This window comes from Actinoplanes sp. DH11 (assembly GCF_020873875.1).
Taxonomy (GTDB): Bacteria; Actinomycetota; Actinomycetes; order Mycobacteriales; family Micromonosporaceae; genus Actinoplanes.
Window position 1 is genome coordinate 171,733 of sequence record NZ_JAHWGU010000011.1, and the last position, 57,101, is coordinate 228,833.

53 protein-coding genes, 1 tRNA gene and 1 pseudogene (2 of these 55 only partly in view) are annotated in these 57,101 nt (G+C 70.9%); 35 read left to right on the forward strand and 20 right to left on the reverse strand.

The features are described 5' to 3' along the window. Window positions 1-280: the 3' portion of a PH domain-containing protein gene (locus LPA41_RS18280; RefSeq protein WP_229071831.1), read on the forward strand. It extends 194 nt beyond the left edge of the window; 280 of the gene's 474 nt are visible here — the last part of the coding sequence; its start codon lies off the left edge, out of view; it ends in the stop codon at window positions 278-280. Between the two features lie 1,212 nt (window positions 281-1,492). Here LPA41_RS18280 and LPA41_RS18285 read toward each other — a convergent pair. Next, a complete protein-coding gene (locus LPA41_RS18285; protein WP_229071832.1) occupies window positions 1,493-2,296 on the reverse strand; it encodes an HAD family phosphatase in 804 nt (267 codons plus the stop codon). A 325-nt stretch (window positions 2,297-2,621) separates the two neighbouring features. Continuing rightward, a complete protein-coding gene (locus tag LPA41_RS18290; RefSeq protein ID WP_229071833.1) occupies window positions 2,622-2,993 on the reverse strand; it encodes an STAS domain-containing protein in 372 nt (123 codons plus the stop codon). A gap of 208 nt (window positions 2,994-3,201) precedes the next feature. On the opposite strand from LPA41_RS18290, the gene ssd reads away from it, so the two are divergent. From ssd to LPA41_RS18325, 7 genes are all read left to right on the forward strand, one after another. Next, the gene (gene ssd, locus LPA41_RS18295; protein ID WP_229071834.1) at window positions 3,202-4,278 is read left to right on the forward strand and encodes a septum site-determining protein Ssd; all 1,077 of its coding nucleotides are present in this window, start codon (window positions 3,202-3,204) and stop codon (window positions 4,276-4,278) included. Next, window positions 4,275-5,444, forward strand: coding sequence for a TadA family conjugal transfer-associated ATPase (locus LPA41_RS18300; RefSeq protein ID WP_229071835.1), 1,170 nt, complete (start codon window positions 4,275-4,277; stop codon window positions 5,442-5,444). Before ssd ends, LPA41_RS18300 begins: the two co-directional genes overlap by 4 nt. Beyond that, window positions 5,441-6,193: a type II secretion system F family protein gene (locus LPA41_RS18305; RefSeq protein WP_229071836.1), complete on the forward strand. Its 753-nt coding sequence runs from the start codon at window positions 5,441-5,443 to the stop codon at window positions 6,191-6,193. The genes LPA41_RS18300 and LPA41_RS18305 overlap by 4 nt, the downstream gene beginning before the upstream one ends. Next, on the forward strand, window positions 6,190-6,906 hold the full coding sequence (locus LPA41_RS18310) for a type II secretion system F family protein (RefSeq protein ID WP_229071837.1): 717 nt from the start codon (window positions 6,190-6,192) through the stop codon (window positions 6,904-6,906). Before LPA41_RS18305 ends, LPA41_RS18310 begins: the two co-directional genes overlap by 4 nt. Window positions 6,907-7,101: 195 nt before the next feature. Further along, on the forward strand, window positions 7,102-7,287 hold the full coding sequence (locus LPA41_RS18315; protein ID WP_229071838.1) for a DUF4244 domain-containing protein: 186 nt from the start codon (window positions 7,102-7,104) through the stop codon (window positions 7,285-7,287). Continuing rightward, window positions 7,284-7,646: a TadE family type IV pilus minor pilin gene (locus tag LPA41_RS18320; protein ID WP_229071839.1), complete on the forward strand. Its 363-nt coding sequence runs from the start codon at window positions 7,284-7,286 to the stop codon at window positions 7,644-7,646. Before LPA41_RS18315 ends, LPA41_RS18320 begins: the two co-directional genes overlap by 4 nt. A 53-nt stretch (window positions 7,647-7,699) precedes the next feature. Then, window positions 7,700-8,041: an Rv3654c family TadE-like protein gene (locus LPA41_RS18325; protein WP_229071840.1), complete on the forward strand. Its 342-nt coding sequence runs from the start codon at window positions 7,700-7,702 to the stop codon at window positions 8,039-8,041. A gap of 734 nt (window positions 8,042-8,775) precedes the next feature. Here LPA41_RS18325 and LPA41_RS18330 read toward each other — a convergent pair. Continuing rightward, a complete protein-coding gene (locus LPA41_RS18330; protein ID WP_229071841.1) occupies window positions 8,776-11,484 on the reverse strand; it encodes a DEAD/DEAH box helicase in 2,709 nt (902 codons plus the stop codon). 110 nt (window positions 11,485-11,594) lie between these two features. Between LPA41_RS18330 and LPA41_RS18335 the strand changes: the two genes are divergently transcribed. The 6 genes from LPA41_RS18335 to topA all read left to right on the forward strand — a co-directional run bounded on the left by LPA41_RS18335 (window position 11,595) and on the right by topA (window position 19,550). Further along, window positions 11,595-11,951, forward strand: coding sequence for an STAS domain-containing protein (locus tag LPA41_RS18335; protein WP_229071842.1), 357 nt, complete (start codon window positions 11,595-11,597; stop codon window positions 11,949-11,951). Continuing rightward, window positions 11,948-12,388, forward strand: a complete 441-nt coding sequence (locus LPA41_RS18340) for an ATP-binding protein (RefSeq protein ID WP_229071843.1) — start codon at window positions 11,948-11,950, stop codon at window positions 12,386-12,388. The genes LPA41_RS18335 and LPA41_RS18340 overlap by 4 nt, the downstream gene beginning before the upstream one ends. 356 nt (window positions 12,389-12,744) lie before the next feature. Next, window positions 12,745-15,156 carry a sodium-translocating pyrophosphatase gene (locus LPA41_RS18345; RefSeq protein WP_229071844.1) on the forward strand — a complete coding sequence of 804 codons (2,412 nt, stop codon included), beginning with the start codon at window positions 12,745-12,747 and terminating at the stop codon, window positions 15,154-15,156. A 103-nt stretch (window positions 15,157-15,259) separates the two neighbouring features. Further along, entirely contained in the window at window positions 15,260-15,790 is a 531-nt protein-coding gene (locus LPA41_RS18350) for a hypothetical protein (RefSeq protein ID WP_229071845.1), read from the forward strand. Between the two features lie 13 nt (window positions 15,791-15,803). Further along, window positions 15,804-16,538: a hypothetical protein gene (locus LPA41_RS18355; protein ID WP_229071846.1), complete on the forward strand. Its 735-nt coding sequence runs from the start codon at window positions 15,804-15,806 to the stop codon at window positions 16,536-16,538. 195 nt (window positions 16,539-16,733) lie between these two features. Further along, window positions 16,734-19,550 carry a type I DNA topoisomerase gene (topA, locus tag LPA41_RS18360; protein WP_229071847.1) on the forward strand — a complete coding sequence of 939 codons (2,817 nt, stop codon included), beginning with the start codon at window positions 16,734-16,736 and terminating at the stop codon, window positions 19,548-19,550. 1 nt (window position 19,551) lies between these two features. On the opposite strand, the gene LPA41_RS18365 is transcribed toward topA, so the two are convergent. Next, window positions 19,552-20,850, reverse strand: coding sequence for a D-arabinono-1,4-lactone oxidase (locus tag LPA41_RS18365; protein ID WP_229071848.1), 1,299 nt, complete (start codon window positions 20,848-20,850; stop codon window positions 19,552-19,554). Window positions 20,851-21,015: 165 nt separating this feature from the next. Between LPA41_RS18365 and LPA41_RS18370 the strand changes: the two genes are divergently transcribed. Further along, entirely contained in the window at window positions 21,016-21,645 is a 630-nt protein-coding gene (locus LPA41_RS18370) for a TetR family transcriptional regulator (RefSeq protein ID WP_229071849.1), read from the forward strand. A 4-nt stretch (window positions 21,646-21,649) separates the two neighbouring features. Here LPA41_RS18370 and LPA41_RS18375 read toward each other — a convergent pair whose 3' ends face one another. Further along, complete coding sequence (locus LPA41_RS18375; RefSeq protein ID WP_229071850.1) at window positions 21,650-22,855, reverse strand: amino acid deaminase/aldolase; 1,206 nt, start codon at window positions 22,853-22,855, stop codon at window positions 21,650-21,652. Between the two features lie 208 nt (window positions 22,856-23,063). Between LPA41_RS18375 and tmk the strand changes: the two genes are divergently transcribed. Next, window positions 23,064-25,103, forward strand: a complete 2,040-nt coding sequence (tmk, locus tag LPA41_RS18380; protein ID WP_229071851.1) for a dTMP kinase — start codon at window positions 23,064-23,066, stop codon at window positions 25,101-25,103. A gap of 106 nt (window positions 25,104-25,209) precedes the next feature. On the opposite strand, the gene LPA41_RS18385 is transcribed toward tmk, so the two are convergent. Next, entirely contained in the window at window positions 25,210-26,403 is a 1,194-nt protein-coding gene (locus LPA41_RS18385) for a DNA polymerase III subunit delta' (RefSeq protein ID WP_229071852.1), read from the reverse strand. 886 nt (window positions 26,404-27,289) lie between these two features. Here LPA41_RS18385 and LPA41_RS18390 point away from each other — a divergent pair. Genes LPA41_RS18390 through LPA41_RS18400 form a run of 3 tightly spaced genes read left to right on the forward strand, consistent with a single transcriptional unit; the run spans window position 27,290 to window position 28,558 of the window. Then, window positions 27,290-27,616: a YbaB/EbfC family nucleoid-associated protein gene (locus tag LPA41_RS18390; RefSeq protein ID WP_229071853.1), complete on the forward strand. Its 327-nt coding sequence runs from the start codon at window positions 27,290-27,292 to the stop codon at window positions 27,614-27,616. Window position 27,617: 1 nt separating this feature from the next. After that, window positions 27,618-27,914, forward strand: coding sequence for a hypothetical protein (locus tag LPA41_RS18395; RefSeq protein ID WP_229071854.1), 297 nt, complete (start codon window positions 27,618-27,620; stop codon window positions 27,912-27,914). Window positions 27,915-27,955: 41 nt separating this feature from the next. Further along, complete coding sequence (locus tag LPA41_RS18400; protein WP_229071855.1) at window positions 27,956-28,558, forward strand: hypothetical protein; 603 nt, start codon at window positions 27,956-27,958, stop codon at window positions 28,556-28,558. 156 nt (window positions 28,559-28,714) lie between these two features. Here the strand turns inward: LPA41_RS18400 and LPA41_RS18405 are convergent, their stop codons facing one another. Further along, on the reverse strand, window positions 28,715-30,238 hold the full coding sequence (locus LPA41_RS18405; protein ID WP_229071856.1) for a hypothetical protein: 1,524 nt from the start codon (window positions 30,236-30,238) through the stop codon (window positions 28,715-28,717). A 142-nt stretch (window positions 30,239-30,380) separates the two neighbouring features. Here LPA41_RS18405 and LPA41_RS18410 point away from each other — a divergent pair, with 142 nt between their 5' ends. Then, entirely contained in the window at window positions 30,381-31,211 is an 831-nt protein-coding gene (locus tag LPA41_RS18410) for a regulatory iron-sulfur-containing complex subunit RicT (protein WP_229071857.1), read from the forward strand. A gap of 17 nt (window positions 31,212-31,228) precedes the next feature. Here the strand turns inward: LPA41_RS18410 and LPA41_RS18415 are convergent, their stop codons facing one another. Continuing rightward, window positions 31,229-32,977, reverse strand: coding sequence for a metallophosphoesterase (locus tag LPA41_RS18415; protein ID WP_229071858.1), 1,749 nt, complete (start codon window positions 32,975-32,977; stop codon window positions 31,229-31,231). Window positions 32,978-33,060: 83 nt separating this feature from the next. Here LPA41_RS18415 and LPA41_RS18420 point away from each other — a divergent pair. Beyond that, window positions 33,061-33,137, forward strand: a tRNA-Thr gene (locus LPA41_RS18420). Between the two features lie 95 nt (window positions 33,138-33,232). Here LPA41_RS18420 and LPA41_RS18425 read toward each other — a convergent pair. After that, window positions 33,233-33,649 (reverse strand): DUF732 domain-containing protein, encoded by a 417-nt coding sequence (locus LPA41_RS18425; protein WP_229071859.1) that lies wholly within the window; start codon window positions 33,647-33,649, stop codon window positions 33,233-33,235. Between the two features lie 51 nt (window positions 33,650-33,700). Here LPA41_RS18425 and LPA41_RS42730 point away from each other — a divergent pair. Continuing rightward, window positions 33,701-34,003: pseudogene (locus LPA41_RS42730) on the forward strand (FAD-dependent oxidoreductase); the annotation flags it as partial. Between the two features lie 279 nt (window positions 34,004-34,282). On the opposite strand, the gene LPA41_RS18430 reads toward LPA41_RS42730, so the two are convergent. The 5 genes from LPA41_RS18430 to LPA41_RS18450 all read right to left on the reverse strand — a co-directional run bounded on the left by LPA41_RS18430 (window position 34,283) and on the right by LPA41_RS18450 (window position 37,013). Continuing rightward, window positions 34,283-34,801, reverse strand: a complete 519-nt coding sequence (locus LPA41_RS18430; protein ID WP_229071860.1) for a DUF6226 family protein — start codon at window positions 34,799-34,801, stop codon at window positions 34,283-34,285. Between the two features lie 56 nt (window positions 34,802-34,857). Then, the gene (locus LPA41_RS18435) at window positions 34,858-35,058 is read right to left on the reverse strand and encodes a DUF397 domain-containing protein (RefSeq protein ID WP_229071861.1); all 201 of its coding nucleotides are present in this window, start codon (window positions 35,056-35,058) and stop codon (window positions 34,858-34,860) included. 221 nt (window positions 35,059-35,279) lie between these two features. Continuing rightward, window positions 35,280-35,474 carry a DUF397 domain-containing protein gene (locus LPA41_RS18440; RefSeq protein ID WP_229071862.1) on the reverse strand — a complete coding sequence of 65 codons (195 nt, stop codon included), beginning with the start codon at window positions 35,472-35,474 and terminating at the stop codon, window positions 35,280-35,282. 19 nt (window positions 35,475-35,493) lie between these two features. After that, window positions 35,494-36,345 carry a helix-turn-helix transcriptional regulator gene (locus tag LPA41_RS18445; RefSeq protein WP_229071863.1) on the reverse strand — a complete coding sequence of 284 codons (852 nt, stop codon included), beginning with the start codon at window positions 36,343-36,345 and terminating at the stop codon, window positions 35,494-35,496. A gap of 230 nt (window positions 36,346-36,575) precedes the next feature. Beyond that, window positions 36,576-37,013, reverse strand: a complete 438-nt coding sequence (locus tag LPA41_RS18450; protein ID WP_229071864.1) for a DUF6232 family protein — start codon at window positions 37,011-37,013, stop codon at window positions 36,576-36,578. 495 nt (window positions 37,014-37,508) lie between these two features. On the opposite strand from LPA41_RS18450, the gene LPA41_RS18455 reads away from it, so the two are divergent. Beyond that, window positions 37,509-37,955 carry a DUF2231 domain-containing protein gene (locus tag LPA41_RS18455; RefSeq protein ID WP_229071865.1) on the forward strand — a complete coding sequence of 149 codons (447 nt, stop codon included), beginning with the start codon at window positions 37,509-37,511 and terminating at the stop codon, window positions 37,953-37,955. Window positions 37,956-38,001: 46 nt separating this feature from the next. Then, window positions 38,002-38,541, forward strand: coding sequence for a type 1 glutamine amidotransferase domain-containing protein (locus tag LPA41_RS18460; RefSeq protein ID WP_229071866.1), 540 nt, complete (start codon window positions 38,002-38,004; stop codon window positions 38,539-38,541). Between the two features lie 91 nt (window positions 38,542-38,632). Here LPA41_RS18460 and LPA41_RS18465 read toward each other — a convergent pair whose 3' ends face one another. The 3 genes from LPA41_RS18465 to LPA41_RS18475 form a co-directional block, all read right to left on the reverse strand. Beyond that, window positions 38,633-39,922: an MFS transporter gene (locus tag LPA41_RS18465; RefSeq protein WP_229071867.1), complete on the reverse strand. Its 1,290-nt coding sequence runs from the start codon at window positions 39,920-39,922 to the stop codon at window positions 38,633-38,635. 74 nt (window positions 39,923-39,996) lie between these two features. Further along, window positions 39,997-40,485, reverse strand: a complete 489-nt coding sequence (locus LPA41_RS18470; RefSeq protein WP_229071868.1) for an NUDIX domain-containing protein — start codon at window positions 40,483-40,485, stop codon at window positions 39,997-39,999. Between the two features lie 51 nt (window positions 40,486-40,536). Beyond that, the gene (locus LPA41_RS18475) at window positions 40,537-41,496 is read right to left on the reverse strand and encodes a Ku protein (protein ID WP_229071869.1); all 960 of its coding nucleotides are present in this window, start codon (window positions 41,494-41,496) and stop codon (window positions 40,537-40,539) included. A 63-nt stretch (window positions 41,497-41,559) separates the two neighbouring features. Here LPA41_RS18475 and ligD (LPA41_RS18480) point away from each other — a divergent pair, with 63 nt between their 5' ends. The 8 genes from ligD (LPA41_RS18480) to LPA41_RS18515 all read left to right on the forward strand — a co-directional run bounded on the left by ligD (LPA41_RS18480) (window position 41,560) and on the right by LPA41_RS18515 (window position 49,082). Further along, window positions 41,560-42,504: a non-homologous end-joining DNA ligase gene (gene ligD / locus LPA41_RS18480; protein WP_229071870.1), complete on the forward strand. Its 945-nt coding sequence runs from the start codon at window positions 41,560-41,562 to the stop codon at window positions 42,502-42,504. Continuing rightward, on the forward strand, window positions 42,491-43,417 hold the full coding sequence (ligD, locus tag LPA41_RS18485) for a non-homologous end-joining DNA ligase (protein ID WP_229071871.1): 927 nt from the start codon (window positions 42,491-42,493) through the stop codon (window positions 43,415-43,417). Before ligD (LPA41_RS18480) ends, ligD (LPA41_RS18485) begins: the two co-directional genes overlap by 14 nt. Window positions 43,418-43,489: 72 nt before the next feature. Further along, window positions 43,490-44,920: an Ig-like domain-containing protein gene (locus LPA41_RS18490; protein ID WP_229071872.1), complete on the forward strand. Its 1,431-nt coding sequence runs from the start codon at window positions 43,490-43,492 to the stop codon at window positions 44,918-44,920. A gap of 1 nt (window position 44,921) precedes the next feature. Next, window positions 44,922-45,416, forward strand: a complete 495-nt coding sequence (locus tag LPA41_RS18495) for a hypothetical protein (protein ID WP_229071873.1) — start codon at window positions 44,922-44,924, stop codon at window positions 45,414-45,416. Next, a complete protein-coding gene (locus LPA41_RS43005; protein ID WP_229071874.1) occupies window positions 45,368-46,330 on the forward strand; it encodes an Ig-like domain-containing protein in 963 nt (320 codons plus the stop codon). Before LPA41_RS18495 ends, LPA41_RS43005 begins: the two co-directional genes overlap by 49 nt. A gap of 117 nt (window positions 46,331-46,447) precedes the next feature. Next, entirely contained in the window at window positions 46,448-47,638 is a 1,191-nt protein-coding gene (gene trpB / locus LPA41_RS18505) for a tryptophan synthase subunit beta (protein ID WP_229071875.1), read from the forward strand. Continuing rightward, complete coding sequence (trpA, locus tag LPA41_RS18510; protein WP_229071876.1) at window positions 47,635-48,372, forward strand: tryptophan synthase subunit alpha; 738 nt, start codon at window positions 47,635-47,637, stop codon at window positions 48,370-48,372. Before trpB ends, trpA begins: the two co-directional genes overlap by 4 nt. Before the next feature lie 20 nt (window positions 48,373-48,392). Next, a complete protein-coding gene (locus LPA41_RS18515; protein ID WP_229071877.1) occupies window positions 48,393-49,082 on the forward strand; it encodes a GntR family transcriptional regulator in 690 nt (229 codons plus the stop codon). Between the two features lie 140 nt (window positions 49,083-49,222). Here LPA41_RS18515 and LPA41_RS18520 read toward each other — a convergent pair whose 3' ends face one another. Together LPA41_RS18520 and LPA41_RS18525 are read right to left on the reverse strand one after the other, a co-directional pair. Beyond that, complete coding sequence (locus tag LPA41_RS18520) at window positions 49,223-50,884, reverse strand: DNA repair helicase XPB (protein WP_229071878.1); 1,662 nt, start codon at window positions 50,882-50,884, stop codon at window positions 49,223-49,225. Between the two features lie 131 nt (window positions 50,885-51,015). Beyond that, window positions 51,016-53,478 (reverse strand): helicase-associated domain-containing protein, encoded by a 2,463-nt coding sequence (locus LPA41_RS18525; RefSeq protein WP_229071879.1) that lies wholly within the window; start codon window positions 53,476-53,478, stop codon window positions 51,016-51,018. A 79-nt stretch (window positions 53,479-53,557) separates the two neighbouring features. On the opposite strand from LPA41_RS18525, the gene LPA41_RS18530 reads away from it, so the two are divergent. After that, the gene (locus LPA41_RS18530) at window positions 53,558-53,761 is read left to right on the forward strand and encodes a hypothetical protein (RefSeq protein ID WP_229071880.1); all 204 of its coding nucleotides are present in this window, start codon (window positions 53,558-53,560) and stop codon (window positions 53,759-53,761) included. A 117-nt stretch (window positions 53,762-53,878) separates the two neighbouring features. After that, on the forward strand, window positions 53,879-54,265 hold the full coding sequence (locus tag LPA41_RS18535) for a cold-shock protein (RefSeq protein ID WP_229071881.1): 387 nt from the start codon (window positions 53,879-53,881) through the stop codon (window positions 54,263-54,265). Here LPA41_RS18535 and LPA41_RS18540 read toward each other — a convergent pair. Then, entirely contained in the window at window positions 54,262-55,074 is an 813-nt protein-coding gene (locus tag LPA41_RS18540) for a 1,4-dihydroxy-6-naphthoate synthase (RefSeq protein ID WP_229071882.1), read from the reverse strand. The two genes, LPA41_RS18535 and LPA41_RS18540, sit on opposite strands and share 4 nt — an antisense overlap. A gap of 171 nt (window positions 55,075-55,245) precedes the next feature. Between LPA41_RS18540 and LPA41_RS18545 the strand changes: the two genes are divergently transcribed. Further along, window positions 55,246-57,101: the 5' portion of a hypothetical protein gene (locus LPA41_RS18545; RefSeq protein WP_229071883.1), read on the forward strand. It continues 163 nt past the right edge of the window; only the first 1,856 of its 2,019 coding nucleotides appear in the window; it begins with the start codon at window positions 55,246-55,248; the stop codon falls past the right edge of the window.

Consider the following 57,101-nt stretch of genomic DNA (forward strand, 5'->3'; position numbering starts at 1 on the left):
CGGCGTCTACCTCAGCGCCGAGGGCGTACGCGTGCAGGGGCTGCTGCGATCACGGACGATGGGCTGGCGGGAAGTGGCGGGGGTACGCCTGCACCGCGCCACCCATCGGCTCGGCCCGTGGTGGATCGAGAGCGGCATGACGGTGCTGCTGGAACGGCACGACGGCGTGACCGTGAACACCGAACTCTGGGCCCAGGGTGTCGACTTCCACGCCCGCCCGAAGCTTTTCCGGGCCGTCTACCAGGAGATCCGGCACCGCCACGAATCCGCGGCCCATTGAACCGAATCCGCCGCGCCTTGAACCGAATCCGCAGCGCATTGAACCCCGGCGCGTCAGCGCATGAACGTGCCGGCGCGGTAGTGCATGAAGGCCTGGCGCGTTAAGAGCCGGCGTCCCTGGTGGGGCGCCGGCTGTGCACGTCCGAACCGGGTTAACAAGCGTGCACCTGGGTCGTTGTCGGCAGTCCCGCGCTCCGGAATCCAGAGCTTGGGTCCCGCCGCAACGTGCCTGCCGTGGCTGATCGCGCGTGGGTTCCCGGTGGCCGTGCACGGTTCCCGTTCGCACGGGTCCGCGACTTCTTTCTACGCCCCTCAACGCATGATCGCCAGGTATCAGCCCGGCAAAACTGGCGAATCGCAATTACTCAGACCAATAGCATTCATGCAGGTCATTGCGGCGGTGGGTGTTTCCTGCACCGATGGGTGATTACCCGCTATGTCGGCGGGATGGCTCAGGCCTGGCCGCATGCCCCCGCACCGGGTCGGGGTCAGCGCCAGGCCCGGTGCGGGGCCAAAACCGGAGGCCGGAGCCGGGTGACCATGCGCCGTCTTCACGGGCAGGCCCCACCACCGCACCGCCGACCCACGCACCCCGCTCGCCGCACCACCGACGGCCGCGCCCCGATCGCTGCAGTGCCGCCCGCGCACCCCCATTCGTCGCACCGCCGCTCGTCGCACCGCCGCTCGCCGCACCTTGATCGTCGCCCAGCCGATAACGCCCGCGCATCGGCCCACGGGCCCCCTTTCGCGCCCCGCGGCGCCGGACGTGGTCATCCATGTCGAGACGTTGATCTGCTAGCGGAGCGAAATCGCGGTTTCAGACCCATGATCACAGCGATTTCGTAGCGCTAGCAGATCAACAGCGCCGCCCGAACCCGACGCAGCGGATCGCGGCTTTCCCATCCACTGAACGCAAAAGAGGCGAAAACGCCACGCATTACCCGCGTCGCCGGCCGCTGCCACATCGACATCCTGCACGGCGTGCTCCACGGCTATCGCCTGCCGGCACAAACCAGGCTCCACCGCCCGCCTGCCGGCACAAACTGCGCTCCACCGCCCGTCTGTCGCACAAGGGTGCTCCTGCCGCTGGTACAGAACCCATAGGAGCGCGTCGCCCGCGCGGAACGGCTCACGCCTCAACGCACGGTCTCCACATTGCCTGCGGGACGGCTCGCGCCTCGCCCACGGCCCCCGCATTCGCCCGCGGGACGGCTCAGGCCATTGCCGCGCGGGTGCGGCGGTGCCGGCCGTAGAGCGCGAACCCGATCGCCACCCCCACGCCCACGCCCAGGGCCGCCGCGGCCACCGGGACGGCCGGGCGGTCACGCAGGCGTTTGCCGAGCGGGATGGGGTGCCGGAACTCGAGGATCGGCCAGGAGCGCTCGGCGGCGACCCGGCGCAGGGTGCGGTCCGGGTTCACGGCGCTGGGGTGACCCACGGCCTCGAGCAACGGCAGGTCGCTGCTGGAGTCCGAGTAGGCGAAACACTCCGCCAGGTCGTACCCCCGGGTCTCGGCCAGCTCGCGGACGCCCACCACCTTGTTGGGCCCGGCCGAGTAGAAGTCGACCTCGCCGCTGTAGCGCCCGTCGACGATGGCCATCCGGGTGGCGATGACGTCGGTGATGCCCAGCAGCGCGCCGATGGGGCGGACCATCTCGTCGCCGGAGGCCGAGACGAGCACGACGTCGCGGCCGGCGGCCTGGTGCTCGGCGATCAGGGCGGCGGCTTCCAGATAGACGTACGGATTGATCAGGTCGTTGAGGGTCTCGGCGACGATCTGCTGCACCTGTTCGACCCGCCAGCCCTTGCTGAGGGCGGCCATGTAGTCGCGGGTGCGTGCCATCGCCTGCTCGTCGGTGCCGCCGCCGAGCCGGAACATCAGCTGCGCATAACCCGACTTGACGACGTCTCGGCGGCTGATCAGGCCGTCACGGTAGAAAGGCCGTCCGAAGGCCAGGGCGCTGGACTTGGCGATGACGGTCTTGTCGAGGTCGAAAAAGGCGGCGCTCGGGCCCACGGGCCGAAAGTGTAGCCGCACCGGGCTCGGGCCGGTTGATCCCTACGCCCGGCGAGCCCATCGGTGACGCACTGTGAAAACGGTCAGACGGGCGGCATCTCACACATCGGGTCACATTCAGGACTCGACGGATCGGCAGAGTCTGAGGCAGACTTGTGTTCACAACCGTGAGGTGCATTCGCGGTTGCTTCGAGTTGGACGCACTTATCGATCCCAGGCCCTCGGCGGTCGCGCCCCCCGCGATTGCCGAGTTGATTCGGCTCGACCCCCCCGGAGCCGAATCCCAAGGGCGACCCCCGTCTCCCCCGACGGGGGTCGTTCCTTCTCAGGCGCCGGTTGCCTGCGCGCGCCCGGGCTCGGCGGGCATCGACTCGTCGGCCGGTTCGAGCAGCCCGAAGAACTCGGAGAGCCCGGTCACCGACAGCACGTGCCGGAAGTTCTCGTTCGGGTTGACCACGGTGAATCCGATGCCGCGGTCCTGCGCGTCCCGGTAACTCTCGATCAGAGCGCCCAGCCCCGTCGAGTCGATGAACGACGCGTCACGCAGATCGACGCGGACGGCGGACGGTGACCAGTCGACGATGGCGTCCCGGATGCCCTCGGCCACGGTGTCGGCGCTGGAGAAGTCGATCTCACCGAGCACGGTGACGGTCACAGTCCCGTCGTCGGCAAGCGTGGTCCGGATCGCGTTGTCCATGCCAGCTCCATCGGCTCGAGTCCGAAACACGATACCCAACCCCGCCCGGATCCATCCCCGGGCGGGTCGGACTACCAGACCGCCCGTGCCGGCCGTGGGTTGTCCACAGGCTTCCACGTTATCCACAGGCGGATCCGCGGCGCGTTGTCCGGCCCGGACCCGGCCCGCGACGGTGAGCGCCCAACCGCCGTCCCGCTGGAGGCCCGTGATGTCTGCCCCACGCCGTCCCCTGGTCGTCACCGCCGATCAGGACCTGCTCGACGACCTCCTCCGGCTCGCCGCGGCCGGCGGCACCGAGGTCGACGTGGCCTCCGACCCGGCCGCGGCCCGCGCCCGATATCCCCGTGCCCCGCTCGTCGTGGTCGGCGCCGACCAGGCCGAACCCTGCATGCGGGCCCGGCTGCCACGTCGGCAGCGCGTGATCGTGGTCGGCCGGCACACCGGCGTGGACGCCGGAACCTGGGAACACGCCGACCTGCTCGGCGCCGACCACGTGGCGGTGCTGCCGGCGGCCGAGACGTGGGTGGTGGAGCAGTTCACGGCGCGGGCGGAGGCCGTACCGGTGTCGCGGACCGTCGCCGTGATCGGCGGGCGCGGTGGCGCCGGGGCGAGCATCCTGGCGGCCGGGCTGGCGACCACGGCGGTGCGGGCCGGGCATCGGACGCTGCTGGTCGACGCCGACCCCCTGGGTGGCGGCCTCGACCTGGTCCTCGGCTGGGAGGAGGTGACCGGGCTGCGCTGGCCGGCGCTCACCGGCGCCGACGGGCGGGTCGACCCGCCCGCGCTGCTGCGTGCCCTGCCCCGGCGCGGCGACCTGGTGCTTCTCTCCTTCGACCGCAAAGAACTGCCGGGCGTGCCGGTGGAGGCGATGGCGGCGACGCTGGACGCCGCCCGGCGCGGTCGCGACGTGATCGTCGCGGACCTGCCCCGGAAACTCGACGACGCCGCGGCGCTCGCGCTCCAGGCGGCCGATCGGACGCTGCTCGTGGTGCCGGCGGAACTACGGGCCGCCGCGGCGGCCGCGCACACCGTCGCCGCGGTCCGGGTGCACTGCGAGGAGATCGCGGTGGTGGTCCGCGGCCCGGCGCCCGGCAACCTCACGGCCCGGCAGGTTTCCGACGCCCTCGGTCTGCCCCTGGCCGGCTCGCTGCGACCCGACCCCGGGATGTGCCAGGCCATGGAGGACGGGTCCGCCCCGGGCGCGGACGGCAAGGGGCCACTCGCCGAGCTCTGCCGCCGGCTTGTCGACGACCTGATGCGTACGGGCACGGCGGCCCCCGCATGAGCACCATGAGCAGCAGTGTCCGGCACCAGTTCGCGCACCGGGGGATCGAGGCGACCCCGGCCGCCGTCGTCAGTGCGGTGCGCAGGGGCAACGAGGTGCTCGGTGACACGGCGGTGCTGCGGATCGCCGACCGGGTGCGTGACGAACTGCTCGGGGCCGGCCCGCTGGCGCCTCTGCTCGCTGACCCGGAGGTGACCGACGTCCTCGTCAACGACGTGCAGGTCTGGGTGGATCGGGGCGCCGGCCTGCAACGGGCGGCCGTCCGGTTCGGTGGTCCCGACGAGGTGCGCCGGCTCGCACAGCGACTCGTCGCCGCCTGTGGGCGGCGGCTCGACGACGGGCAGCCGTACGCCGACGCCCGCCTCCCCGACGGCACCCGCCTGCACGCGGTGCTCCCGCCGGTCGCGGCGACCGGGCCCTACCTGTCGTTGCGCACGTTCCGGCAGCGGCCGTTCACGCTGGACGACCTGGTCACGCAGGGCACCGTCGCGCCGGCCGTGGCGCCCGTGCTGGCGGCCGTGGTCCAGGCCCGGCTGGCCTACCTGGTGACCGGCGGGACCGGCAGCGGCAAGACCACGCTGCTCGGCACGCTGCTCGGCCTGGTGCCGCCGACCGAGCGCATCGTGCTGGTCGAGGACGCCGCCGAACTGCGGCCGGTGCACCCGCACGTGGTGGCGCTTCAGGCGCGCACCGCGAACGTCGAGGGCGCGGGCGCGGTCGGCCTCACCGACCTGGTGCGGCAGGCCCTGCGGATGCGGCCGGACCGGCTCGTCGTCGGCGAGTGCCGGGGCGCCGAGATCGTCGACCTGCTGGGTGCGCTGAACACCGGCCACGACGGCGGTGCGGGCACTCTGCACGCCAACGCACCCGGTGACGTGCCGGCCCGGCTGGAGGCGCTGGGCATGCTCGGGGGTCTGCCGCGGGCGGCGCTGCACGCCCAGGTGCTGGCGGCGCTCCAGGTGGTGCTGCAGGTGCGGCGTACCGACCGGGGGCGGCGCCTGGAATCGATAAGCGTCCTGGTGCCGTCCGGCGAGAATCGCCTGGTCACAGTCGTTCCGGCGCTGCTCTGCAGGCCCGGCCCGGGTGCCGCTGTGCTGGCCCGGATGCTCACCGGCCGGGGCGTACCGGTGCCACCGATCCTGCGCACCCCCGGACAGAACGGATGAACTGGCACCTCGCCGCGCTCCTGGTGACCGGTGCCGTGATCGTGGCGTCCGGGCCGCGACCTGCGGCGCGACAACGCCTGGTGGGGCGGCGCCGGGCCGATCCCGTGGTGCTGCGGGCGGCAATTCCGGGCGTACGGGCGGCAGCCGCCCGCCTCACGAACGGCCCCGCCTGGCGCCCGATTGCCGCCGCGGCGGCGCTGGCCGTGGTGCCCGCCCTGCTGCTGGGCGGCCCGGTGGGCGCCGTGATCGCGGGCGCGTACGCCGCTCTCGGCGCCGGCGAGTGGACGCGCCGAGTCACCCGGAAACGGGCGGCGTCGGCCCGGGCGGCACAGCTGGACGGTCTGTGCACGCTGGTGGCCGACCTGCGGGCCGGCCTCCCACCGGCCGCCGTCAGTGCCGACGGCCCGGACAAAGGCGGACGGATCGGGCGGCTTGCCGGTGCGGTCTGGCGACTCGCCGAGCAGACCGGTGCGCCCGCCGCCGACCTGCTCGACCGGATCGAGACCGACGTCCGCGCCGCCGACCGGGCGGCCGCGTCCGCCGCCGCACAGGCCGCCGGTGCCCAGGCCACCGCGATACTCCTCGCGGCGCTGCCGCTGGGCGGGATCGGTCTCGGACATGCGATCGGCGCGGACCCGCTCGCGGTGCTGCTGCACACACCGATCGGCGCCGCGTGCGCGGTGACGGCGGTCCTGCTCCAGTGCGGCGGCCTCCGCTGGGCCCAGCGGCTCGTGGACGGCCCGCGATGACCGGTGCGGTGGTGGCCACGTGTCTGGGCGCGGTGGCCGTACTCCTGTTCGCCCCGCACCGCCGCCCCAGTCGTCGGCTGCGACGGGTCGGCGCGCGGCGGGCCCCGGCCCGGACCGACGGCCGGCGCTCCCGGATCCTGCTGTCGGTGCTGGCCGGCCTGGCCGTGCTCGGGTTCGTGGGGAACGCGTGGGGCGTACCCCTGGGATTGTCCGCCGCCCTCGCCGCGGATCGCGCCCTGCGCCGCCGCGAACCACCCGACGTACGCCACGCCAGGCAGCGAGCCCGTGCCGACCTGCCGCTTGCCGCGGATCTGCTGGCCGCCGCCCTGCGTGCCGGCGCCCCGGTGGATCGGGCAGCCGCCGCGGTGGCCGACGCGCTCGGCGGCCCGCTCGGCGCCCGGCTGGAACGGGTGGCGCGCTCCCTGCGCCTCGGCGCCGGACCGACCGAGGCCTGGGGCCACCTCGGTGACATACCCGGGACGGAACGACTCGTCGCCGCCGCTATCCGGTCCAGCGCGAGCGGCGGCGCCCTGGCCGGCGCCTTCGAACGCCTCGCCGGCGACCTGCGCTCCGACCGCGCCGTCGCGGCCGAGGCCGCCGCCCAGCGAGCCGGCGTCCTGATCGTCCTGCCGCTGGGCCTCTGCTTCCTGCCCGCCTTCCTGCTCGCCGGCCTGGTCCCCATCCTGCTGGCCGTCCTCGGCGACGTGCTCTGACCCGTGCGGCCCTCGCCGCTCCCACAACGCGGCATCTGCCGCCCGGCCAATGCAGCTTCAGCTGCCCACAACGCGGCATCTGCTGCCTGGCCAATGCAGCTTCGGCTGCCCGAACGCGGCACCCGCCGCACCGCAGCGCTGTCAGCTGTGCCTGAAAAGCGGCATTCCCGCCGCGCCCAACCTGAGGAGAACTCGATGAACAACCTCGTCAGCCGATTCCGGCAGCTTCAGACCGAGGCCGGCGACGCCGGCATGAGCACCGCCGAGTACGCCGTCGGCACCCTCGCGGCGGTCGCCTTCGCCGGCATCCTGCTCAAAGTGATCAGCAGCCCAGCGGTGCAGCAGGCGCTCACCGGCATCATCGGCCGGGCGCTCAAGTGAGCCGGCGCCGGCGGCCCGGCCGGGACCGGGGTTCGTTCACCGCCGAACTCGCGGCCGGGCTGCCGGCGCTGATGCTGCTCTTCCTCGCCGGGCTGACCGCGGTCATGGCGATGACGGACCGGGCGCGATGCCTGGACGCAGCCCGGGAGGCGGCCACCGCCGCCTCCCGGGGCGACCCGACGGGCCCGGCAGCACGGCTCGCGCCGGACGGCGCGGAGATCTTGGTGGGCGGCGATCCGGAGACGGTCACGGTGGTGGTCACCTCCCGGGTACGCGTCCTCGGCGGCACCCACCTCCCCGGCCTGACCATCCAAGCCGAATCGGCCGCCGCCCGCGAACCGGAACAGGTCCCATGGTGACTGTGAGTGACAGCGACTCGGATCTTGTAATCACTCCTAGTGACCACTTCGGTATGCGGGACGACCGGGGTGCAGCCTCGATCCTGGTCCTCGCCCTCGGCCTGGTACTGCTTGCCGCCGCCCTCGCCGCCACCGCCGTGGGTGCGGCGCAGTCCGCCCGGCGCGAGGCCCGTAACGCCGCCGACCTGGGCGCGCTGGCCGGCGCTCAGCGGGCGATCCTGGGCCCCGAAGCGGCGTGCGCCGAAGCGGCCCGGATAGTGGCCCGGAACCGGGCCAGAATGAGCGCCTGCACCCTGACCGGCCTGGAGATCACCATCCACACCGAGGTGCCGACCGGCCCCCGGACAGCCGCAGCCGCCGCCCGAGCCGGCCCGATCCACGCCCCGGGGGAGTGAGCACTCAGCCAAGGCGCCCAGACCCCCACGATCTCGACCGGCGTCGCAGGGGCGACGTCCGAAAAGGCCCACTCGGTACGCGACAGGCGTCGCCGATCCGGCGTCGGCCCCCGCCGGGAAGGCCGCGCCGACCACCGACCAGCCGGGTTGGCGGCGCCCGCCGTCGACCAGCCGGGTTGGCGGCGCCCGCCGTCGACCAGCCGGGTTGGCGGCGCCCGCCGTCGACCAGCCGGGTTGGCGGCGCCGGCCATCGGCCAGCCGGGTTGGCAGTCCCGGCCGTCGCCCAGCCGGGTTGGCAGTCCTCGGGTGAACGGCGCGGCCGGCCGGTGCCGCTTGTGCATCAACCCCGGGCCCTTTCCCGGCTTCGGTGGCACCGGACGCGTCCCTGTCGAGATGTTGATCTGCTAGCGATGCGAAATTGCGGTTTCAACCCCATGATCACAGCGATTTCGTAGCGCTAGCAGATCAACAAGCCATGCAGGCGCAACGCGGCGGAGCGGCATGACCGCCGCGGGCCGAGGGGCGAAAGGCCATGCCGTCTTGGGCGCTGCCGCATCGACATCCTCTACAAGACGCGTTGCTCCTACTGTCGGCGCAAATCGGCAGAAAGCTCCCACCCCTGCTTGGCGACCATAGGGACACCCATGCCGAGGCCTTGGGCGCCGAGTAATGGGCATCTGGCGTGGCTTGGCGGGGGCCGGGGTGCGGCGATCGGCCCGAGGGCTTAGCTGGTCTCATGCCTCCGGGCGAGGGGCTGCGGCCGAGGCAGGCGCCGAGGAGGGCGCCGGGGCTGCGGCCGGGGGTGCGGCCGAGGCGGGGGCCGGGGCTGCGGCCGAGGCGGGCGCAGGGGTCAAGGCGGGCGCAGGGGTCAAGGCGGGCGCAGGGGTCAGGGCGGGCGCAGGGGTCGGAGCTGCGGCTGGCGCAGGCGCGCGGGCAGAAGCAGGGGCTGGGAGGGCGGCCAGGACGGTGTCCAGGACGCGTACGGCGCCGGGCTTGTCCAGGGGGTTGTTGCCGTTGCCGCACTTCGGGGACTGCACGCAGGACGGGCAGCCGGCCTCGCAGACGCAGGACGCGATGGCCTCGCGGGTGGCGCGTAGCCAGTCGGCGGCGACGCCGTACGCCCGTTCTGCGAAGCCCGCCCCGCCGGGGTGGCCGTCGTAGACGAAGACCGTCGGGGCCTCGGTGTCCGCGTGGTTGGCCGTGGAGAGGCCGCCGATGTCCCACCTGTCGCAGGTCGCGATCAGCGGCAGCAGGCCGATGCCGGCGTGTTCGGCGGCGTGCAGGGCGCCCGGGAAGTCGGCGGGTTCGACGCCCGCCGCGAGCAGGGCTTCCGGGGAGACGGTGAACCAGACGGCGACGGTACGCAGCTCACGGACCGGCAGGTCGAGCGGTCTCGTGTCGATCACTTCGCCGGTGCCGATGCGGCGGCGCTGGTACGACACGACCTGGTTGGTCACGTCCACCTCGCCGAGGAACAGTCCGACCGGGCCGGCGTCGACGTATTCGCGGACGTTGACCACGGACAGGTTCGTGACGTCCCGGGCGTGCGTCGTCCAGTCCGGTTCCTCCTGGTGGACCAGCGCGATCGCGTCGTCCAGGTCGAGTTCGTCCACCACGTAGGAGACGCCCTGGTGCAGGTGGACGGCCCCGGTGTGCAGCATGGCGTGCGAGGAGCCGTGGTCGACGGTGCCGAGCAGCCGGCCGGTCGACGACTCGACCACCGCGACCGGTGCGCCGCCGGTGCCGCGCAGGTCGACCTCGGGGCGGCCGCGATGGGTCCAGTACCAGCCGGACGGCCGGCGCCGCAGCACACCCTCCTCGACCAGGGCGGCGACCGCGGCGGCGGCCGGCTCCCCGCCGAAAAGTTCCAGATCGGCCTCGGTGAGCGCTGCCTCGGAGGCGGCGCAGCACAGTTGCGGGCCCAGCACGTACGGGTTCGCCGGGTCCAGCACGGTCGCCTCGACGGGCCTGCCGAACACTGCCTCCGGGTGGTGCACCAGGTAGGTGTCGAGCGGGTCGTCCCGGGCGATGAGCACGGCGAGCGCCTCACCGCGGGCCCGGCCGGCCCGCCCGGCCTGCTGCCAGAGGGAGGCCCGGGTGCCGGGGTAGCCGCAGATCAGCACGGCGTCCAGACCGACCAGGTCGACGCCGAGTTCGAGGGCGTTCGTGGAGGCCAGGCCGAGCAGTTCGCCCGAGAGCAGGGACCGTTCGATGGCCCGGCGGTCCTCGCGCAGATATCCGCCGCGGTAGGCGGCGACCCGTTCGCCCAGCCCGGGCACCGCCTCGTCGAGCGCGCGCCGGGTCATCGAGGCGACGACTTCGGCGCCGCGGCGGGAGCGGACGAAGGCGAGGGTACGGGTACCGGCGACGATCGCGTCGGTGAGCAGGTCGGCGGTCTCACGCAGCGCCGAGCGCCGGATCGGAGGCAGCTCCACGTCGACGAAAAGCGGTTCCCCGGAGAGCGGTTCCCCGGAAAGCGCGTCGTCGGAAAGCGCGTCGTCGGAAAGCCGGTCTGCGGAAACCGGATCGGCGGCGCCGGAGGAAACAACGGCGGGAGCGGCGGCGGCGGAGACCGCGGCGGACTCGCGTGCCGGCGCCGACTGGACGGGCAGCGACAACGTGGACTGCGGCAGCAGCGGCGGCTCCCACAGCGCGAACGTCACCCCGCCCCGCGGCGACGCATCGGATGTGATCTCTGTCACCGGCAGACCGGTCAGCCGGGACGCCGCACCGGCCGGGTCGCCGGAGGTGGCGGAGGCGAGGACGAACGTGGGCGACGAACCGTACCGCGCGGCGGCCCGGCGCAGCCGGCGCAGGACGTGCGCCACGTGCGAGCCGAACACGCCGCGGTAGGTGTGGCACTCGTCGATCACCACGTACGCCAGGCGGCGCAGGAACACGCCCCAGCGTGCGTGGCCCGGCAGCAGCGAGAAATGCAGCATGTCGGGGTTGGTGAGCACGAACCGTGAGTGCTGCCGCACCCATTCGCGCTCCTCCCGGGCGGTGTCCCCGTCGAACGTGGCGGGGCGCACGCCGTCCAGACCGAGGCGGGCCACGCCGCGCAACTGGTCCGCCGCGAGCGCCTTGGTGGGTGACAGATAGAGCACGGTCGCCTTAGGGTCCGTGGCGAGCGCGTTGAGTGCCGGCAGCTGGTACGCCAAGGATTTCCCCGAGGCGGTGCCGGTGGCCAGCACGACGTGCTTGCCCTCCCAGGCCAGGGTGGCTGCGGCGGCCTGGTGTTCCCACGGCGCGGCGATGCCCTGCGCGGCGAACGCGTCGCGCACCGCGGGGTCGGTCCACGCCGGCCACGGCGCGACCCGCCCGGCCCGGGGTGGCAGCCGCTCGATGTGGGTGATCGGGGACTCCGTCGCCGGGGTGCCGCGAGTTTGCAGACGATGCAGCAGCTCAGCGGGACCGAAGGCGGTGGAGGTCACGCATTGCACTGTGACACCGGTATGCCCCGAACCTCAAACGGGTAGGACGGTGGGTGCCACGCGTCGCCCCGTGTCGGTCGGTGGTTAGATTTCGCGGGGGAGATCAGGGAGGAGGACCGATGGAGCTGTCGCTGGCGGACCGGACCGTCGCCGGGCACACCGTGCTCGAGGTCGGTGGTGAGGTCGACGTTTACACCGCTCCTCGGCTGCGGGAGCGGCTGATCGAGCTGGTGGACGCGGGAGCGCGTGACGTGGTCGTCGATCTCGAGCGGGTCGAGTTCCTGGACTCGACGGGTCTCGGTGTCCTGGTCGGTGCGTTGAAACGGCTGAGGACCGCGCACGGGACCTTCGGTCTCGTCTGCGCGAAGGAACCGCTTCTCAAGATTTTCCGAATCACCGCGCTGGATCAGGTCTTCCCGATCTTCCCGACGGTCGAGGCAGCCACCGAACGCGACGGCAGCGGTCCCGCTTCGTGATGGCGACCGTTCGGCTCTCCTTCTCGCCGGCCCCGGTGCATGTGCGCACCGCGCGGCTGGTCGGTGTCGCGGTCGCTCGTCGGGCCGGTGTCGCCGAGGAGCTGCTCGACGAGGTACGGCTGGCGATCGGCGAGGCCTGCACACGTGCCGTGACCCTGCATCGGCAGTACGGGCTGACCGAGCTGGTCACCGTGGAGATGTCCGACTCGGATTCGTACACCGTCCGGGTCATCGACCATGCCCCGATCGAGGCCAGCGTCGGCCTGACGAAGCTTCCGCCGGACGAGCTTGCCGACGAGTCGCTCACCGACGACGCACTCACTACCGGCGTCGGTTTCGCGCTGCTTGCCGGTTTTGTTGACGACCTCCAGGTGCGTCCCGTGGACGACGGCACCGGCACCGAGGTCCGCATGGTCTGGCCCGTCACCCGCCGCTGACCGCGCCTCACTCCGCCGGCTGAGGACGAGACGCGCCGGCTGAGGACGAGACGCGCCGGCTGAGGACAAGACCCGCCGGCTGAGAACACGGCCGAAGCGGTCATTCACCAGCGCCAACGGATAAACCGCGCTCTATACCCGCTCGCCGCGCCGCTAACACAGCGGCAAACATCACCGCGACACGGCTGTGTGCAGGTGTGACGATCGCCATATCTGCCCTATACAGTACGCGAGTTGTCAGCTACTGCTGGTCCGCGTCCGCGGGCCTGGTCGGTCGTTCCCCGAAAGTTCCGGGGAATGCGCCCGGAGGTCTCGTCCGCCGTCCGGGTGCGCTCGGTGTGTACAGGAGGACATTGATGTCCGGGACTCCGATAGACCTCGCCGCCGAGGGTGGCGGGGTGTCCCTGAGCGGTGAGAACCTCTCCTACGTCATCGTCGCGCTGGCGTTCGCGCTGGTGGCGCTCGGCTTCGCCGCGATGTTCGTTCAATCCGTGCTGCGTACATCGCGCGGCACCCCCAAGATGCAGGAGATCGCGGGCGCTGTGCAGGAGGGCGCCTCGGCGTACCTGATCCGGCAGTTCCGCACCTTGGCGATCTTCGTGGTGATCGCCGTCGTGCTGTTGTTCCTGCTCCCGGTGCACGCCACCGAGAACGAGACGCTCGTCAAGGTCGGCCGATCGCTCTTCTTCATCGTCGGTGCGATCTTCAGCGCGTTCATCGGTGGCGCCGGCATGGCGCTGGCGACGCGGGCGAACCTGCGGGTCGCCGCGGCCGCGAGCGAGGAGGGCGGCCGGGAGAAGGCGATGGGGATCGCCTTCCGTACCGGTGGCGTGGTGGGTTTCCTCACCGTGGGCCTGGGCCTGTTCGGCGCCGCGCTCGTCGTCCTGATCTTCAGGAGTGACGCGCCGACGGTGCTCGAGGGCTTCGGCTTCGGCGCCGCGCTGCTCGCCATGTTCATGCGGGTCGGCGGCGGCATCTTCACCAAGGCCGCGGATGTCGGCGCCGACCTCGTCGGCAAGGTGGAGCAGGGCATCCCGGAGGACGACCCGCGCAACGCCGCCACCATCGCGGACAACGTGGGCGACAACGTCGGTGACTGCGCCGGCATGGCCGCCGACCTGTTCGAGTCGTACGCGGTGACCCTGGTCGCGGCGCTCATCCTGGGCCAGGCCGCGTTCGGCCAGGACGGGCTGATCTTCCCGCTGATCGTCTCCACGATCGGTGTGCTGATCGCGATCGTGGGTGTCTTCATCACCCGGCTCCGGGCGAGCGACCGCAACGGCCTGACCGCGATCAACCGGGCCTTCTACATCTCGGCCGTGATCTCCGCGATAGCGGTGGCCGTGGTCAGCTTCCTGTACCTGCCGGACACGTTCGCCGGGTTCGGCGACACCGGCATCGCGCAGGACATCCTCGACAGCGGCGAGAACCCGCAGGTCATCGCGATCGGCGCGGTCATCATCGGCATCGTGCTGGCCGCCGCCATCCAGGCGCTGACCGGTTACTTCACCGAGACCACCCGGCGCCCGGTGCAGGACATCGGCAAGTCGTCGCAGACCGGTGCTGCCACCGTCGTGCTGGCCGGCGTCAGTGTCGGCCTGGAGTCGGCCGTCTACTCGGCGCTGCTGCTCGGCGCCGGCGTCTACGGAGCGTTCCTGCTCGGCGGCTCGTCGCTGACCCTGTCTCTGTTCGCGGTGGCGCTGGCCGGTACCGGTCTGCTCACCACGGTCGGCGTCATCGTGGCGATGGACACGTTCGGCCCGATCTCGGACAACGCGCAGGGCATCGCCGAGATGTCCGGTGACGTCGACGAGCGCGGCGCGCAGATCCTCACCGAGCTGGACGCGGTCGGCAACACCACGAAGGCGATCACCAAGGGCATCGCGATCGCGACGGCGGTCCTGGCGGCCACGGCGCTGTTCGGCTCGTACACCAACAGCCTGGCCAGCGCGCTCGCCGACGCCGGGGTGGGCGAGGTCGGCGCGGAGATCCTGGGGATGCTCAACATCGCCAACCCGCGCAGCCTGGTCGGCCTGCTGATCGGTTCCGCGGTCGTGTTCCTCTTCTCCGGCCTGGCGATCAACGCGGTCTCGCGGTCCGCCGGCGCCGTGGTGATGGAGGTCCGCCGGCAGTTCCGGGAGTTCCCCGGGATCATGGACGGCACCCAGCGCCCGGAGTACGGCCGGGTGGTCGACATCTGCACCCGGGACGCGCAGCGCGAGCTGCTCACCCCCGGTCTGCTGGCGATCATGGCCCCGATCGCGGTGGGCTTCGGGCTGGGCCCGGGCGCGCTCGCGGCCTACCTCGCCGGCGCGATCGGCACGGGCACGCTGATGGCGGTCTTCCTCTCCAACTCCGGTGGCGCGTGGGACAACGCCAAGAAGCTGGTCGAGGACGGCAACTACGGCGGCAAGGGCTCCGAGGCGCACGCCGCCACGGTGATCGGCGACACGGTCGGTGACCCGTTCAAGGACACCGCCGGCCCGGCGATCAACCCGCTGCTCAAGGTGATGAACCTGGTGTCGCTGCTGATCGCCCCGGCGGTCGTGGCGGTGACCTACGGCACCGACGCGAACCTCGGTCTGCGGGTCGGTGTGGCGATCCTCGCGGTCGCGATCGTGACCGCTGCCGTCGTGTGGAGCAAGCGCAAGCCGATCTCGATGGGCGACGACGCCTCCGCGGCCTCCGCGGCCGGTGCCGGCGACACCGGGAAGGCCGCGCGGGACGCCCGCGAGACGCCCGGTCCGCGGGTCAAGGACAACGTCTGACCAGGACGAATCGCATGACGAAGGGCACCCGGCCACCGGGTGCCCTTCGCTATGACTCGATCGAGGCGTGTGGAGTGTCCGCCTGTGGCCGTACTCTGCTCCCATGCGCGCGGTCCGACCGATATCCCTGGCTCTCGTCCTCGTGCTCGCTGTGCCGCTGGGCGCCTGTTCCGGGCAGCCCGGCGCGCAGGCCTGGGCCGCCCTGGTCTGCACCGCTCTCAGCCCGTGGCGCAGCGAGATCGATTCGCTCGCCGGTCGCACGCGGGCGCAGATGACCGCCGAGACGACGCCCGGCCAGGCGAAGGAAAACCTGACCCGGCTCTTCGACGGCGCGGCCGACGCCAGCGAGAAGGCGCGGGCCGAGGTGGAGCGGGCCGGCGTGCCGGACGTGGACGAGGGCGAGCGGATCGCCGACGGCTTCCAGGGCTCGCTGGCCGGCATCCGGGATGCCTACGGCCATGCCCGCAGCGGCATCGAGGTGCTCGCGACGAGTCCCGCCAAGACCTTCTACACCGAGGTCGCCAAGGTGGTCGACCAGCTCTCCGCGGAGTACGAGAAGAGCAGCCTGGACACGACGAAACTGGAGTCGGTGGAGTTGCGGCAGGCGTTCGACTCGCTGCCGGAGTGTCAGTGAAGGTTCCGTTGAGATGACCGAGGCGGGGTGGCCGCTGATACCGCGCGAGGTCCTTCCGCCGCCGGTCCCGGTGGTGCGGCGGACCGCCCGGCGTGGTGCCTCGAGCCGGAAACCGGGTCGCCAGCTGCCGATGTTCGGTGCGGAGACGACCGAGCCCTCGCCGGCCGACCTCGCCGGTCTGCTGGCCGGGCCGGGCCGGCTCGACCGGATGGGCGGCACGGCCCGGGTGTCGGTCCGGGTGGATGCGGCGTGGCGGGTGCACGTGCTGGTCAGCGAGTTCGTCGCACGCGGGCTGACGGCAACCTGGGCACCGGCTGACGAGCCCGAGGCACCGACCGACGAGCCCGAGGCTGCGGCGGAGACGGAGGAGTGCGATGCGCCGGAATCCGGCACACCGGTTCAGCTCTTCGACGTCCGTACCGCGTACTCCCGGAGGTTGAACGCTCTGGCGAACGCCTGGCCGCAGGCCGCCGCCCAGCTCTTTCTCAGCGGACCTCGGCTGCGGCTCTGGGTGGCCGCCGCCGGTGGGCCCCGGCCCGGCGGGTACGCCCTCAGCCTGAACCCCGCCGCCGACACCCGTCCGGTCGAGGCCGCGCTGATCAGAGCCGGTCTGGCGGGGCGGCTGTCGGAAGACGGACGTGTCTGGCTCGTCACCGGTCGCCGTCGTCTGACACGCCTGGCCGAACTCGTCGGAGAACGCCCCTCAGCAGCACCGGAAGAGCTGTGGCCGGGCGGCGCACCTGCGTGATCTTCCGGGATTGTGTCCGACACGACACCACTTTCGCGGTGTACGGTGTCGCGGTCGGACGCATGCGGTGGCCGGACCGTTACCATCCGACTGCGGGGCTCCCCGGGAATGCAGGCTTGTCCGGCGCGTTACGTTGAACATCTGTGCTCCGCCGGGCGAGACGGCGAGCGCCGAGTCTTGATAGCTGGGAGTGCCGTGCCGAGTAACGCCAGGACGACCCGTCTGGTCATCGTCGAGTCCCCGTCGAAGGCCAAGACGATCGCCGGTTATCTGGGCCCCGACTATCTGGTCGAGGCCTCCGTCGGCCACATCCGCGACCTGCCGAGAAACGCCGAAGAGGTCCCCGACGAGTACAAGGGCCAGCCCTGGGCCCGGCTCGGGGTCGACGTCGACAACGGCTTCCACGCTCTCTACGTGGTCTCCGAGGGCCGCAAGCAGCAGGTCGCCAAGCTGCGGAAGCTGGCCAAGGAGGTCGACGAGATCTTCCTCGCCACCGATGAGGACCGCGAGGGCGAGGCCATCGCCTGGCACCTGATCGAGACGATCAAGCCCAAGGTCCCGGTCAAGCGGATGGTCTTCCACGAGATCACCAAGCCGGCCATCCAGGCCGCCGTGGCGAACCCGCGTGACATCGACCGTTCCCTGGTGGATGCCCAGGAGGCACGCCGCATCCTGGACCGGCTGTACGGGTACGAGGTCAGCCCGGTCCTGTGGAAGAAGGTGATGCCGAAACTCTCCGCAGGGCGTGTCCAGTCCGTCGCCACCCGCATCGTGGTGGAGCGGGAGCGGCAGCGCATGGCCTTCCGGACCGCGGAGTACTGGGACATCCTCGCCTCCCTGTCCGTGCAGGGCCAGGCCGAGGGCGCCCGGCAGTTCCAGGCCACCCTGATCGCGCTGGACGGCGACCGGATCGCCACCGGCAAGGACTTCGAGCCCACCACCGGCCGCCTGCGCACGGGTTCCGGAGCGGTGCAGCTGGACGGTGACGGCGCCCGCGGGCTGGCCGCCCGTCTGGAGGACCGCCCGTTCACCGTCACCCGGGTCGAGGAGAAGCCGTACCGGCGCCGGCCGTACGCGCCGTTCATCACCTCGACGCTGCAGCAGGAGGGCGCCCGCAAGCTGCGGTACTCCTCGGCACAGACGATGCGCACCGCGCAGAGCCTGTACGAGAAGGGTTACATCACCTACATGCGTACGGACTCGGTGAACCTCTCCGAGACTGCCATCGCCGCCGCCCGCCGGCAGATCGCCGAGCTCTACGGCGCCAACAACGTGCCGCCGCAGCCGCGCCGCTACACCACGAAGGCGAAGAACGCGCAGGAGGCGCACGAGGCGATCCGTCCCGCCGGCGACAACTTCCGCACGCCGGGCGAGGTCGCCAAGGAGCTGACCACCGACGAGTTCAAGCTCTACGAGCTGATCTGGCGGCGCACCATCGCCTCGCAGATGACCGACGCGATCGGCAACTCGGTGAGCGTGCGGATCCGGGCGGTCTCGCCGGCGAATGAGGAGGCCGACTTCGCCGCCTCCGGCAAGACCATCACCGACCCGGGCTTCCTGCGCGCCTATGTGGAGTCGTCCGACGACGAGTCCGCGGAGGCGGAGGACGCCGAGCGGCGCCTGCCCAACCTGGTCAAGGACCAGCCGCTGACCGCCGACGAGCTGGCCGCGGTGGGCCACCACACCTCGCCGCCCGCGCGTTACACCGAGGCGTCCCTGGTCAAGGCGCTGGAGGAGCTGGGCATCGGCCGCCCCTCCACCTACTCGTCGATCATGCAGACCATCCAGGACCGCGGCTACGTGGAGAAGCGCGGCCAGGCGATGATCCCGTCGTTCCTGGCGTTCGCGGTGATCGGCCTGCTGGAGGGGCACTACCCCCGGCTGGTGGACTACAACTTCACCGCCGCGATGGAGGGCCAGCTCGACGACATCGCCGCCGGCGACCACACCCAGCTGGACTTCCTCACCTCCTTCTACTTCGGCACGCAGGTGGCCGGCGCGGACGAGGAGATCGCCAAGGCCGGTGGCCTGAAGAAGATGGTCACCGAGAACCTCAGTGCGATCGACGCCCGCGTGGTCAACTCGATCCCGCTCTTCGTCGACGAGGAGAACCGCCAGGTCGTCGTCCGGGTCGGCAAGTTCGGCCCCTACCTGCAGCGCAAGGCCCCGGCCGTGGACGGCGCCGAGGAGCCGGCCGAGGACCGCGCGTCAATCCCGGAGGGGACGGCGCCCGACGAGCTGACCCCGGAGAAGGTGGCCGAGCTCTTCCTCGCCGGCAACGGCGACCGGTCGCTGGGCGACGACCCGGCCACCGGCGAGCCGGTCGTGGTCAAGTCCGGCCGCTACGGGGCCTACGTGCAGAGCGGCGAGCGCAGCTCGTCCCTGTTCGCCTCCCAGTCGCCGCAGACGCTCACCCTCGAGCAGGCGTTGCAGCTGCTCACGCTGCCCCGGCTGGTCGGCAAGGACGCCGACGGCAACGAGATCATCGCGCGCAACGGGCGGTACGGCCCGTTCATCCAGCGGCTCAAGGACTCCCGCTCGCTGGAGAGCGAGGAACGCCTCTTCACCGTCACCCTGGACGAGGCGCTCGCGCTGCTGGCGGCGCCGAAGACCCGGCAGCGGGGTGCGGCCAAGCCGCCGCTGCGGGAGCTGGGCGTGGACCCGGTGACGGAGAAGCCGATGGTGGTCAAGGACGGTCGCTTCGGGCCGTACGTGACCGACGGCGAGACGAACGCGACGCTGCGGCGCGGCCAGACGCCCGAGGAGCTGACCGTCGAGCAGGCGTCCGAGATGCTCGCCGAGAAGCGCGCCAAGGGCCCGGCCCCGAAGAAGAAGGCGGCCACGAAGAAGGCGGCGGCCAAGACCGCCGACCCGGCCAAGAAGGCGGCCCCGGCGAAGAAGACCGCCGCCGCGAAGAAGGCCACCCCGGCCAAGAAGGCGACCGCCGCCAAGAAGACGACGACCGCCAAGAAGGCGGCCGCGCCCCGGAAGACGACGGCCGCCGCCGAGTGAGTCAGGCGCCCAGCACCCGGTCCAGGTAATCGTTGGTGAAGACCCGGGCCGGGTCGAGGCGGTCGCGGACCGCCACGAAGTCGTCGAACCTGGGGTACGCGGGACGCAGCGACGCCGCGTCCCGGTAGTGCAGCTTCCCCCAGTGCGGCCGGCCGCCCAGCGGCTCGCAGAGCGCCTCGACGGCCTTGAAGTACGGCTCGTACTCGTTGCCGAGGAACTGGTGCACCGCGACGTAGGCGGACTCCCGGCCGTACCCGTGCGACAGCCACACGTCGTCCGGCCCGGTGAACCGCACCTCGACCGGGAACTGCACCTTGAACGGCAGGGTGTCGTAGATCCGGGGGAGGGCGTCGAGCACCTCGGGCAGGGCGCCGCGCGGGATCTCGTACTCCATCTCGGTGAACCGCACCCGCCGCGGTGAGCAGAAGACGCGGTCGGACCGGTCCGTGTAGGTCCGGGCGCTCAGCGCGCGAGCCGCGACGGCGTTCAGCGCCGGCACCGTGCCCGGCAGCCGCCGCCCGACCCGGCAGACGCCTTCCCAGAGCGTGTTGGAGAGGAACTCGTCGTCGAGCCAGCCGCGGAACCTCGACAGCGGCTGGTCGTGCACCGGAACGATGTTGTTGCGCTTGAGCTGGGCCCGGTCGGTGTACGGGTACCAGTAGAACTCCACGTGGTCGTTGCTCGCGATCCACTCCTGCATCCCGGCCAGCACGTCGGCCAGCGGCATCGGCTGCTCGTCGGCGTGCAGCACGAACCCGGGCACGCAGCGCAGCGTCACGTCGACCAGGATGCCGAGCGCACCGAGCCCGAGCCGGACCGCCTGGAACTCGGGTGCGTCGGCTGTGAACCGCTCGACCTTGCCGGCCGCGGTCACCATCGTCACCGCTTCCACGCTGGACGCCAGTGTGGAGTACCCGGCGCCGGTGCCGTGGGTGCCGGTCGCGATGGCGCCGGCGACGGTCTGCGCGTCGATGTCGCCCAGGTTCGGCAGGGCCAGCCCGTGCCCGGCGAGCAGCGCGTTCAGTGTGGACAGCCGCATCCCGGCCTGCACGGTGACGAGGGGACCGTCCACCGCGACGAGCTGGTTGAGCCGGTGCACGCTCATCCGCTGGTCACCGGCGACGGCGATCGCGGTGAACGAGTGCCCGCTGCCCACCACCTTCACCCGCCGGCCGGTTGTCGCTGCCTGGTTCACTGAGGCCACGACCTCGTCGACAGTTCCGGGGGTCAGAAGCTCCGCGACCGATTCCTGGTTGAGGCCCCAGTTGGTCCAGCGACGCGCGTGAACGGGTGTAGTCATTCCGGCTTTTGTCCTCCGTCCGAGCGGACACCGGCACCTGGCGTCCCGTCGATGCGCCTCGCTCGTTGATCCGAGTAACGTTCGATTTAACACTGAGACTTATTCATGACCATGCTTGCGCCGACGTCGTGAACAAGTCTCACTGCTGAGAGGGAGTGGCGACGCGTGTCGACACCAACCGTCAGTACCGGTCCGCTGCGGCGGGTTCCGGTGCAGGGCAGAAGCGTTGCCCGGGTACAGCGCATGCTCGACGCCTGCGCGGAGCTGGTGGACGAGGTCGGTTACGAAGGCCTCACCACCACCCTGCTGGCTGAGCGTGCCGAGGTCGCCATCGGTTCGGTCTACCAGTTCTTCCCCGACAAGAGGGCCATCGTGCAGGCATTGGCGCTGCGCAACATGGATGCGTACCTGCAGAGTCTCTCCGATCGCTTCGCCAGCGAGACGTTCACCCATTGGTGGGACGCCGTCGACGCCGCGATCGACGGGTACATCCACATGCACCGCAGCGTTCCGGGCTTCCGGACGCTGCACTTCGGTGATGTGGTGGACCTGCACCTGCTCGACTCCGACCGGGACAACAACGCGGTCATCGCCGAGCGCCTGGCCGAGCTGCTGGTCGAGCAGTTCCAGCTGATGGACCGGGTCCGGCTGCGGTTCGCGCTGCAGATCTCGGTGGAGGCGGCGGACGCGCTGATCAAGCTGGCGTTCCGGCGCGACCCGGGCGGCGACGACGCCGTGCTCATCGAGGCCAAGGCGTTGATAAGGGAGTACCTGCACCGCCACGTGAACGCCTGAGCGGTCACCCCAGGAAAGCACGGCCTTCTCCGCGGTACGTGAGGGCCGGCGTCGCTGTCCCACCGTCGATCAGCTGCAGCTCGTTGACGCGTTCGCACAGCTCGCCGGCCTTGGCGTGGCGGAACCAGACCCGGTCGCCGGGACGCAGCTCGTCGGCGGCCGGACCGAGCAGGGGCGTCTGCACCTCGCCGGCGCCCTCATCACTCTTGAAGCCGAGCCCTTCCGGCAGGAACGGCGTGGGCAGCCGGGACCGCTCGGCCGGCCCGGAGGCGATCCAGCCGCCGCCCAGCACTGTCGCCATCCGCGGCGCCGGGCGGCGGACCACGGACAGCGCGAAGAAGGCGGCCGGCGACGGGCGCCAGCTGCGGTACGCGTCGAAGAGGGTCGGACCGTAGAGCCCGGAGCCGGCGGTGACCTCGGTGACCGACGGGTCGGCGCTCGTCGCGGCGACGCTGCCGGTGCCGCCGCCGTTCACGAACTCCAGGTCGGCGTGCTCCCGGATCGCCCGCACCGCCGCCGCGCGCCGGCCCAGCAGCTCGGGCAGGGCCTTCTTCTGCATCAGGCGGATCGCGCGGGCGTAAACGGCCCGGCCCGGCGGGTCGTCGCCGACCCCGGCGATGTGTGCCTCGTAGGACATCACTCCGACCAGCTGGAAACCCGGCCGCTCGGAGATCTTGCGGGCCAGGGCGCCGGCCTGTCCGGCGGAGTGCACCGGCGAGCGGCGTACCCCGATGTGCAGCGGACCGGCCGGTCGCCAGGAGGCGTCGACGTCCATGCAGAGCCGGATCGGCGGGCGGCCCGCCGGGGCCGAGGTCTGGTCGACCAGGTCCAGCTGGGCGGGGTGGTCGACCATGATGGCGATGGCGGCGGCCAGTGCCGGATCGGCGGCCAGCTCCCGCAGCGCGGTCCGGTCCGCTGTCGGGTACGCCACCAGGACGTCGTCGGTCACGCCGGTGCGCACCAGCCAGATCGCCTCGGGCAGCGTGTAGGCCATCACGCCGTGCCAGCCGGGCCGGGCCAGGACCCGTTCCAGCAGCGCACGGCAGCGCACCGATTTGCTGGCGACCCGGATCGGCTTGCCTGCGGCCCGCCGGGTCAGGTGGTCGGCATTGTCGTCGAAAGCGGCCAGATCCACCGCGGCGACCGGGGTCTCCAGGTGGTCGGTCGCCTTGTCGAGCCGCCGGCGCAGTGCGATGCGGTCAGTGAGCACACGAGTACGTTAACGGCTGTCGAGGGCAACGCGAAAGACATTCATCTCTGTTCCACTCGACAGTGCGCGTCACGCTGAGGCCGCCGGACCCCATGTGAGCTGCGGCGGCCGGTTACAGTGCTCCGAGCAGTGACCACGGGAGGTAGGGGCCATCAGTACCGACAAACGCCAGGACAGCGGCCCTGTCGACCTGTCCGGAGCGGCAGCGTTGCGATCCGTCCTGCGGCTCCGCGGGTTCCGCCGCCTCTGGCTCGTGCTCGCGGCCGCCTCCTTCGGTGACTGGATCGGCATCCTCGCCACCGGACTGTTCGCCTCCGCCCAGTTCGAGAACCCGGCGGCACAGGGCGCCGCGTTCGGCGGGACCATCGCCGTACGCCTGCTGCCCTCCCTGCTGCTCGGACCCATCGCCGGAGTCATCGCCGACCGGTTCGACCGCCGCTACACCATGGTCATCGTCGACCTGCTGCGGTTCGTCATCTACCTGTCGATCCCGCTGGTCCCGCTCTTCGGCGGCTCACCCGGCCTCACCGTGGCCTGGGCCACCATCGCCACCTTCCTCGGCGAGACGATCACGCTGATCTGGATCCCGGCCAAGGAGGCCGCGGTACCCAACCTCATCCCGAAATCCCGGATCGAGGTCTCCAACCAGCTCACGCTCGTCACCACGTACGGCATCACGCCGATCCTGGCCGCGCTCACCCTCTCCGCGCTGACCGCCGGCATCCAGCAGTCCGGCGCCACCCTGCCCGACTGGGCGCAGCCCGTGCAGATCGCGCTCTACGTCAACGCGTTCGCCCGGCTCGCCACCGCGCTCGTCGTGTTCTTCGGCATCAAGGAGATCGGCGGCAAGAGCCCCGAGCGGGAAAAAGCCGCCGAACAGGGCCTGACCAAGCAGTTCACCGCCGGCTGGACCTACATCGGCAGCACCCCGCTCGTCCGCGGCCTCGTCGTCGGCATCTTCGGCGCCTTCGCGGCCGGCGGCGTCGTGATCGGCGCGGCCCGCACCTACGCCGTCTCGCTGGGCGCCGGTGAAGCCGCCTTCTACCTGCTCTTCGGCACCATCTTCATGGGCCTGGCGCTCGGCATCGGCCTGGGCCCGATGATCGTCAAGGAACTCTCCCGGCGCCGCTGGTTCGGCATGAGCATCGTGCTAGCCAGCGGCTCCGTGATGTTCCTCGGCCTCGCGTTCCACCTCTCCATGGCCCTGGTCGGCGCCCTGCTCGTCGGCGCCGGCGCCGGCATGGCGTTCCTCTCCGGCACCACCCTGCTGTACGGGGAGATCGCCGACGAGATGCGCGGCCGCACGTTCGCCGTGGTGCAGATCGGCGTCCGGATGGTGCTGCTGCTCGCGATCACCCTGTCCGGCTTCCTGGTCGGCCTGGGCAGCTCGCGGCGCGTCAGCCTGGGCCTGTTCGACGTCGACGTCTCCGCCACCCGGGTGCTGCTGCTGGTCGCCGGCGCCATCGGCATCTGGGTCGGCATCGGCTCCTTCCGCCAGATGGACGACAAACGCGGCGTACCGGTGATCGCCGACCTGTGGGGCTCGCTGCGCGGCCGCCCGCTCTCCCCGGCCGAATCGTTCGTGCAGGCCGGCGTGTTCGTCGTGTTCGAAGGCGGCGAGGGCGCGGGCAAGTCGACCCAGCTCACCCTGCTCGCCGAGACGCTGCGCGAACAGGGCCGCGACGTGGTCGTCACCCGCGAACCCGGCGCCACCGACCTCGGCACCCGGATCCGCCGGCTCGTCCTCGACAAAACCCAGGACGCACCCTCCGCGCGGGCCGAGGCCCTGCTCTACGCCGCCGACCGGGCACACCACGTCGCCACCGTGGTGCGGCCGGCGTTGGCCCGCGGTGCCGTCGTCGTCAGCGACCGCTACGTCGACTCGTCGCTCGCCTACCAGGGCGCCGGCCGGACCCTGCCCGTACAGGAAATCTCCTGGCTCTCCTCCTGGGCCACCGGCGGCCTCAAACCCGACCTGGTCGTGCTCCTCGACGTCGACCCCGGCGTCGGCCTGACCCGCGTCGACTCCCGCGGCGGCGACGCCGACCGCCTGGAGAGCGAGTCGAGGGCCTTCCACGACCGCGTGCGGTACGCCTTCCTCGACCTGGCCGCCGCCGACCCCAAGCGCTACCTGGTGCTGGACGCCTCCCGCCCGGTCGAGGAGATCGCCGAGGCGGTCCGGTCGCGGCTGGCCGGTGTGCTGAGCACGGTCGACGAGGCGTACCCGGAGAACGCCCCCTCCTCCTGAGCCACCCGCTCGGCGTGCTTGCTTGCCGCGCTTGCTTGCCGCGCTCGCTCTGGGGCTCTCGCTCGGGGGCTCTCGCTCGGGGGCTCTCGCTCGGCTGTCGTGCTGGTCAGCCTCTCCAGAGGGTGACCATCATCGCCTCCAGGGCGATGTCCGGCTTCACGTTGCGCTCGATCGCGTCCTGGCAGGCCAGCACCGCCTCCAGGCGCCGCAGCACGCTCTCCGGTGACCACTTCTCCGCCGCGGCCGCCGAGATCTGCTCGATGTCGGCGTGCACCACCGGCACCGGCGCGCGCAGACCGGTGATCAGCACATCACGGTAGAAACCCGCCAAATCCTTCAACGAACGGTCCAGCGCATCCCGCTGCGACCGCGTCGCCCGCGATTTCTGCCTGCGCTCCAACTCCTTGATCTGGCCGGCCGCGCCGCGCATGGCAGTTGTCGCCCCACGCCCGGTGCCGCCCGCACCGAGCGCCTGCTCCAGCGCCGCCCGCTCGGTCGCGTCGCTCTCGGCGACCGCGTCGGCGGACTCCCGCCGGGCCGCGTTCACCATCGCCTGCGCCGCGTCGAAACACGCGCCGATGCTGCTCAACCTGCGCGGCACGGACAAAACTTCCTCACGCCGGGTACGCGCGTCCGCATCAGTGGCCAACTGAATCGCCCGCTCCACGTCACCCTGCGCCGCCGCTGCCGCCCACGCCGCCTGCTCCGGCTCGATCGCGTGCCGCCGCACCAGCACCTCGGCGACCGCGGCCGCCGGCGCCTGCCGCAACGGCACCACCCGGCAGCGGGACCGGATCGTCACCGAGATGTCCTCCGGATGCACCGACGGCGTGCACAGCAGGAACACGGTCCGTGGCGACGGCTCCTCCACCGCCTTGAGCAGCGCGTTGCCGGCCCGCTCGCCGAGCCGGTCGGCATCCTCCACGATCACCACCTGCCAGCGCCCGGCCGACGGCGAACTGGCCGCCCGCATCACCAGCTCCCGCATCTCCCGCACACTGATCGACAGGCCCTCGGAAACCACGATCCGCACGTCGGCATGCGTCCCGCCCAGCGTCGTACGGCAACCGTGACACTCACCGCAACCAACCCCGTCACGCTCACACTGCAGCGCCGCCGCGAACACCCGCGCCGCCGTGGACCGCCCCGACCCCGGCGGCCCGGTGAAAATCCACGCATGGGTCATGCCACCCCCACCGGCCGTGTCACCGGCCACGACGCGGGCGGCCGAGGCGGCGGCCCGGCGGAGCATCTCCACCGGCTCGTCCTGCCCCACCAGTTCAGCGAAGACGTCATGCACCCGACGATGGTATTGCCCCGCACCGACAATCCCCGCACACCAGGTCACGATCCCGCCCACGGCCCGCCCGCCCACGCCGCGCTCGGGGGCGCTGGGTCGCGCTTCGCATGACCGTGTGCTGCCGTCGCCACTTGTGTCGCCAGACCGTGCGGACTCCACCGACCGTGCCCGGTCACCGGACCGTGCTGCCTCACGGACCGGCGTTGTCCACGAACGTTCACCGAGTGCGCGAGCGCGTGCTGGCCGGGCTCGGCCGGCGCTTACGGCTGCAGAAGACGCCCTCGGGCAACCCCCAGTGACAGCCGGCGGTGTTGGCTGTCACTGGTGGCTGCTGAGAGCGCTCTCGAACGACCGTCAGTGACAGCTGGCGGGTCCGGCGGTGCTGGCTGTCACTGGTGGCTGGTGAGAGCGCTCTCCAACGACCATCAGTGACAGCTGGCGGGTCGGCGGAGCTGGCTGTCGCTCACGGTCGCTGGAACTGGTCTCGAGCGACCACCAGTGACAGCCGGTATTGATCTTCTCGCTCCGACCGCACCTTTCGGCCCGCCGCCGGGCGGCTACGACCGGTGGAAGCCGAGCAGTTGGCTCGAGCAGAACCACAACCGCAGCCACCGGGCTCGCCGGAGTCGACCGGTGAACTTCGGCGGTCACGGCATGGCCTGTGTCCAGCCCTCCGAGCCCCGCCGGCCCGGACGGATCGGCCGAAAGGTCAATCGGACGCCCAAGCCGTTACTCACGGTCACCCATACGGTCATCACCGTAACGGGACGTCCGTGCCCTATCGCTTATCCACAGGGGACCCTTGTGGCGTAGCGGGACGGTCACCGAAGCGGTACGGTCTGATGCCGGAACGCTACGGCGGCATGACACGCGGTGAGGAGCCGGAATGGGCCGCGAGATCGACGAGGCGTGGATCGACGAGGCGATCGAGCGGTACCGGCGTGTCGAGGAGTTGCGTGCCGAGTTCGATCAGGCGGTGGCCACGCATGCGGTCTCGGTGCACTCGCCGGACCGGACTATCGAGGTCGTCGTCACGGCTTCGGGGGCCATCGTGGACGTTCGGTTGCACGGCGAGCTGAGCCATCGTGATCCGGCCGAGTTCGCTCGCGAAATCAAGGAAGCCGTGGTCAGCGCGGCCGAGGCGGCCCGCTGGGCGCGGGAGAAGCTGCACGGCGAAGTGTTCGGATCGTTCCGCACCCTGGAGGGGCACTGAGGTGGACCGGCTCGCCGATCAGATCGACAATGTCGCGGCAGTTCTGTCGACGATGGACCGTCAGATGACGCTGCTGACGCCGGCCGCCTCGGCTTTCGGGGCTGACGAGGCGGGCCGGCCTGGGCGGATCGGCCGCGCGCTCTACGCCGGCTGGACCTCGGTGCTGGCGGCACGCGCCCGTGAGGCGGCCGCCGCGTCAGCGTCCCTGACCGAAATGGCCCATGCAGTGCGGTCCGGGGCCCAGGCTTACGCGGCAACCGACGAGGCGGCTCGGCGCCGCTTCCAGCGGGAGCTCTAGGAACGATGCGGGATGGCTGGATGACGAAATCGGAGCGCTAGATGATGGACCGCCTGGACCATCTGCTGGACGCCGCGAGCCCACTGCTGAACCGCGTGGACGAGATCCTCTCCACGGTCGGCGCGCCGGAGGGTCACGCCGTCTGGGTCGAACTGCGCCGGGTGCGCGTGCTGCCCGGGGACGCGGCCCGGGCGGTCGGCGCACTCCATCCGGAGGCGATCCGGAGCGCGGTGCCGGAACTCCGGGCCGACGTGCAGGCTTACGCGGCGGTCGCGGACGGGCTGCCGCTGCCGGGTGCGTGGCAGGGCGAGGCAGCCGAGGCGTACGAGGTCGCCCGCCGCCGCATCGCCGAACATCTGAACGGCGGTCCGGACAGTCTGGGACACCGGATGGCGGCGACGGCCGACCTGGCCGACGCCCTGACCGGGTGGATGACGCGCGCCCGGGGCGAACTGGCCGGAACCCTCGCCACGGTCCTCGCCTCCGCCGAATGCGTAGCCCTCACCACCGGCGACCTCAAACCCGACGAACTGGCCCGCCTGGCAGCCGACATGGCCGCGCCGTTGCTGCGGACGGTGGCGGACGCCTACGACCGAGGCGAGTCCCTGATCGACGAAGCAGCCGCCCTGCAACGGGATCGCTGACCCTCCAAAAGCGACAAAGCAAGCAGAATCGACTCGCCCAGGCGCGGCTTGCGCGGTCTGGCTTGCGTGTAGGCCCACCCGCGCCTGGGCTCGGTCCGCGCCTGGGCTCGGTCCGCGCCTGGGCTCAGTCCGCGCACGGGCTGGCCGCGCGCGGGCTCAGGGCGATCGGCGGCGGCGGATGCTGAGCAGGAGGGCGCCCACCCCGCCGGCCACCATGCCGGCGCCGGTCAGCAGCCACGAGACCGGACCTCCGGGCCCGGTGATCGGCAGACCGGCCGCGGCGTTGGAGCCCGAATCCGAACCAGAGCCCGAACCAGAGCCCGAACCCGAGCCCGAACCGGCAGGTGCGGCGCCCTGTCCGGTGCCGCGCTTCGGTGCGACGGCGCCGGCTTCGAGCATGCCCAGTCCGAGGTCGGCGACCACTGCGGACGGACGGTACCCGGATTTTCCGCGGGGACCGGTCGGCTTTCCACCGCGTACCAAGGAAATCTTCACCGCCGTGGCCCGCGCCGCGATGGCTCGCCCCTCGGTGGCCTGGCGTGCGGCACCGAGCGAGACGCGCAGCCTCGCGGCGGGTACGGGGCCGGTGGCGGCAGCCGGTGCCGGGGTGGTCTCCGCGCTGGTCAGAGCGGGCAGTCCGGGGATCGCCGGCAGGGGAAGCGGGCCGGCGGAGTCGAGGCTCGACGTCAACGACTCGAGCAGCGTCGCATCCTCACCGAGCGTCAAATCGGTGTAGTCACCGACCGTGTTGAGAATCGTCCGTTTGCCGTTTCGGTGGGTCACTTCGACGGCCGCCGGCTCGTACCCGACCTCGCCCTGCCCGCCGTCCGACATGCTGACCCGCAGCCTCGCCGGCCGCAGCACCCGCAGGCGCACCTCTCCGTCGGCGAGGCTGAGCCGCCCGGCCGTCAGGGAGGCCGTCGCCACCGATGCGGCCTCGCCGCCGCGCTGTCGGATGCCGGCGGTGCTCGTCGCGGTCAACTTTTCGGCCGCCCGGAACAGGGACCGGTTGCCACCGCCGCTCACCGCGACCCGGTTCAGTTCGGCCTCTGCCCGGGAGGCGTCGCCGTTCGCGGAACCGCAGCCCAGCCCCTCGTTCCAGCGCGCGTGTGAGGTGAGGGTGCCGCCGCCGGCGCGCACCGGCCCGTACTGCCTGGTGCTCAGCCGTTTCCTACCCGCCTCCCGGTTCGACGGCGGCGCCTGCTGCAAGATCACGTCATTGCGCGCGGCCGCGCCGGACACCCGCCCGTCGAGGGCCCGGCTGGCGGCCGCCGACTTGATCGGCCCGCTGGCGATCAGCACGCTGCGGGCGTCACCCAGGCCCACCCCTCCGACGGGCGGCGAACTGCTGTGACGCGTACGCCCGGCGCCCTTCTCCTCGTCCGCCGAAGCGGAATCCGCGTCCCCGCCGGAAGGCGCCGAAGAGGCCGCGTCGCCGCCGCCGGCGTCCGCACTCGGTGACCTCAGCCCTGGCGCCTCGGCCGCCGACCGGGTGCCGGGGGCAGCCACCGCGCCGAGTTCGAGCCGGTTGATCCGCAGCACCTGGGCGCCCGACTGCGCGGCGTGACTGCCCGGCTGCGCGCACAGGGCGGCGTGGGCCGGCGCCGGAGGGGACGCGACGAGGGTGCTCGCGAGGCCCAGCGCGACGGCGCCGGTGGCCACCGACCTGGCGGGTGTCATGGGGGTCCTTTCGGGGGCGGCGTCTACGCGACTGGCCAACGACTGTCGATTCGGCCAGTTGCGCCGCATCTATGCGACAACCCACGCGGGTAGTTCAAAACCGGCATTTGGTGCGGCCCGCTGAGCGTCGTAGGGTTGGCACATGGGCATGCTGTGCGCGGTCAGCTTCAACCGGTACGGCCGCCTCTACTACCTGGACCCCAACGGGTTCACGCCGGCCGTCGGAGATCGCGTTCTGGTGCCGACCGACGACGGCCCCGAGGTGGCGGAGTGCGTCTGGGCACCGCAATGGGTCGACGAGGAGACCTCCGGGTTTCCCAAGGTGGTGGGTCTCGCCGACGAGCAGGACCTGCACCGCGACGAGCTGCTGCGTAAACGCAAGGCCGAGGCCAAGGTCGCCGCCAAGAAACTGATCAAGGCGCACGAGCTGCCGATGAAGGTCGTCGCCGTCGACCACGTGCTCGACCAGGGCGGATCGGCACGCACCACGATCTACTTCACCGCGCCGCACCGGGTCGACTTCCGGTCCCTGGTCCGTGACCTCGGCGCCACCCTGCACTGCCGGGTCGAGCTGCGCCAGCTTTCCGCCCGTGACTCCGCACGCGTGCAGGGCGGCATCGGTTCCTGCGGGCGCGACCTGTGCTGCGCCACGTTCCTCACCGACTTCGAGCCGGTCACCATCCGGATGGCGAAGGACCAGGACCTGCCGCTCAACCCGCTGCGCATCTCCGGCGCGTGCGGCCGGCTGATGTGCTGCCTCAAATATGAACACCCTTTGTACTCGAAGTTCCAGGCCTCCGCGCCGGCTGTCGGCACCCGCGTCACGACGCCCGAGGGGGACGGCCGGGTCGTCGGGCACAGCGTGCCGAAGGACGAGGTCGTGGTCCGCCTCGACTCCGACGGATCACGGTGTTCGTGCAGCCGCGCCTCGGTCTGCGGGCCGCGGCAGGCGCACGACTCCCGGTACAGCTGACGCGCTGACCCGCCCCGCTATGGGCGGTCCGCGTCCGGGCCGGCCACCCGGACCGGCGGCTCGATGCGGTGTGGGGTCAGCGGTGTCTTCGGGCGCAGCCAGGGGCTCTGCGGCGCGCCCTGCGGGTCGGGAACCCAGTCGTGGCAGACCTTTTGCAGGCCGATCGGGTGGATGGTGAGCGTACCGTCGGCGCCGATGTGCATGCGCAGGAAGCTTTTGCCGTCCTCGATGCCCTGACCGGCGAAAAGCTCGTTCACGTTCACCCCGAATCGGGATGCGATCAGCAGGTAGAGCGCCGTGAGCTGCGTCGACAGGATGGCGATCAGCGGGCCGTACACCACCACGGCCACCACCAGCGGCCACGGCCACGGCCATTCGCGGAAGTCCAGCCGCAACCAGACGAACGCGCCGGCCGCGGCCAGCCCGATCTGGGCGAAACCGTGCAGCAGGCCGAGGATCCAGTGCCGGGCATGCTTCGCCGCGGAGGCACCCGGTGGCTGCGCGAACAGGACCGTCGCCGCCATGATGATCACCAGCATGAGTACGAGCGGAATCGTGAACAGGCGCTGAATGCTGCCGTCATTCTCCGCGCCGGCCCCGGCCATCGCCAGCATCGTCAGCGTCTGGATGATCCCGAGCATCGTGGCGAACCCGGCGTTGCGGCGCGGCAGCCGGTGGAAGACGCCCCAGCTCCACCGGCGCGACGTCGCGGCGTCCGGGAAGCTGCGCTCCAGCCGGTAGCTGCGGCTCCGACTCTTGCTGCGGGTCAGCGTCTCCTTCGGCGGCACCGTGAGCTCGTCCGGCAGGTTCTGCGTGCCCACCAGGTAGGCCCCGCCACCCCCACAGGTGATCAACTCGCGGTCCTCGCCGGTGTAGCGCGCATAGTGATGCAGGTCCCCGGAGACCAGCACCCGGACATGCGCCCGGGTGGGCGCCAGGATCGTACGGATGAAGTAGTCGACCGCGTCGTACTTCTCCGGGGCGTCGGCCGCTTTGACCCACGTCGGCGACGGCGTCATCAGGATCACCCGGTCGTCCGGCCCCACCCGCGCCGCCGCCCGCTCGAAGTAGAGCAGCTGCGGGTCGTCGATGTACGCCCCGAACTGCTCGTCCACCGCGAACAGCCACCAGTTCGCCGGCAGCTTCACCGCGAAGTACGACCGGCGCTGCTCGGTGCGCCACCCGCCGATGTGGCCGTCCTTGCGGCGGGCGAAGAGCCGCAGGAACGCGGTGAGGCCGTCGTACCAGTCGTGGTTGCCGGGCAGCGCGAACAGCGTCGGCCGCGGCAGACCCGCCGGGGCCTCCGGGAGGGCTGCGCGGTACGGCCCTTTCATCCGGTTCTCATAGCCGTCGCCGCTGGCCAGCGGATAGACCTGGTCGCCGCCCATCAGCAGCAGCCGGCCCCGGGGCAGCCGCTCGCCCGCCACCTCCAGCTCCGGCTGCGCCAGAAGATAGGCGACCGAGTACGTGGCGTCGAACCCGTCACCCAGGTCCGCCACATAATCCAGCCAGAGCTCCCCGTCCGCCGTCGACGAGTGGTCGAAGACGTCGTCGTCCAGCGCGTTCTGCAGCTCACGCTTGTCCAGGTAGGCCCCGAACAGAATCGCCAGCAGCGCCCGCAGGCCGGTGCTGAGCAGCAGCAGCGGCGCCAGCCACCCGATCGGCCGTTTCGGCGCGAACCCCAGCTCGTGCGGATCCATGCTCGCCGGCCGAGCAGGCACAGTCAGCTCCGACTCGGCAGGCTCCTGCCGTGGAACGATGGACATCAACCGATCGTAGTCGGGCCCTCTGACAAGACGCCCACCCCTGTTAGGCGTGCCGATCAGATGCCGTACACTGTCTTTTCGTTGCCGCCTTAGCTCAGTCGGCTAGAGCGACGCACTCGTAATGCGTAGGTCGACGGTTCGATTCCGTCAGGCGGCTCCAACCCGAAAGGGCTGGTCAGACCCGGTCTTCACCAGGTCCGGCCAGCCCTTTCGCCATGCCTATCGTCTCCGCTCGGCAAGCCGATCCGGGCGGTGTCACCTGGGCGGGCCGGTGGAGCTGAAGATGGGGCAGAGTTGCTCCCTCGTCGCGTCCACGATCTTCTGCGCGGTGGCCTCGTCGGCCTCGAAGCCGGCCGCCGCGGTCTTCGCGACCTCGGCGTCGGTCTTGCCCTTCGTGATGTCCAGGCAGATTGTCGCGCCGTGGCGCAGGACATCGTCGTCTCGGGCCAGCCGCTCGTCGACGGCCCCGAGGGCTTTCCGGTACGCCTGTACCGCTTCCTCGGAGAACCGCAACCCTGGCTGCAGGAACGCCGACCCGGCCTTCGACGGAGGTGCGGCAGGCGGGGCAGGATCGGCCGGCGCCGGTTCGGCGACGCCGCCGCAGCCGGCGAGCAGGCTCAGAGCCAACAGGGCACCCGCTACGTGGCCGGTGAGCGTCTTCTGTGGATTCACAGCATGCACGGTACGGCGTACCGCAATGACGTTCCTCAATAGACTGGCCGGATGCGACGGGATCCGGAGTGGGATGGCGCGGTTGTCGGGGCCGGGCCGGCGGGGTTTGCCGCGGCGTATGCGGCTAGCGGGGGCCGGGGCGCGGGTGATCGTGCTGGAGCGGGGGCGGCATCCGCGTTACAAGACGTGCGGGGTGGGCTGCTCGGTGTTTCGGTGCGGGCCAGTACGCCACACCTGAGTGTTCCTGCGCGGGATGCCGTCAACGCGGTCACATTCACTCATGATGGGCGGCGCGAGTTCACCCGGCTTGCGCCGGGTGAGCCGGTGGTGACCATGGTGCGGCGTGCGGAGTTCTGCGGTCCGGGACCTGGGCGGGCACGGTTGCCGCGACGTCGGCGGACCTGGCGGACTATGACCGGATCATCGGCGAGCGGCTGGCGCCGGAGATGGCGGCGGGCCGGCGGCTGCTCGGACTGTACGGCCGGCATCCGGCGCTCGTGCACGCGGCGATGGCCAGTCCGGTCGGGTGGCGGGCGTTCACCGGTTTCTGCCGTGGCGAGCTTTCCATGGCCCGGGTTCTGCACCGCCGCCCGATCGCTGCGGCCGTCAGTTTTCTGGGTGGGTGAACTGTGGTCAGGAACGTGACTGCCAGGGCGCCCATTGCACCGCTGCGGCGAATCCGCCGCGACGGGCGTCCCGGGCACCGGCTGCGGAGAGCGGGCCCTCCCGGTCCAGCAGGACTCCGGTGCCGATCAGCCTGGTCTCGAACCAGGACCCGCCCACGCCGCGGCGCACTCGCTCCCACAGGCCGCCCTCGACGAGCGCGGCGGTGTGGGCGTGCAACCGCTCCACCAGGCCTTCGGGATCCTCGGCGCAGGTGTCGCAGGCGCAGGTGGGCAGCGACTGCTCCCACCAGCGGCCGAAACGCACCAGCAGACCCGGATCGGTGAAGTGGATCGCCAGCGGCGCCCCGGTGGGTGAGCGGGGGATGAGCCGGACGGTCCGCACGAGCGCGTCGTCGAGCCCGAACGGTTCCTTCGTCTCCCGGCGCTCCACGCGGTAGCGCTCGGTGAGATCGTCCAGCAGGGTGTCGGCCGCATCGTGCAGCAACGCGAAGCGGTCGGACTCGGTGGCGTGCGGATTGCCGTCCACCAGTGCAGTATGCCGCGCGTGGTCCGCGGCGCCAGGTTGCTCCGGAGGAAGCGACCTCATTCGAAACCGAAGTCCCCGGCCTTGACTCCGGAGACGAACGCCTCCCACTCGGCCCTGCTGAACGCCAGGGGTGTGGCGTCGAGGTTCTTGGAGTCCCGGATCAGGACTTCGTCCCCGATGGTCGCCACCTCGACACATGCCCCGGTGGCGCAATCTCTGCTACGTCGCCAGCGCAGCCCTTCCGTCTGTCTGATCATCTGAGTACCTCCGTGACGGCTCGAATCCACGGTATGCGAATGAACCGGGCATGGGCGGGCACACGCATGAGTGAAAACGAAACGACGCCGCTTATCCCCTCAAATGCGAGGGTATGCGGCGTCTCTTCGAACCGAACTACGTATTTTGTGAGTACTTTTTACGCGCCCGCTCCGCGTTCCTGGCGTCGAGCACCGGTGCGCGAAGCGGGCGACAGCGACCTTCAGAAACGGAACTCGCCCGCGGTCACGCCCTCGACGAACGCGTCCCACTCGTCCTTCGTGAAGGCGAGCGCTGCCGCCTCGGGGTTCTTCGAGTCACGGATCAGGTATTGGTTTTCGACCTTGGCAACCTCGACGCAGGTCGACGTTCCGCAGCGGCTGCTCTTCCGCCATGCGGGCACGTTCAAGTCTTCCATTGTGGACCTTCCACGGTGTTTATCGGGTTTCTCCAGGGCTCGTGCCCTCGAGGATCTCTATTTGCCGCCGAATGAATTCGATCGTGTCGTCCTCATCCGCGACCTCCTGCCAGACCTTGTCGTAACGCGCGCGGTGTTTCGCGGTCGTGTCGCGGTCTTCGATCAATTCGTCACCCAGACCGGTCTCCCGGTAGAGCACCTCGCCCTCGCCGAGCAACAGCAGATCGAAACTGGCGTTGTTGGTGACCGAGGCGTCCAGGGAGAACGGCACCATCCGGATGCGGATCATGCCGTTCTCGGCCAGCGCCTTGAGGTCACGCAACTGGTCGGCGAACACCTGCGGCCCACCGATGGTGCGCCGCAACACCGATTCGTCGACCATCACCAAGATCTGCACGTCGCCCCGCGCGAGCAGCGCCTGCCGGCGCATCGCCCGGGCCTGCACCCGCCGATGACGCTGATCCTCGGACAGCTCCTCCTCGTAGCGATGCATCAGGGCAGTCGCGTACGCGGTGGTCTGCAGCGGACCGGGGATGTAGTAGACCGAGTACGAACGGATCTCGGAAGCCTCGGCCTCGTACTCGATCAGCTTGCGCATGTGCTCGGTGAGGTTCTCCCGGAAATCGGGCGCCTGGTACCACGCCTGACGCTGCCGGGTCCGTGCGATGCGGGCGTCCGCGATCAGCGACGCGACGGCCGACTTGTCCCGGATGCCGAGGTAGCTCAGCAGTGGGCGCAGATCGTTGGGGGAGATGCTGACATCCCCGTTCTCGATCCGGATCACCTTGCTGAGCGACCACTCCATTTCCTCGGCGACCTGGAGTTGGGTGAGGTCGGCTCGCTCCCGCGCTTCACGGAGCGCGAGTCTCACGCGTCGCCGCGCGATGGTAGGCGAGTCGCCCTCAGCCATGAGTCCTTCATCGTCGAAGTAAATGGTGACATCCGGTAACGCCGGACGTGCGATGTGCTACCTCGCAGTTTGCCAAGTGGCAGTCAGCGAGGTCGCGGACATCCTATTACTGTCCTATCAGAACGAGAGGTGCGACGTGCGGTTTTGATCAAATAGAGATGTCACCCGAGAGGTATTCGCGAATTGCCTGGTCAGGCCGCGGCGAGGCCATAACCTCGAGGTGTACGGCCGGAATCCTCCATGGCTCTGCGCAGCGCCCGGCTCACCTGGTTGAAGACCCGCGCGTCGGAGGCGGAGTAGAGCACCACCGCCTGGCTCCGGTACTGGGCGTGCAACTCCCAGCGGCCTGGCTGGCGCCACAGGGCCATCACGGTTGGTGCCGCGACGGCGAGGAATCCCGCTATGTACCACTTGTGGGTCGGCAGCAGGGTCCAGCCGGCGACCGCGGCGAACAGGACACCGACGGCGAGCGCGGGGGCGAACGGGCGCATCCGTGCCGGTGACTGGACCAGGCCGACGTTGCGCAGTTCGCGGACGGTGAACGTGTGCTGTGCCGAGACGGTTCTCCAGACGAAAAGATCGTCGGTCACCATGGCGTCGGGCCCGTGATAATAGGTGCGTTGGCGCATGGCGAACTCCTCTTCGCTTTCCCTTGCGAGGGGGAGAAGTGCGGGCCACCATTGGCGCGAGGGACGTCCCCGCCTCGCGTGTCGCAAACGATGAGAGCCGTACAGATTCAGAGCCGTAACAGATTCAGAGCCGTAACAGATTCAGAGCCGTACAGATTCAGAGCCGGGACAGACGGTTCGGGCCGCAATTGATCAGTGAAAGTGCCGTAGAGGTGACAACGGCACCCGTTTGCCGCCGGGTGCCGTTGTTCGTCTTCTCCCTCCGACTCCACCCTCTTTGCCTTACTCGTAGTACAGCACGCCACAGAGCAGTTCGCCATCACTCAACCTGCCATGTTGCAGATTGCGTAGAAGCTTCTTGTGCCCCGCTGCGGGCACGGGTGCGGCGCCGGCACCGGCGTTTCAGCCCGGGGCGGACCGGGTAGGCCAACTGCGGATGCCGCGACGAACCTGTATTTTCGCAGGTGGGAAGGCTGAAGCCGAATGGAGAGCCGGTTGAGGGTCGCGAACCAGGCGGTGCAGCCAATCTTGGTGATGTTCCCGCTCGGGTTGTTCGCGATGGCAGTAATGTTCGATATGGCCGACTTGCTGGGGGGACCTAGCATGCTGGGGGCCCTGGCGTACTGGAACATCATCGCCGGGCTGGTGGGCGGCCTGCTCGCCACCCTGGCCGGAGCCGTCGACGTGATGTTCGTGCGCAACGCGGACGCGCGCCGCCTCGGCGTCCTCCGCGGCCTGATCAACATGGGTGCGCTGGTGATCTTCGCCGTCATCCTGATGCTCCGCGTGCAAGCCTCCGACCGTGCCATCGGTGGTGGCCTGTTCGTCGTCGAACTGCTCGCGCTCGCGCTGTCGATCTTCGGTGCCTGGTTCGCCGGAAAGCTCGCGACCGGCCACGCCCCGGCGTTTGCCCGGGCCGCGGCAGGGAACCGCACGTACTGACGGCTGAGAACCGCAGCTACTGACGGCGCGAACAGCGGAAGGAGCGATGATGGCTTCGATAAATGGCAAGCGGGTGGCCTTCCTGGCCACCGACGGTGTGGAAGAGGTCGAATACACCGAACCCCGCAAGGCCGTGGAATCCGCCGGCGGAACGGCCGAACTGATCTCGATCAAGAATGGCGAGATTCAGGCCGTCAATCACATGGACAAGGCCGGCACCTACCCGGTGGAGAAGAGCGTCAGCGACGCCGATCCGGCCGATTACGACGCCCTGGTCCTGCCCGGCGGTGTCGCCAACCCCGACTTCCTGCGCGCCGACTCCGACGCGGTCCGTTTCGTCCGCGACTTCGTCAGCGCCGGCAAGCCGGTGGCCGCTATCTGCCACGGCCCCTGGACCCTCATCGAGGCGGGTGTCGTCGAGGGGCGCACCCTGACCAGCTGGCCCAGCCTGCGCACCGACCTGGTGAACGCCGGCGCCACCTGGGTCGACGAGGAGGTTCACGTCGACAACGGCCTCGTCACCAGCCGCAAACCGGACGACCTGCCGGCCTTCTGCAAGGCGATGATCGCGGAGATCGCGGCCTGACTTCTCGGGTACGGGGTCCGCGGATCCCGTCCCCGGTCCGGCTCGGTCGCGACGCGCGGCCACCCCACGCACCGCGGCCGAGCCGCCCTGGTCAGGAACGGCCGGCCGCGGCGGCGGCCCATTCCTCGTCGGCGGCCTTCTTCAGGGCCATGCCGTCCTTGCCGTTGTAGCGGACCAGCTTGGGCAGCGCCGCGGCCAGCGCGATGCTGCCGGCCACGCAGAGGACGCCGCCCACCCAGATCGATCCGGAGATGCCCAGGGAGGTGCGGGCCATCAGGCCGGAGCGGAGCTGGCCGGCGAGCGGCCCGGTCGTGTACGAGAGCATCTCGATGCCGGCCAGGCGCCCGCGCAGGTGGTCCGGGATCGTCTGATTCCACATGATCATGCGGAAGATGCCGGAGATCATGTCGGCGGCACCGGCGAAGGCCAGGCAGAAGAGGGTCAGCCAGAGGGTTCCGGAGAGGCCGACACCGATGATGCCGACGCCCCAGAAGGCCGCGGCGACGAGCACCATCAGGCCGTGCCGGTGCACCCTGGCCGTCCAGCCGGAGCCGAGCGTGGCGATCAGCGAGCCGACGGCGGGTGCGGCGTAGAGCAGGCCGAGCACGCCGGGACCGCCGAGCTTGTTCGCCAGGAACGGGTAGAGCGCGGACGGCATGCCGAAGAACATCGCGTTGATGTCGACGAGATAGGTGCCGAGCAGTTCCGGGCGGGACCTGGCGTACCGCAGGCCGGTGACGACGCTGGAGAACGACGGGCGGTCGGCGGCCGGTGGCGGCGGGACGGCACGCACCAGGGTCAGGCAGATCAGCGAGACGACGAAGGTCAGCAGGTCGAACGCGTACACCCAGGCCAGGTCGAAGCTGGCCAGCAGGATGCCGGCCAGGGGCATGCCGAGGAGCTGGGCGAACTGTGCGCCGAGCGACTGGAGCGACATGGTGGCCGGCAGCTCGTCCGGTTTCACCAGGCGCGGGACCATCGCGTCCAGGGCCGGGCGTTGCACACTCGCCACCGTCGCGGTGAGGAACGCAGCGACGTAGAGCAGCCACAGGTGCGGCTCGTCGGACAGTGAGTTGATCAGCAGGATGCCGCAGATGGCGGCGAGCGCCAGTTCGGCGCCGCGGACCAGCAGCCGCCGGTCGATGTAGTCGGCAAGCGCGCCGCCGACGAACGCCATGAACAGGATCGGGGCGAGTTCGCAGACGCCGATCAGGCCGACCATCAGCGGGTCGTCGGTCAGCTTCGCCACCTGGTACGGGATGGTGACGTAGCTGATGAACGAGCCGAAACTCGTGACGACGCCGCCGATGAAGACGAACCGGAAGTCCCGCGAGGTACGCAGGGGCGTCAGGTCGAGCCCCAGGCGCTTACGGTCGGTCACGAAGGGTCATCCTGCCGCAGGCGCCGCCCGGCCCGCACCGGGTTTTCCGCCCGGGCGGGCGCGCGTCGCGCCTGTCACTTCATGACGAGCCGGCCCGTCCGGCGGAACTCCTCCAGGTCGGTCAGCGCCTCGTCGATGATCAGGGATTTCTCGCCCGGCAGCGCGTCGAGCGGGAAGAAGCCGGCGTCCACGCTCTCGTCGGTCTGGCGGAGCAGCTCGCCCTCCCAGCTGTGCACCACGAACGACATCAGCACCTGCTGGTACGTGTGCTGGAACTGGTTGGTGTACGTGTACTCCGTGTAGAACGCGTACGGCGTGAGCGACGTGGCCCGCAGGCCCGTCTCCTCCCACAGTTCCCGGATCGCGCACTGTTCCATGCTCTCGCCCAGCTCCATCGCACCGGCCGGGATGGCCCAGCGATGGTTGTCGGAGCGCTGGATCAGCAGGAGCCGGCCCTCGTCGTCGAAGAGCACGGTCCGGGCCCCGACGAAGAAGATGGTGTCGGTGTCACCGACGCTCGCCCGGACCCGGCCCAGGTAGGACTCTCCCCATGTCAGCGCCACCGGGCCACCCCGCCGCCGACCACACACACGAAACCCATGGACCGAGCGTAGTCACGCGGACTTCTTGGCGGGCTTCTCGGCGGACGTGGACTTCCTCGCAGTTGTCGCCTTCTTGGCCGTCGCGGCCTTCTTGGCGGGTGCGGCCTTCTTGGTGGCGGCACTCTTCTTGGCCGGGGCGGCGGTGGCGGTCTTCTCGGCCGGGGCCGGCGCGTCGGATTCCGTACCGGAATCGGATCGTGCCTTGCGGGCGCGTTCGACGGAGGCCTTGAGCGCCGCCATCAGGTCGATCGCCGCCGCCGGCGCCTCCTCGGCCTCTTCCGGCTGGACCACCTCGCGGCCCTCGACCTTGGCGTCGATGACCTCCTGGAGCGCGGCCCGGTAGTTGTCGGTGAAGTCCTCCGCGTTGAAGCTGCCGGCCATCGAGTCGATCAGTGAGCTGGCCATCGCGAGCTCGGCGGGGCGGGTCTCGATGTCCTCGTCGAGGAACCCGAAGTCGGGGGTGCGCACCTCGTCGGGCCACATCATGGTGTTGAGGATCAGCACGTCGTCGCGGACCCGCAGGGTGGCGAGCTGTTCCCGCTGGCGAATCGCGATCTTGACGATGGCGACCCGGTCGGCGTCGCGCAGGGCGTCGCGCAGCAGGACGTACGGCTTGGCGGCCTGGCCCTCGGGTTCCAGATAGTAGGACTTGGCGAACAGGATCGGGTCGATCTGCTCGGCCGGCACGAATTCCAGCACGTCAATGGCCCGTGACGTGCTCAGCGGCAGGTCGGCGAAGTCCTCGTCCGTCAGGATCACCATTTCGCCGCCGCCGATGTCGTACCCCTTGGCGATGTCGTCGTAGCTGACCACTTCACCGTCGACGGAGCAGGTGCGCTGGTACTTGATCCGGCCACCGTCGGTGCGATGCACCTGGTGGAACCGGATGTCCTTCTCCTCGGTCGCCGAATACAGCTTGACCGCGATCGACACGAGGCCGAACGAGACAGCGCCTTTCCAGATCGCCCGCATGGAATCAGAATCGCATCACTGGGACGCCTGCGTAAGGTGATTGCTTCTGCCTATGGTGATCGGGTGCCGGGTCCTCCCCTCTCGCCGATGCTTGCGACGGCGGGCCCGCTGCCGGAGGGCCCCGGGTGGAACTACGAGTTCAAGTGGGACGGTGTCCGCGTCCTGGCCCTCTTCGGTGGCGGCCCGCCGCAGCTCTTCGCGCGCTCCGGGACCGTGGTCACCGCCGCCTACCCGGAGATCGCCGGCCTGCGTCTGCCCGAGGGAACCCTGCTCGACGGCGAGATGGTCGTCTTCGACGCGGCCGGGCGCCCGTCGTTCACCGCGCTGGCCGAGCGGATGCACGTCCGCGACCCGATCCGGGCGGACCGGCTCGCGATCACGGCCCCGGTCACGTACCTGATTTTCGACGTGCTGTTCCAGGACGGCATGGATCACACCGGCCTGCCGTACCTGGCCCGGCGCGAACGGCTCGAGGAACTCGGCCTTGCCGGGACGAGCTGGATGGTCCCGCCCACGTTCCGGGACGGCGAGGCCACCGTGGCCGCGGCGCGGGAGAACCGGCTCGAGGGCGTGATGGCGAAGCGTTCCGACTCGGTCTACCTGCCCGGCCGGCGGTCACCGGACTGGGTGAAGGTGAAGTTCGACCGGACCGGCGACTACGTGATCGGCGGCTGGCGGCCGGGCGCCCGCAAGCTGGGCGGGCTGCTGATCGGCGTGCCCACCCCGCAGGGTCTGGCGTTCCGCGGCCGGGTCGGCGGGGGCATCGGCGCGGCGGCCGAGAAGGACCTGCTGGCACGGCTGGAGCCGCTGGCGGCGCCGAGGTCGCCCTTCGCGCCGGGCGCGGTACCGCGGGAGGATTCGCGAGGAGCACATTGGGTACGCCCGGAGCTGGTGGCCGAGATCCGGTACGGCAACCAGACACCCGACCGTCGCCTGCGGTTCCCCCGTTTCCTGCGGCTGCGCGACGACAAGACGCCCGCGGAGTGTGCCGACGATGACCCCACGTGACCGGTTCGCGGTGAGCATCGAGGGCCGCGACGTCGACCTGTCCAACCTCGACAAGGTCCTCTACCCGGCGGCCGGTTTCACCAAGGGCGAGGTCATCGACTACTACACCCGGATCGCGCCGGTCATGCTGCCGCACCTGCGGGACCGGCCGGCCACCCGGATCCGCTTCCCCAACGGGGTCGGGGGCGCGCACTTCTTCGAGAAGAACAAGCCGGCGGGTACGCCCGGATGGGTGCGCCTGGAGACCCTGGCGGCGCCGGGGTCCACGAAGAGCCGGGAAACCATCGAGTACGTGGTGGTCGACGACCTGCCGACCCTGGTCTGGCTCGCCAACCTGGCCGCGCTCGAACTGCACACCCCGCAGTGGCGGGTCGGCGCCGACCCGGACCTCATGGTGGTCGACCTGGACCCGGGTGCGCCGGCCGGTCTGACGGAGTGCTGTGCGGTGGCGATGCTGATGCGCGACCGGCTCGCCGCGGACGGCATCGACGCCTACCCGAAGACGTCCGGCAAGAAAGGGATGCAACTGTGCTGCCCGATCTCCGGCACCCAGGACAGTGAGGTCGTCTCCGCGTACGCCAAGAAGGTCGCCGAGGAGCTGGCGGCGATGGTCCCCGGCTCGATCACCGCGAAGATGGCCAAGGCCGTCCGGCCGGGCAAGATCTTCATCGACTGGAGCCAGAACAACGCGGCGAAGACGACGGTGACGCCGTACTCGCTGCGCGCGGGGGAGAGGCCGACCGCGTCCACGCCGCTGACCTGGGACGAGGTGATGGCGATGGCGACGGGCGAGGTGCCGGCCCGGCAGTTCGGGGCCGACGAGGTGCTGGAACGGGTCGAGGAGCACGGCGATCTGCTGGCCGGCATGCTCGACAGCGGAAACGTCGTACCGGAGGCGTATCGACGAAAGTGATCCACGGCCCTATGCTGGCGGCGCCATTCAAGATCAATGGCTGAGTCCGGCTTTCTCCTGGGGAAGTGACACTTGAAGATTTCTCACGCAGCAGTGTCGGCGACCGTCGCCGGCGCGCTGATCGTGGCCGGCCCCGCGCCGGCGTTCGCGGCCGACGAGCAGGCGCCGCGCATCGTGGACACCGGCATGCAGTCGGGCCTGGTCGGGCTCCGGCCGACCCTCACGATGAAGGTCGCCGACAACGTCGGGGTGGTCCGGGTGGAGGTGCTGCACGCGCGGGTACGCCTGGCCGACGTGACGGTCACCGGCGCCGGCGAGGAGATCACCGTCCGGCCGGACTTCGGGCTGGTGCGCTCGCCCGGGCCGGTCGACATCCTGATCCGGGCCCACGACGCGGCCGGCAACGTGGCGGAGGCCGCCGCCACCGTCATGGTCGACCGCGACCTGCCGACCGCGACCCTGAACCCGCCGCTCGGCCACTCCCTGCGCGGCACCGCCTCGGTCACCCTCACCGGCGTGTCGCCGGACACCACGCTGATCAAGCTGGTGCACCTGGACACCCGCGTCGAGTGGGCGCGAGCCACCGCGGCGCCGTGGACGCTCACCTGGAACACCGTGGGGCAGCGGGACTTCCCGATGCTGTACCTCTACGACCAGGCCGGCAACGAGAACGTCATCCACACCGTCTGGCACATGGACAACGAGCTGCCCCAGCTGGGCGGGCTCACCTGGCGCCGCACGGTGGGCGCGACCACGTTCACGTCCACGAACGGGCGGGTCGGCGGCACCGGGACACTGTCCGCGTCGATCAAGGACGAGGGCAAGGCCGCCGTCGAGTGGCGGCTGGACGGCAAGGCGCAGTCCACGTCGCCGGCCTGGACCTGGAACACCGGCTCGGCGAACCGGACTGCGGCCGTCGACCTGCGGGCGCAGGACCCGGCCGGCAACGTCGCCACCAGGCGGTACTCGGTGGTCGTCGACAACACCGGCCCGGCCGTGCAGGTCACGTCGCCGGCGGCACTCGTGCGCGGCAGCCGGATCTCGTCGGCTGTGCGGGCGAACGACCCGTCCGGCATCCACTCGGCGCTGCTGGCCGGGGCGAAGGCGGACACGGCGGCCCCGTACACCGCCTCGATCGCCGCCGGTCGCGACGGCCGCAAGACGCTGACCTGGACCGTTTACGACCGGGTCGGCAACACGACCGTGGTCCGGCGGGCCGTCACCGTCGACAACACCGGCGCCAAGGTGGCGTTCGGCACGGCGCCGAAGAACAAGGCAAAGGTCAAGGGCACCGTGAAGGTGACCGCGTCGGCGAGCGACAAGAACGGGGTGGCCCGGGTCGAGTTGCTGGTCAACGGCAAGATGGTCGCCAAGGACGCCAAGGCCGCGTACAAGTTCTCGGTCAACACCAAGAAGTACGGCAAGAAGATCAAGGTCCAGCTGCGGGCGTACGACAGGGCGGGCAACGTGACCACGACCAGCGCTCGCACGTGGAGGCGCTGACATGCTGCGTCGTACTGCGGGAGTCGCGGCCCTGACCGGGTCGCTCGTCCTCGGTGCGGGGGCGCCGGCGTCGGCGGACGAGCCCGTCGACGGGACGAAGCCGGTGGTCACCTCGACCGGTCGGGCCGATGGCGAGTACCTCGGGGGATCCCAGCGGCTCACGCCGGTCTACAGCGACAACGTGCGCGTCGTCCGCGTGGACTTTCTCATCAACGGCGAGTTGCAGCGGGCGCAGCCGGTGTGGCCGGGTTTCGTGAGCATCCCGTTCGAGCCGCACGTCAAGTTCGACGGGCAGGAGGTAGACCTCACGGTCCGTGCCTTCGACGCCGCGGGCAACTTCGGCGAGGCCGTCTCCCGGGTGCGTGTCGACACCGTCGCACCCGTCGCGACGTTCACACCGGAGGGGGCACCGTTCGGAGCGGAGTCATCACCTTCAAGGCGTCCGGCGTGTCCGCGGACACCGTCTCGATCACGTCGACTCAAGGTCACGTGGTGAAGTCGGCGCCATGGACCTTCACCTGGGACGTCCGGCCCTACGCCAACAGCTACGAGCCCATCCACCTGCGGGTGGCCGACCGGGCGGGCAATGAGACGACCTACGGCCAGGGCTATTACGTCGACGGCGCCGGGCCGACCGCGAATTTCCAGTCGTTCCCAGGCGTGGTGGGCCGGGGTCGCACTGCCCTGAACGCCTACGCGCTTGACCGCTCGGGCGTGGACCGCACCGAGTGGTGGGTGGACGGCGTGCGGCGCGGCTCCGGTGAGCAGTACGTTCACGACTTCGGGATCAGGGGCCGGACGGCCCGGGTGACGTTCAAGGCTTACGACGAGGTCGGCAACGTCACCTCGATCACCCGGAACGTGATCGTGGATGTGACAGGTCCGGCGGTCACCTGGGTGTCGCCCAAGCCCGGTGCTGTCGTCCGGGGGCCGGAGGTCACGACCTCGTTCCGTGCGGTCGACGCGAACACCGAGTCGGTCGTGGTCCTCGACCGGAGCCGCGGTGCCGTGATGACGTGCAAACCGGTGTGCACCTTGGTGCGGAAGCTCGCCGACGGGAAGCGGGAGATCCGCTGGACGGTCGAGGACCGCCTCGGCAACCGGACGACCGCTCGCCGCACCGTCGTCGTGGACAGCACCAGGCCCCAGCTGAAGGTGACCAAGGCGCCGAAGAACAAGGCAAAGGTCAAGGGCACCGTGAAGGTGACCGCGTCGGCGAGCGACAAGAACGGGGTGGCCCGGGTCGAGTTGCTGGTCAACGGCAAGGTGGTCGCCAAGGACGCCAAGGCCGCGTACAAGTTCTCGGTCAACACCAAGAAGTACGGCAAGAAGATCAAGGTCCAGCTGCGGGCGTACGACAAGGCGGGCAACGTGACGAAGACGTCGACCCGTACCTGGTACCGCCGCTGATCCGAACCGTTCGAAGCCGGCCCGGCCCCCGCGATGGGAGCCGGGCCGGTTTGCGTTTCGAGCGGTGCGTGCAACACTGTTCTAGAACTGTAGAGTTCTAGAACAGTGGGGTGAGTCATGTCCGAGCTCGTGCTGCCCTCCAGCAGCGTGATGAGTGACCCCGGCGAGCGGGGACGGTTCGGCGAGTACGGCGGCCGGTTCGTTCCCGAATCGCTGATCCCGGCGTGCGCGGCGATCGAGGAGGCGTTCCGCGACGCCTGGGGCGACCCGCGGTTCCGCCGCGACCTGGACCGGCTGCTGGCCGTGCACGCCGGTCGGCCCACCGCGTTCACCCCGGCCTGGCGGCTCTCCGCCGAACTCGGCGTCAACGTGCTGCTCAAGCGCGAAGACCTGGCACACACCGGCTCGCACAAGATCAACAATGTGCTCGGGCAGGCGCTGCTCGCCCGCCGGATGGGCAAGACCCGGCTGCTCGCCGAAACCGGTGCCGGGCAGCACGGCGTGGCCACCGCGACCGCCGGTGCGCTGCTCGGGCTCGCCGTCACGGTCTACATGGGCGAGAAGGACATCGAACGGCAGGCGCTCAACGTCTTCCGGATGAAGATGCTCGGCGCCGAGGTGGTGCCGGTGACCGGCGGCAGCCGCACCCTCAAGGACGCCACCAGCGAAGCGATGCGGCAATGGGTGACATGCGTCGACGAGGCGCATTACTGCCTGGGCTCGGTGATGGGGCCGCACCCGTACCCGTGGATGGTCCGCGAGTTCCAGCGCGTCATCGGCGACGAGGCGCGACGGCAGTGCGCGGCCGAACTGAGCACCGGCGTACCCGACTACGTGGTGGCCTGCGTCGGCGGCGGCTCCAACGCGGCCGGCACGTTCGCCGGGTTCGTCGACACCGGCGCCCAACTGATCGGTGTCGAAGCGGCCGGGGGAGCGGCGGTCGCGTCCGGGGTCGTCGGTGTGCTGCACGGGTTCCGGTCCTACCTGCTGCAGGACGAGAACGGCCAGGTCAGCGAGGCGCACTCGGTCGCCCCCGGCCTGGACTACCCGGGCGTCGGGCCGGAACACGCGCACCTCAACGACGCCGGGCGGGCCCGGTACGTCACGGTCGACGACGACGAGGTGGTGCCGGCGGTGCACCGGCTGGCCCGTACCGAAGGGATCCTGCCGGCGCTGGAGTCGGCACACGCCATCGCCTGGGTGATCAAGGCCGCGGAGTCCGGTGAGTTGCCGCCCTTCTCGACAGTGCTCGTCACGCTCTCCGGGCGCGGCGACAAGGACGTGGCGACCCTGATGGAGGCGTCATGAAGATGCTCGTCCCCTACCTGACCGGCGGCATCCGGCCGGACTGGACGCGATACCTGCAGGAGTACGAGCGCAACGGCGCGGACGCCATCGAGATCGGGTTGCCGTTCTCCGACCCGATCCTGGACGGACCCACCATCCAGGAGGCCTCCGACCGGGCGCTGCGGCGCGGCGTCACCACCCGGAGCGTGCTCGCCGACCTGGCCGGGGTGCGGATCGGCATCCCGCTGATCGCGATGACCTACTACAACCTGGTCCTGCACCGGGGCGCGGACCGGTTCTGCGCGGACCTGGCCGAAGCGGGCGTACGCGGCCTGATCGTCCCCGACCTCCCCCTGGACGAGGCCGGGGCGCTCTCCGACGCCGCCGTCGCGAACGGTGTGGACCTCACCCTGCTGGCCGCGCCCACCACCCCGCCCGACCGGCTCGCCGAGATCGCCGAGCGCAGCCGGGGCTTCGTCTACGCCATCTCGGTGATGGGCACCACGGGCGAACGCGACGAACTGGCCGAGTCCGGCGTACGCCTCGCCGGGCGGCTGCGGGAACTCACCGGCAAGCCGGTGCTGCTCGCCTTCGGGATCTCCCGGCCGGAGCATGCGACAGCCGCCGCCGGCGTCTGCGACGGGGTGGTCGTCGGTGCCGCGCTGATGCGCCGGATCCTGGACGGCGACGAGCCGGAGCAGCTGGGTGCGGCCCTCGCCGGGTTCCGCGCGGGCCTCGATACTGTGACGGTCTGAGGGACCCTGACAGGAGGAGCATGGCGGATCGGATACCGGCCTATCGGCGCATCGCCACCGACCTGGCCGAGAAGATCCGCGACGGCGTCTACCGGCCCGGCGACGCCCTGCCCGCCCAGCGGGAACTCAGCGCCGGGTACGGCGTGACGCTGATGACGCTGCGGCAGGCCCTCCAGGAACTCCGTGACCAGGGGCTGATCGTGCAGCAGGCAGGCCGGGGCACCTTCGTGACCCCGGCCCACGCCGCCTACCGGGTCGACACGCTGCGCAGCTTCGTCGAGGACCTGCGCGAACAGGGCCACGAGGTGACCACCCGGGTCCTGGCACACCACGACGGCGTCCTGGAACGCCTGCGCCTGCTCGGCGGCCGGCCCGCGATCCACCAGACGTCACGGGTGCGCCCGGACATGGCGCCTGCCCTGGACGGCGTCGACTTCCGGGCGGTGTCGCTGTACGCCACCCTGGCAGCCGCCGGCGTGACAATCGCCAGAGCCTCCGAACGGATCATCCCCGGCCTGCTGCCCGAGGAACTCGCCGCCCACCTGCGACGGGACGCGGGCAGCCCGGTCTTCGTGAGCGCCCGCACCACCTACGGCCTCGACGACCGGATCCTGGTCGAGGACCGAGCCGTCATCCTCGGCGACCTGCTCGAGATCCGCGCCGAACGCGCTGCCACCCGCCTCTCCCTGCAATGGGGGGCCGCCGGCTGACCCCGCCGGTCACGGCTGGCGCGGCGGCCGGATGCCCCGCAGAGAGCGTTGTCTGCCGGCGGCTCTGACCAGGTTGACCTCGTCAGTCCGTCGTTACGAAGCAGTCTATTCGAACTCTTGTTCGAGCGCGGCCCCGGAAGTCAGTCGATCTTCGGGAGGGGTGGGCCGAGAACGTCGTCAGCGTCGACGATGGTGTAGGCGTAGCCCTGCTCGGCCAGGAAGCGCTGGCGGTGGGACGCGTACTCGGTGTCGATGGTGTCCCGGGAGACGACCGAGTAGAAGTGGGCCTGCCGCCCGTCGCCCTTGGGCCGCAGGACCCGGCCCAGCCGCTGCGCCTCCTCCTGGCGGGAACCGAACGTGCCGGAGACCTGGATCGCCACCGCCGCCTCGGGCAGGTCGATCGAGAAGTTGCCGACCTTGGACAGCACCAGCGTCCGCAGCGAGCCGTCGCGGAAGGCGTCGAAGAGCCGTTCCCGTTCCTTGTTGGTGGTGCTGCCCTGCACGATCGGGGCGTCCAGGTAGTCGCCGAGCTCGTGCAACTGGTCCAGGAATCCGCCGATGACCAGCACCTGCTCGTTGCGGTGCTTCTCGACGAGCGCCTTGACCACGGGCAGTTTGGTGCGGGCGGTGGCCGCCACCCGGTAGCGCTCCTCGGACTCGCTCACCGCGTACGCCATGCGCTCGGCGTCGGTCAGGGTGACCCGGACCTCGACGCACTCGGCGGGGGCGATCCAGCCCTGCGCCTCGATGTCCTTCCAAGGCGCGTCGTAGCGTTTCGGGCCGATCAGCGAGAAGACGTCGCCCTCGCGGCCGTCCTCGCGGACCAGGGTGGCGGTGAGGCCGAGCCGGCGGCGGGCCTGCAGGTCGGCGGTGAACCGGAAGATCGGCGCGGGCAGCAGGTGGACCTCGTCGTAGATGACCAGGCCCCAGTCGCGGGCGCCGAACAGGTCGAGGTGGGTGAAGGCGCCGCCGCGACGGGACGTGAGCACCTGGTAGGTCGCGATGGTGACCGCCCGGATCTCCTTGCGCTCGCCGCTGTACTCCCCGATCTCCTCCTCGGTGAGCGAGGTCCGCGCGATCAGCTCCCGTTTCCACTGCCGGCCGGCGACCGTGTTGGTCACCAGGATCAGCGTGGTCGCTTTCGCGGTGGCCATCGCCGCCGCGCCCACGAGCGTCTTGCCGGCGCCGCAAGGCAGGACCACGACGCCCGAACCGCCGGCCCAGAAACCGTCGACCGCTTCCTGCTGGTAGGACCGCAGTTTCCAGCCGTCCTCGGCCAGGTCGATCGGGTGCGCCTCGCCGTCGACGTAACCGGCCAGGTCCTCGGCCGGCCAGCCCAGCTTCAGCAGTGCCTGCTTGAGCCGGCCGCGTTCGGACGGGTGCACCGCGATCGTCTCGTCGTCGATGCGGGCGCCGAGCATGCCGGCCAGCTTCTTCGATTTCGCCACCTCGACCAGCACGATCCGGTCGAGGCCGCGCAGGACGAGGCCGTGCACCGGGTCGTTGGCCAGCTGGAGCCGCCCGTACCTGTCCATCGTCTCGGCGATGTCGACGAGCAGCGCGTGCGGCACCGGGTACCGCGAGAATTTGATGAGCGCGTCGACCACGCTTTCGGCGTCGTGGCCCGCGGCTCGCGAGTTCCACAACCCGAGCGGGGTCAGCCGATAAGTGTGCACGTGCTCCGGGGACCGTTCCAGCTCCGCGAACGGGGCGATCGCCATCCGGCACGCGTGGGCGTCGGGGTGATCCACCTCCAGGAGCAGGGTCTTGTCCGACTGCACGATCAGTGGTCCGTCGCTCACCCGTACACCCTCCGTAGTAAAGCCGACCCTCCAGTGTGCCACGGAAATCGGCTGCAACATTTCGGAGCGCTCAAGCGTGTACATGGTGCCGGGCCGTGTGCTGACGGGGGTGCACGGCCCGGCAAGGACGCTCACTCCTCGGTGACCGCCGCGGTGATCCGGTGCAGGGCGAAGGTGTGCAGGCTCTCGCCGCGCTCGTCCTCGGCACGCAGGTAACCGGCGCTCAGCGACACCGGTTTGACCAGCCGGGACAGCGTGGCGCCGTGCGAGTCGACGTAACCGACCCAGACCCGGGCCTTGTCCCGCACCGCCTGCTGCAGCACCGCCATGGCCTGGCTGTGCTGCTGCACCGCGGTCAGCCCCGGCACCGCCTGACCCTGCGCGGCACGCACGGTGACGGGGGCGCGGCGGGCCGCACGGGTCGCGATGTCGCCGCGGCGCAGCTGCTCGACCACGCCGGCCAGGCGGGGACCGGCCAGCAGCGGCGGGCCGAGAGGTTCGGGCACCCGGGGGGTACGCGTCACCGCCCGTCGCGCCTTCGGCCGGGTGAGCACCGTCGCGCCACCGGCGTCCTCGGCGACCGGGGCATAACCGGCCTCCCGCAGCGCGCCCAGCAGCCGGGCCACCGGGCGCGGGCTGACCAGCACCGTCGGCGCGATCCGGCGCAGGTCCACCGGCACCAGCCGCTTGTCGCCCAGCACCTCGGCGAGCAGCGCCTCGTCGTCGCTGCGCAGGTAGGAGCCGGCCGAGCCGCTGCGCAGGCCGCCGTGCTTGCGCGCGGTGTCGTCGATCAGGTAGGTGAGCGTCTGCGGCACCGGTGTGCGGGACCGCCGGCGGAACAGGGTGTGCAGGTCATCGGCGCGGTACCCGATGTCGAGCGCCCGCCGCACGCTCGCCGGGGTGACCCGGAAGACGCTGGCGCCGCCGGCCGACTCGGGTTCGGCGACCGCGTCGAGTTCGGCGGCGAGCTCCGGTTCCGGCGGTCCCGGCACGACCACTGTCAGGTCGGCCTGCACCAGGACGTGATCGACCGGCGCGGGCAGCAGCTCGTCGAGCGCCCGCACCGCGTCGGCCGGGGCCTCCGCCGGGTGCAACCCCAGCGGGTCGGTCTCGTCCGGCTCCGGATCGGTCAGGAGCAGGCGGGCGTACGAGGTGAGCGCGCCCAGCCCGGTCACCCCGAGCACGGCCGCGCCCGCGTAGGCGTCCCGGTGCGCGACCTCGCGGCCGCGGGCCCGTCGCGGGGCCTGCCACAGCAGCAGCCCGAGCAGGGCGTCGACCGGCGGCGCGGCGCCCGTACCGAGGTCGGCGAGGGCGTCCAGCGCCTCCCGGCGAGCCTGCGGTGCCCCGGCGCGTTCGGCGTCCGGTGCGAGCGCGTTGATCGGGCGGTCCCGGTCGTCGCGGCGGCCGATCAGGCCCGGCTGCCGGGTCATCGCCAGCCAGCACCGGGCCAGGGTGGCCCAGCGCTGGGCGACACCGGCGGCACGCCACAGGTCGTACGCCCCGGTGGGCAGGAAGACGTCCGGTGCCGGGCCGCCGGCGCTGCGGGCGCCGACCTCGGACTCGCCGATCAGGCCGGCCGCGTACGCCGTCTCGATCAGGAGGGCGGCCGCGGCCTCGTCCACCCCGGCGGCCTTGGCCAGACGTTTCAGGTCGCGGACGCCGAGGCCGCCGGCTCGCAGCACGGGCGCGGCCTCGGCGGCCAAGGCTTCCAGGATCGCCTCGGTGGCGCGGACCGCCTCCATCACCTGACCGGCGCCGGCCGAGTCGGCGGCGCGCGGGTCACGCACCGGGCCGTCCGGCAGCGGCGGGGCCGGGCGCAGCGTGCCGAGCGGGCCGGTCTCGCGGCGCAGCAGCATGCCGATCTCGCGCGGCAGCTCGACGAGTTCGCCGTCGGGGCGCGGGGCGCGGCCGGCTTCGGAGACCGGCACCAGCACGTGCTGGTCGACAAGCCAGCGGACCGGCTCGGCGACCTCCGCCCGGTCGGTGTCCGGCTTGCCGCCGTCCGGCGTGCCGTCGTCTGCCCGGCCGGGCGCGGCCCGGTTGAGGGAGGCCCTGTTGAGGGCCCCGATCGGGGGACCCGCGGCCAGCCGGTCCAGGACGGCGCGGGCGGCCGGCGGCGCGGAGAGCACGGTGCGGCGCAGCTTCGCCCGGTCCGCGACGAGGGCGCCGGCCTGCGCGTCCAGGAAGTCGGCGGGGCGGCCGAGGCCGGCCGGGTAGGGCGAGGTGACCTCGTCGACCGCGCCCACCACCTGCAACGCCTCCGGCGGGCCGTGCAGCAGGAACCGGGCCCGGAGCCGGTCGATCGCCGCCCGGACGTCGTCGGGATCGACCCCGGCGGTGAGCTCGAGGATCGCGTCCACCGAGGTGAGCGCGGTCGTGGTGGCCCGGCTCAGGCGGGTCGCGTCGAGGATCAGCAGGGTGAACTCGTCCAGCCCGTCCAGGCAGCGGGCGACCGAGTTGCGGGACTGTGCGCGTACGGCGAGGGCCGAGATGTCGGCGGGCACCGGCACGACGAGGTCGGGGCGCAGCTGGATGAGCGTGCCCAGAGCCTCGTCGGGTAGCGACCGTAGTTGATCGGCGAATGTGGTGGCCATCGCCTTCAACGCTAACGTTCATGGGACGATGGTGGTGGGTCCGGGCGTGGCCGGACCTCGATTACGAGGAGGACTGAACGTGGCGTCGAAGGCCAACATGCCGGGCACCCAGGTGTCCGCCAGCCCCAAGGGCGCCCCGCGAGGGGTGGACATGAAGGGTCAGATGCACGTCTCGGAGCTGATCTCCGACCGGGCCGCGGCTCCTTCGCCGTTCGGTGACGACATCACCTTCCCGCTCCCCGTGGAGAACCTCATCTACACCCCGACGTTCACCCAGGAGTGAGCGCCTGACCGACCCGTCCGCCGGCACCGCCGGGTGAGATTGCAGTTGGGTCCGGGCCCGCGTCTGGATAGCCTTGCCGTGAGCAGTTGTGTCCATTGAGTGAAGTTGAGGTCAGCGGTGCCCACGGGTCGAGTGAAGTGGTACGACGCGGCTAAGGGATTCGGGTTCGTCACCAGTGATGAGGGCGGCGACGTGTTCCTGCCCAAGGGCTCGCTGCCGACCGGGGTCACCGAGCTGAAGACCGGTCAGCGGATCGAGTTCGGCGTGGTCGACAGCCGCAAGGGCGCGCAGGCGCTCGGCGTGAAGCTGCTGGAGGCCCCGCCGTCGGTGGCCGAGCTGCGCCGCCGTCCGGCGGACGAGCTGGCCAGCATGATCGAAGACATGATCAAGGTCCTGGAGAGCTCGGTGCAGCCGTCGCTGCAGCGTGGCCGCTACCCGGACAAGAAGACCTCGCTGAAGATCGCACAGCTGGTGCACGCGGTCGCCCGCGAGTTCGAGATTTAGAGGAACGGTTTCACAGGTGGCGTCAGACCCGCCGCCGCTGCGCGTCCCAGGAGGGCGTCGGCGGCGGCGAGTCCGTCTTGGCCGAGGTCGAGGGTGAACTCGTTGACGTAGAGCTCGATGTGTTGCTTCACGACCGCCGGCTCCATCTCCTGCGCGTTGGCGAGGATGAAGTCGTGGCTCGCCGCCGGGTCCAGCCACGCCTGGCGGAGCGAGGCACGCACCCATTCGGTCGCCTGGGCCGGGTCGACCGTGCCCTTCTTGGCGAGGATCGCGCCGAGCGGGATCGGCAGGCCGGTGTCGCCCTCCCACCACTCGCCGAGGTCGGCCAGGGCGGTCAGACCGTACCGCTGGTAGGTGAAGCGCGCCTCGTGGATGACGAGGCCGGCGTCGTAACGGCCGGCGGCGACGCCCGGCATGATCTCGTGGAACGGCACGACCTCGATGCGGGCCGGCGGGTGGGCCGCGGACCAGAGGCGGAACAGCAGGTATGCCGTGGTGCGGTCACCCGGCACCGCCACCGTCCTGCCGGTGAGGTCGTCGAGCGGTTCCCGGGCCAGCACGAGGGGGCCGCAGCCCCGGCCGAGCGCGCCACCGCAGTGCAGCAGCTCGTAGTCGTCGAGCAGCCACGGCAGCGCCGCGTAACTCACCTTGACCAGGTCGAATCGACCGTCCAGGGCCGCCGTGTTCGTCACGTCGACGTCGGCGAACGTGAGGTTCACCCGCGGGGCGCCGGGCACCAGCCCGTGGATCAGCGCGTGAAAGACGAAGGTGTCGTTCGGGCACGGGGAGACCGCGAGCGTCAGTTCCACGACACTCACGCTAGCCGCGCCCGGCGCCGAGTGCCCGCGGCGGCCGCTGTCTAGCTCCCCACATCCGGCGTGCGCCTGGAAAAAAGATTCACGTTCATATCTGGATCTGGGACGTGACAATTCTTACACTCCGCCTTGTTGGATCATTTGATCGATCAAAGGGGGTGTCCCGTGGCCCGGTTCCGGAATTTGACCGCGGGCGTCCTGGTGCTCGGCCTGGTAGGTGGGCTGCCCGCGCCCGCCGCCCAAGCCGCGACCTGGACGCCCGCCAATGATCTGGAGGGTGCGTGCGTCACCCTCCAGGCGCCGAACGGTTACGTCTTCAAGGACAGCGTGGGGTACGGATACACCGGCACCGCGGCGAAGGCCGAGAAGTTTCGGTTCGAGGCCACCCAGCTCGGCCGGTACGCGATCCGCGACTCCACCGGCGCCCCGATCTACCAGAGCGTGCTGGGCTGGATCTGGGCCGGCACCGAGTACGGCGAGCGGTCCGACTGGACCGTCTCCGCGTCCGACGGCCGCTACCGGCTCGTCGCCACCGCCACCGGTCAGCAGGCGGGCGTCCACCTCGGCGGGTTCGGGGCCGGGAACGCCACCTTCGCGTTCGCCCCGGCCTCCGGCTGCGCGGCCAACCCGGACATCGCGACAGGCGTCAGCGGCACCCCGGCACCCGGGGTGGACTCCGGCGGCAAGCTGGTGGGCTGGATCGACGCGCACTCGCACATCACCGCGGCGGAAGGGTTCGGGGGGTCGCTGCACTGCGGTGACGCGTACGCCCCGGGTGGTGTCACGGTGGCACTGAAGGGCTGTGCCTCGCACGGCACGCTCGGCTGGGGTGCCCTGCTCGAGGCGATCATCGCGGGCACCGACCCGATCAACTCGGCCGAGGACGGCTGGCCGACCTTCGGTGACTGGCCGCAGAACGACACGATGCTGCACGAGGCGTCGTACTTCCGCAGCCTGGAACGGGCCTGGAAGTCCGGTCAGCGGGTGCACAACGCGCTGCTGGTGGCGAACCGGGTGATCTGCGAGCTGACGCCGCAGCACACCTCCTGCGACGAGATGGACCAGATCCGGGCACAGGCGACCTACCTGCGCAAGATGCAGGACTACGTGGACGCCCGCAGCGGTGGTCCGGGCAAGGGCTGGTTCCGGCTGGCGACCACGCCGGCGCAGGTCCGGCAGATCGCCGCGCAGGGCAAACTGGCCGTCACGATCGGCGTGGAGAACTCCGAACTCTTCGGATGCCGCGAGATCAAGGACGTGCCGCAGTGCACCACCGCGGACATCGACGCCGGGCTCGACGAGCTGGAAAGCCTCGGCGTGAGCGGGGTCTACCCGGTGCACAAGTTCGACAACGCGTTCGGCGGCACCCGGTTCGACGAAGGGGTCACCGGCGCCGCAATCAATGTCGGTCAGTTCCTGTCCAGCGGGCACTGGTGGACCGCGACCAGCTGCACCGGCCCGTCCGACAACGAGCAGCCGCTGGTCAGCGACGACTTCGCGCGGCTGCTCCAGCTCGGCGTCGGCCTGCCCGCCGGTGCGGTGCTGCCCGTCTACCCCAGTGGGAAGATCTGCAACACCCGTGGCTTGACGTCGCTGGGCTCGTACCTCGTCAACCAGATGATCGACCGCGGCATGATCATCCACATCGACCACATGGGTGTGAAGACCGCGCAGGCGGTCCTGGACATCGCCCAGCAGGCCGGATACCCGGGCGTGACCTCGGTGCACACCTGGTCGGACCCGACGATCGTGAACCGGATCCTGGGCCTGGGCGGTTTCGTCGCCAGCTACGCCTTCGCCGCCACCGACGACGGCCAGGACACCCCGACCTTCCTCGACGAGTGGCGCGCGCACCAGGGACTCGCCAACGCCTCGAAGATCACCGGGTACGGGGTCGGCACCGACGTGAACGGTCTCGGCCCGCAGGCCGCCCCGCGGCTCAACGCCGGATCCAGCCCGCTGACCTACCCGTTCACCGCCACCAACGGCACCACGGTCACCAAGCAGGTGTACGGCAGCCG

Bases quoted from the DNA above. Each gene is read 5' to 3' on its own strand.
- LPA41_RS18290 (WP_229071833.1), bottom strand. From the start codon at position 2,993: ATGGACAACGCGATCCGGACCACGCTTGCCGACGACGGGACTGTGACC.
- ssd (WP_229071834.1), top strand. From the start codon at position 3,202: ATGTCTGCCCCACGCCGTCCCCTGGTCGTCACCGCCGATCAGGACCTG.
- LPA41_RS18300 (WP_229071835.1), top strand. From the start codon at position 4,275: ATGAGCACCATGAGCAGCAGTGTCCGGCACCAGTTCGCGCACCGGGGG.
- LPA41_RS18305 (WP_229071836.1), top strand. From the start codon at position 5,441: ATGAACTGGCACCTCGCCGCGCTCCTGGTGACCGGTGCCGTGATCGTG.
- LPA41_RS18310 (WP_229071837.1), top strand. From the start codon at position 6,190: ATGACCGGTGCGGTGGTGGCCACGTGTCTGGGCGCGGTGGCCGTACTC.
- LPA41_RS18315 (WP_229071838.1), top strand. From the start codon at position 7,102: ATGAACAACCTCGTCAGCCGATTCCGGCAGCTTCAGACCGAGGCCGGC.
- LPA41_RS18325 (WP_229071840.1), top strand. From the start codon at position 7,700: ATGCGGGACGACCGGGGTGCAGCCTCGATCCTGGTCCTCGCCCTCGGC.
- LPA41_RS18335 (WP_229071842.1), top strand. From the start codon at position 11,595: ATGGAGCTGTCGCTGGCGGACCGGACCGTCGCCGGGCACACCGTGCTC.
- LPA41_RS18345 (WP_229071844.1), top strand. From the start codon at position 12,745: ATGTCCGGGACTCCGATAGACCTCGCCGCCGAGGGTGGCGGGGTGTCC.
- LPA41_RS18350 (WP_229071845.1), top strand. From the start codon at position 15,260: ATGCGCGCGGTCCGACCGATATCCCTGGCTCTCGTCCTCGTGCTCGCT.
- LPA41_RS18355 (WP_229071846.1), top strand. From the start codon at position 15,804: ATGACCGAGGCGGGGTGGCCGCTGATACCGCGCGAGGTCCTTCCGCCG.
- LPA41_RS18365 (WP_229071848.1), bottom strand. From the start codon at position 20,850: ATGACTACACCCGTTCACGCGCGTCGCTGGACCAACTGGGGCCTCAAC.
- LPA41_RS18390 (WP_229071853.1), top strand. From the start codon at position 27,290: ATGGGCCGCGAGATCGACGAGGCGTGGATCGACGAGGCGATCGAGCGG.
- LPA41_RS18400 (WP_229071855.1), top strand. From the start codon at position 27,956: ATGATGGACCGCCTGGACCATCTGCTGGACGCCGCGAGCCCACTGCTG.
- LPA41_RS18405 (WP_229071856.1), bottom strand. From the start codon at position 30,238: ATGACACCCGCCAGGTCGGTGGCCACCGGCGCCGTCGCGCTGGGCCTC.
- LPA41_RS18410 (WP_229071857.1), top strand. From the start codon at position 30,381: ATGGGCATGCTGTGCGCGGTCAGCTTCAACCGGTACGGCCGCCTCTAC.
- LPA41_RS18415 (WP_229071858.1), bottom strand. From the start codon at position 32,977: ATGTCCATCGTTCCACGGCAGGAGCCTGCCGAGTCGGAGCTGACTGTG.
- LPA41_RS18435 (WP_229071861.1), bottom strand. From the start codon at position 35,058: ATGATCAGACAGACGGAAGGGCTGCGCTGGCGACGTAGCAGAGATTGC.
- LPA41_RS18440 (WP_229071862.1), bottom strand. From the start codon at position 35,474: ATGGAAGACTTGAACGTGCCCGCATGGCGGAAGAGCAGCCGCTGCGGA.
- LPA41_RS18450 (WP_229071864.1), bottom strand. From the start codon at position 37,013: ATGCGCCAACGCACCTATTATCACGGGCCCGACGCCATGGTGACCGAC.
- LPA41_RS18460 (WP_229071866.1), top strand. From the start codon at position 38,002: ATGATGGCTTCGATAAATGGCAAGCGGGTGGCCTTCCTGGCCACCGAC.
- LPA41_RS18475 (WP_229071869.1), bottom strand. From the start codon at position 41,496: ATGCGGGCGATCTGGAAAGGCGCTGTCTCGTTCGGCCTCGTGTCGATC.
- ligD (WP_229071871.1), top strand. From the start codon at position 42,491: ATGACCCCACGTGACCGGTTCGCGGTGAGCATCGAGGGCCGCGACGTC.
- LPA41_RS18495 (WP_229071873.1), top strand. From the start codon at position 44,922: ATGCTGCGTCGTACTGCGGGAGTCGCGGCCCTGACCGGGTCGCTCGTC.
- trpB (WP_229071875.1), top strand. From the start codon at position 46,448: ATGTCCGAGCTCGTGCTGCCCTCCAGCAGCGTGATGAGTGACCCCGGC.
- trpA (WP_229071876.1), top strand. From the start codon at position 47,635: ATGAAGATGCTCGTCCCCTACCTGACCGGCGGCATCCGGCCGGACTGG.
- LPA41_RS18515 (WP_229071877.1), top strand. From the start codon at position 48,393: ATGGCGGATCGGATACCGGCCTATCGGCGCATCGCCACCGACCTGGCC.
- LPA41_RS18525 (WP_229071879.1), bottom strand. From the start codon at position 53,478: ATGGCCACCACATTCGCCGATCAACTACGGTCGCTACCCGACGAGGCT.